Source organism: Chryseobacterium carnipullorum, from assembly GCF_900142785.1.
Lineage (GTDB): Bacteria > Bacteroidota > Bacteroidia > Flavobacteriales > Weeksellaceae > Chryseobacterium > Chryseobacterium carnipullorum.
This window is the reverse complement of the sequence record NZ_FRCD01000024.1, coordinates 1-57,671: the sequence shown is the minus strand read 5'-3', so window position 1 is coordinate 57,671 and position 57,671 is coordinate 1. Positions and strand designations below refer to the sequence as shown.

Genomic DNA, 57,671 nt, shown 5'->3' with positions numbered 1-57,671 from the left:
ACTCATGAAAGAATGAATACCGTTATCATAAAAAATAACTGGAAGAGGGAATCCGATGTGGTGACCATCTTTATCCACCATCAATGTAAAGTCATGAGCATCCAACAAGTGATGATCGATGAACTCTTTGTTTTCTTTACTTGTTTTGTCTTTTTCTGAAAGCTCTTGTGCAGGAGCTGTTCCAGCAGCAGCCTCACCGTGCTGTGCGGACACTAAGTTTAATACAAAAATACTGTAGAATAAAACTGCGAATTTCTTAAACATTGATAGGTTTTTTTCGTTGTGCAAAAATATAATTTTTTTTCTATTTTCAATAAATAATTTTACTGTTTTTTGTCATGATTAATCAGCTTAATCGCATAGTAGGTAAGCAGCGTCGTCAGGACGAAATAAGGGATAATAAAATGAAATTTATAGCCTGGAATGACTTCAAAGTTCAATTTTTTCCTGATTAAGTACATTAAACCAAATTTTAAAAGGATCAAACCGATCACAGAGAGTCCTAAAAATTCCGGCACTACTCTATTAATTAAAACAATCATTGTAATCATCAACATAAACATGACACTTAAAAAAAGATAAAATTTAACAATAATAATCTCATCTAAGTGAAAAACAAATTTCCACAGGGAAAAATGGATCAAAAATGTTAAAAAGAATAATACCGTGACCAGGATATTAGGATTTAATTTCATTATAAACTTATTTTCAACCTCTATAAATACCAAGGTTTATTTTAACTGATCGCAAAAATAGACTTTTTCTATCGTATTTTCATACGATTTGATTTTTATCATTTTTTCTATATATATAATATTACGTGTCAGAACACTTTAGATATGCTAAAAATTCCTTATTTTTGCAAACCTATAATTTACAATCAATATGTTTAATAGTTTACAGGATAAATTAGACAAGGCTTTACATAATATTTCCGGACGCGGAAAAATCACAGAGATCAACGTAGCGGAAACCGTAAAGGAGATCCGTAGAGCGTTGGTAGATGCCGACGTTAACTATAAAGTTGCAAAAGATCTTACCAAAAGAGTTCAGGATAAAGCTTTAGGGCAAAACGTTCTTACTTCCCTTACACCGGGACAGTTGATGACGAAAATCGTTCATGACGAATTAGTAGAACTCATGGGAGGTTCTCAGGAAGGAATTAATCTTTCAGGGAAACCGTCTGTGATCCTTATTGCGGGTCTGCAGGGTTCCGGTAAGACTACTTTTTCCGGAAAACTTGCTCATCATTTAAAAACAAAAAGAGCAAAAAAACCTTTATTGGTAGCCTGTGACGTTTACCGTCCCGCTGCGATCGACCAGCTTAAAGTATTAGGTGGCCAGATAGGCGTTCCGGTATTTACGGAAGACGGTTCTACCAATCCATCTACTATTGCTGAAAATGCCATCGCCTTTGCAAAGGCCAACGGTCACGATGTGGTCATCGTCGATACGGCAGGACGTCTTGCGATTGATGAACAGATGATGAACGAGATCAAATCTGTACATTACTTCATTAAACCTCAGGAAACATTATTCGTAGTAGATTCCATGACGGGTCAGGATGCTGTGAATACAGCTAAGGCATTCAACGATGCTTTGAATTTTGACGGTGTTGTTCTTACCAAATTGGACGGTGATACGAGAGGGGGTGCTGCTTTAACGATTCGTTCAGTAGTAGAAAAACCAATCAAATTCATCTCTACCGGTGAGAAAATGGAAGCTTTGGATGTTTTCTATCCGGAAAGGATGGCAGACAGAATTCTGGGAATGGGAGACGTTGTTTCCCTGGTAGAAAGAGCTCAGGAGCAGTTTGATGAAGAAGAAGCTAAAAAACTTCACAAAAAGATTGCTAAAAATGAGTTTGGTTTTGACGACTTCCTGAAGCAGATCAACCAGATCAAGAAGATGGGTAATATGAAAGACCTTATGGGCATGATCCCGGGAGTTGGAAAGGCCATCAAAGATGTTGAGATCAGCGATGATGCATTCAAGCACATTGAAGCAATCATCTACTCTATGACTCCGGATGAAAGAAGAAGACCTTCGATCATTAACAGCCAGAGAAAACAGAGAATTGCCAAAGGAGCAGGACGAAAGATTGAAGATGTCAATCAATTGATGAAGCAGTTTGACCAGATGGGTAAAATGATGAAGATGATGCAGGGACCTCAGGGAAAACAAATGATGCAAATGATGAGCAAAATGCCAAATATGCCGGGAATGGGCGGAATGATGGGCAAATAAAATCTCTTAAAGCAATAAGACATAAAAAAACTCTCAGAAATTCTGAGAGTTATTATTTTTTTATTTGAATTTGTATCCTAAACCGATCTGGAAGAAATTCATTCTTAACTTCTCGTCGTTGGATGGATTTTTAATCATATTGGTAAGTCCGAAACTGTAACGGGCATCTACAAATAATCCTTTGTATACATTATAGTCAGCTCCTAAAAACAGTCCAAATTCTGTAGACTTAAGATTGTCTTCAAAATTTTTCTCCAAAGCATTTTCACCTGCATTCAAGACCTGTTGGTCTGCTATTCCTCCTGATACATCTATATTCACTTTAGTACTTGTTCTGAAGCTTACAAAAGGGCCTGCATACAATCCTAATTCAGGAGTAGCATAATATCTTGCCGATACCGGAACTACGATTCTGTTAAAATTTAATTTTTCTGTAACCGTGATGCCCATTGTTGAGACTTCAACATTACCTCCTAAGTTGGCATACTGAACTTCTCCCTGCAAAGCAAATTTAGTCGTGAATTTATGCTCTACCAAAGCACCTACATAAAACCCTGATTTAGATTTCAAGCCTCCGTTGGCCCCTTCAAAAGCATCAAGATCTTCATTAGATTTTAAATTTGATAAGGCGTATCCTGCTTTTACTCCAAATTTTGTTTGTGCATTCATGCCTGCAAAAAATGCAAGAGCTGATGCTAATAAGATTTTTTTCATGATTATTATTAATATAAAATATTGTTTTTAAAGATAAAAAAAAGCCCCAAAATAAATCTTAGGGCTGTTAATTTTATAAATGTGTTTGTTAATTACTTAGCAAATACATATTTAACTCCAATTCCAACTGATGCTAAATCAAGACCGAAATTATAGTTATTTACGCTCTTAGCATCCTTGTATTTAAAGTTACTGTAACCGAATTCACCGATAGTAGCTTCAAGAGTCCAGTTTTTGTTTAAGAAATAATCTAAACCTGGCTTAACAGCAACTCCGAAAGAGTTGAATTTCTCTTTTGTTGTCACTGAAGTGTTGCTTGTAGATACTTCATTCTTATCATTTCCAAATTGCATTGGTACTGATAACTGACCGAAAATAAAGAATTTCTCTCCTAAAGTCCAGTACTTTCTTACGAAAGGCTCAACAACAACAGCAGATTTAGTGAATTTTGTGTCAACTAAGTCACCGTCTACTTTCTCAGTTGCAGAAGCATATCCTACTCCTACCCCAATAGCTACATTAGAAGCAACAAAGTATCCTACTGTAGGAACTAAAGTTAACTCGTTATTTGTTTTATTGTTATTGTTGTTTTCTGTTGAAGAAAAGTTTAAAGTTCCTGACACATAAGTTGTTCCTTTTGCAATCTGTGCATTAGATAAACCGAAAAGTGCAATTGCACCAGCTAATACTAATTTTTTCATTTTATAATAATTTTAATACTTTCTGAGGGCAAATTTACAGTGGGTCCCGCTAATATTAAAATTTGTTAACGTGATTAATATCATTGATGAATATTGGTGTTTTTCGACATTAAAACGTATTCATTAGAGGCTTTTGATTTTTTCACAATATTTAGAATAAAAAAATTACAATTTTACAACAGGAGTGAAATATACTTGATTTTTTAGATTTATCATTTTCTCACAAATTCCTTATTATTTTAAATTATTGTGAACGATATTATCTTAAAATGTTAACATTTAAGACATTAGTCTTAAAAATTAAACAATAGCTTGTATATCAGGAAGATTTCTCTCTTTACAATAAATATATCCTCTTATTCATTCATAATAGCTGGACATATCGAATATTCGTCAGGGCTTTTACAGAAAAAATCCAACCAGAAAGCCGGAATTGAATGTATTACTCCTGCTATTATCTTATTTAAGGAAGAAGTAGTACCCAATATTTACAGCAACGATGAAGTACCGATGTGTCATCCTGATTTAAAACCTTCCTGCGCGTGAGCTGCACTACTTAACAGCTCGAAAGCACCTATGGTAACAATAAAAAGCGGGACAAAATTTGTCCCGCTCTGTGTTTTTAAATCAGTTCTAAAGAATTAGTTTCCTCCGAATTTGAAACCTACACCCACTTGTAAAAAGCTGTTGGTTAGTTTTCCGTCTCCAGAATCTTTTGCCAAGTTAGATACTCCCATATTGTATCTTGCGTCAAAGAACAATCCGTTTTCCAATGCATATTCTGCACCAAGGAAAGGAGCGATATTTAAAGTATTGGTCTGATCTTTAATATCAACGTCATCTCCTATTGAAATATCAAGTCCCGGTAAACCAAGTCCTGCATTCACTTCATATTTCGTTTTTGCAGAAAGAATAAAGCCAAAACTTGCTCCCGCAGAAACTGATAAACCTTCAGTAATGAAATATTTAGCAGAAACCGGAACCATTAAAGTTCCAAACTTAATTTTTGATTTTGCTCCAACAAAAGCTTCTTCGGTACCCTCCGATGCTTCTATTTTACCTCCTAATGGAGAATACAAAACTTCTCCCTGAAGAGCAAATTTATCACTTAGTTTATGCTCTACTAAAGCACCTACATAGAAAGTGTGTGAAGGATCTGAATTTTCAGAATTTCCACCGTCCTTAAATTTTAAAGTTGAAAGAGAGTAACCAGCCTTAGCTCCGAATCTTGTTTCTTGAGCGCTTAAATTAACGCTAACCGCAGCTGCTGCTGCAATAAGTAAAAGTTTTTTCATGATTTTCTTTTAGTATTCGGATGCAAAACTAATGTTTTTTTTCAAAAACACCAAATAGTGTCTAACATTATCAAATTTCAATTTTGTTCAATAAAAATTCTTCAAAATTTTACTTTCTTTTAAACTTATAATCTACCCATCAGAAGGTCGCTGTTTTTTAAGTTCCACAACCTTCCGCATGTTTGTTTTTAGCCATATCTTATCATCCGAAAGTATAACGCACATGTACGAACCAACCCTTATTCAGATTATATTCCACTCCAAAGAACGGGTTGACAGAAAATGTTTTGATATCGGTTTTAAGATCTGTATTACCAATCAGTAAGTCCTGAAAAAGATAACCTCCAATAAAAAGTCCGTGATTTACATTGGATTCAAAATTAAGATTGGGATCATCAGCAAAGACTGTTTTCAAAGCTGTACGACTTAAAAAAAATTTCCTCAGGGCAATTTTTTGAGATTTTATTGGGTAGATCGATCTTAAACTGCAGAATTGTCATTCTGCAGTAGAGCTAATTCATTCAAAAATAATATCAGATCACAAAGACTTAATCTTTCAGTCTCTTATCCTCCTCGTTATAGGCTAGAATAATCTTTTTAACAACCGGATGTCTTACCACATCTTCTTCCGTAAGATAGACAAAACCAATTTCTTTAACATCTTTCAAGATCCTCATCGCCTCCTTCAGCCCTGATTGTTGCTTTGGAGGTAAATCGATCTGAGTAGGATCTCCGGTGATGATAAACTTGGCATTCATCCCCATTCTGGTCAGGAACATTTTCATTTGAGCATGAGTGGTATTCTGGGCTTCGTCAAGAATCACAAAAGCATCATCAAGAGTACGCCCTCTCATGAAAGCCAATGGTGCTACTTCAATCACTTTTTTCTCCATAAAACCTTCCAGTTTTTCGTGCGGAATCATATCTCTCAATGCATCATATAAAGGCTGTAAATAGGGATCAAGCTTTTCTTTCAGGTCTCCGGGAAGAAATCCCAGACTTTCCCCTGCCTCTACCGCCGGTCTTGTCAGAACGATTCTTTTGACTTCTTTATCTCTTAAAGCTCTTGCCGCCAATGCTACACTGGTATAGGTTTTACCTGTTCCTGCGGGGCCAATGGCAAACACCATATCTTTTTTCTCGGTTTCTTTTACCAGTTTTTTAAGATTCGTAGTTTTAGCTTTGATAATCTTTCCATTCACTCCTTTGACAATAATATCCTGGTCAAAAATCAGATGTTTTTCGTTCTCATCCTTGATATTCAGTACATTCTCTAAATCTTTCAGAGCAATAGAATTATTTTCAGAGATAAATTTTACAATGTCATCCAGTTTTAGTTTAAATATATCTAAAGCTTCCTGATTACCCATCGCGAAGATAAAATGATCTCTTCCTGTGATCTTAAGCGTAGGAAAGCTTGATTTTAATAAATTGAAATATTGATTATTAACGCCATAGAAGGTCTTTACATTGACATCTTCCAAATCATATGTTAATTCAAACATGCAGTATTTTATTTTTATTTAGATTTTAAAATTAAAGCTTTTTTTCAAATTTATGCCAATTCTTTTCTACAATCTTTACAACCTATAGTTGTTTATTCTTACTTGCAAAAACTGTAAACAATAATTTGTACATTTATTCTGTTATGTATCTATTCCATTTTAACAATTCATCAATATCATCAAAAACACAAATGAAAAAATTCCCTTTATGCAAAGCAACCCTCATAGGCGGCTTTTTATCTGCGATCGTTAAATTCGGATGGGAAGTGCCTTTTCCTCCCCGTACTCCGGAAAGAGATGCTACCAATCCTCCGCAAACTTTATTGGAACAGCTGGGAATGTCCAAAGATCTCTCCCATTACTCTTATCTGTACAATGAAAATGCCAGACCTATTTTTAGTTTTATCGTGCATTTTGGGTTCAGTTTTTTCTTTGCATGGCTCTATTACTGGCTCAGTGAGCGCTACAAAACAATAACTCTGGCGAACGGAGCATTGTACGGGGTAATCGTTTATGTACTTTTCCATGTGATTATTATGCCGCTTATCGGTACTATTCCTGCCCCGTGGAATCAGCCCTGGGAAGAACATATTTCTGAGCTGTTCGGGCATATTGTATGGGCATGGTCTATTGATATCATCAGAATCTATGTAAAAAACAATACATCTGTTGCGCTCTGATCTAATTTCCACAAAACTCATTCAAATAAAGCACATTAATTAAAACATAAGCATTATAAACCTCTGCCTTCCGGAAACCAATTCGGAAGCAGACGAGGATTTTATAAATTTTTTATGACCCTTAACCTCCCTATTTCCCTTTATTTTAAATAAATTTGCATTTCTATCATTCTACAAATTACAAATGTCGATTATTACCATTACTTCAGATTTCGGAAATTTAGACTACAGAGTTGCCGCTGTGAAAGGCAAAATTCTGTCGCTGAATCCTGAGGTAAATATCATTGATATTACCCACGATATTCAGGCTTTCAATCTTATACAAACCTCGTACATCGTACGAAACGCATATAAATATTTTCCTAAAGGCACCATTCATATCCTTTCTGTAGACAGTTTTTACCACAAATCAAGAAAAAACATATTGTATAAAGCAGATGGTTCTTATTTTCTGGCCGCAGATAACGGACTTTTAGGTCTTGTCTTTTTCGACATCAAACCTGAAGCAATCTACGAGATCACATTGAACAATCGCTTTGATGATATTGTGAACTTCACGTCTACGGACGTTTTTGTCCCTGCTGCCGTCCATTTGGCCAATGGTGGGCTTCCTGAAGTGATCGGGAGGAAAATAGATTCAGCTAAAGAGCTTTTATTTCCAAAACCTGTCTTCAATGAGTCTGAAAAGATGATCATTGGTGAAGTAACCTATATTGATAATTTCGGAAATATAATCTCGAATATCAGTAAAGACTTTTTTGAAAGCACCGGTAAAGGCAATGAAGGTTTTACCATAAAATTCAGGAATTTAACACTTTCAAGAGTCTTTTCAAGTCACACCGAAGTCGTTTCGGACTGGGAAAGGGAAACGGAATTCCACGGACAGTCAGCTGCGATCTTCAATGACAGCCAGCTTTTGGAGCTCACGATCTATAAAGGAAGTAAAAAAAACGGGGCCAAAAGCCTGTTTGGACTTAATGTAGGCGAGAATATTTATGTTGAATTCGTCTAAGATTATATATTTCATAAAAAAACCGATTTTTTTTATATATTTGTCAAAATCTAAAAATTAAAAATGGCAGAATACAAATTATTGCTTCCTTCCATGGGAGAAGGTGTTATGGAAGCGACAATTATCACTTGGTTATTCAATGAAGGTGATAATGTAAAAGAGGATGATTCCGTAGTTGAAATTGCAACAGATAAGGTAGATTCAGACGTTCCGACACCAGTTTCGGGGAAAATTGTAAAAATCCTTAAACAGAAGGACGAAGTTGCTAAAGTTGGTGAAGCCATTGCTATTTTAGAAATTGAAGGAGAAGGCGGAAATACAGCTTCAGAGGAGGTGACAACAGAAACTCCCGCAGCCGCTCCGGATACTGAAACCTTAAAAACAATTGAAGAGCCGTTGCAAACTGCTTCAGCTGTAGAATTCTCAGGAGACCTTTACCTTTCACCGCTTGTAAAATCAATAGCACAGCAGGAAAATATCTCAGAATCTGAGCTGAAGTCTATCAAAGGAAGTGGTTTAGAGGGTAGAATTACAAAAGAAGATATATTAGCCTACGTTTCCAACAGAGGAAGCCAGCCAGCTCAACAAGCTGTACCGGTACAAGAGGCAGCGCCTGCAGCGCCAAAAGCTCCGGTTTCGGCACCGGTATCTACTGTTTCTGTAGCAGCAGGTGATGAAATCATCCCGATGGACAGAATGAGAAAGATCATTGCTGAAAACATGGTAAAAGCAAAGCATATTGCTCCACACGTGACTTCTTTCATCGAAACAGACGTTACCAACGTTGTAAAATGGAGAAATAAGCATAAAGATATTTTCGAAAAACGTGAAGGTGAAAAACTAACTTTCATGCCGATTTTCGTGAAAGCGATCGTGAAAGCAATTCAGGATTTCCCAATGATCAATGTTTCTATCAGTGGCGACAACATCATTAAAAAGAAAAACATCAATATTGGTATGGCAACTGCTTTACCAGACGGAAACCTTATCGTTCCTGTCATTAAAAATGCGGATCAGTTATCCCTTTCAGGCTTGGCAAAAGCGATTAATGATTTAGCGTACAGAGCAAGAAATAAGAAATTAAGACCTGAAGATACTCAGGGAGCTACTTATACGATCTCTAACGTAGGAAGTTTCGGAAACCTTATGGGAACTCCGATTATTCCTCAGCCTCAGGTCGCTATTTTAGCGATCGGAGCTATCGTTAAAAAACCTGCAGTTCTTGAAACGAAAGACGGTGATGTAATTGCCATCCGCCAGCTGATGTTCATGTCTCACTCTTATGATCACAGAGTGGTAGACGGATCTCTAGGCGGAATGATGCTTAAACATGTTCACGATTATCTTCAGAACTGGGATCTGAATACGGAAATTTAATCTATGATGATTGATAAGTGATATCTTATCCAAAAGATATGTTGAACTTGTCAAAACATCTTACCATACAAAACCTCCGAAAAATTCGGAGGTTTTTTCTATTAAAAGATTATCTGTATTTTTAAGTCAATCCCTCTCTGAAAGTATAAATCATCCAATTGCCTAATTAAAAAAACAACTCTATTTTCAGCTATGAACCGATCTTTTTTAACAGGATTCGTTTTAATATAAATGCTTTAAACCTTATTAACACAACAGAGCCGATATTCTTTCCACTGGTCGTATATTGGGTATAGGAATTATCCTGAAATAATTTTATCTTTAAAAACGTACAAATTTGCATTCATGGAATTAGATTTCAGAAAATTACATCCTTCTAAACTATTTGACTTTTCTAAAAAAGAGGAAAGTTTAATTCTGGAAGTTTATGAAAAGTTATTTGAAAATTATGATCTTTCGGTGATAAGGATTGAACAGTCTCCTTATAATGAGTTCAAAACTGATGACGAAAATCCATTGATCGCTCCAAAAATAGTTTACTACATTACAGACAGGTACAAAAAGTTTTCTTTTTATCTGTTTATTGTCAATAAAAAAGGAACAACAGTAAAAGGAGCCCGTACAACCAGTGAATATGACAGTCTGCAAATCTGGGGACTCAAAAAATTAAATGATAATTTTGGGTTTATTACCATCAACAAAAAGAAACTCGCTGATAAGATAGCAGGAATTTTCAGCAGTTTTTCTATTAATTTCAATAAAGATTCGGACTTTAAAGATTTCTATGTTTTGGGAAGTGATCAGTATAAAACCATGTCATTTTTAACCCTTGACAGAAAAAAAACAATCAAAGCATTCCCTGATGACGAGTTTCAACTGACCATTAAAAACAACCTGTTAAGTTTTGGGTTACCTAAAGATCTTTCTGTAAACAACGCTTTAATGACAGCCAACTTTCTCAAAGAAATCTAATTTTACCTTTTTAACTTTGTGCCCTATAAAACAAACCAATGCTGAAAATTTTCTCCCTCCTGCGAAAAGGCCTTAAAAAGTCTTTTGACAACATCCGCAACGAACAGCTGAAGAATAACCTTCTTCAGGCGATTCCTTTCTGGATCGGATCTGTGATCACCGGTTTTTTTGCGGTGATGTATGCCAAGATATTTGCATGGGGAGAGCATCTGCTGAATTTCATGATGAACTGGCACGCCTGGACGATTTTCATTATTGCTCCCATCGGTTTTGTGCTTTCCTGGTGGCTGGTGAAAGAATTCGCACCTTATGCCAAAGGAAGCGGCATTCCACAGGTGATGGCAGCTGTGGAACTGGCCAACCCAAAGGAACACACCAAGATCAGGAGCCTTTTAAGCCTAAAAATCATTGTATTCAAAATCATTTCATCCGTCGTTCTGGTCATCGGAGGTGGCGCTGTGGGACGTGAAGGGCCAACCATCCAGATTGCCGGTTCCGTTTTCAGAAAAGTGAATGAATACCTTCCTCACTGGTGGCCGAAAATATCAAAGAAAAATATGATTATGACCGGGGCAGCAGCAGGACTTGCAGCGGCATTTAATACTCCTTTGGGCGGAATTGCATTTGCGGTGGAAGAATTGTCAAAAACACATATCAATTATTTTAAGACCGCTCTATTTACGGCGGTAATCATTGCAGGTTTAACCGCTCAGACGCTAGCCGGATCTTATCTGTATCTTGGATATCCGAAAACAAATGATGTTTCGTTAATGGTGATGTTTCCTATCATTCTTGTTGCCGGAACTTCAGGAATTCTGGCCAGCCAGCTATCTGTCCTGATGCTTAGAATGAGTGACTGGAAAAAAAGAAAGCTCAAAACTGATAAAGCCAATGTTATTTTTTTGGTGATCTGCGCACTGTTGATTGCTTCCATTGCCTATTTCATCAACAGGGAGATTCTCGGATCAGGAAAGGAAATCATGGAACGGGTCCTTTTTACAAAAGATAAGCACGAAGACTGGTATGTCCCGATTTTAAGAATGCTTGGTCCTGCCCTTTCTTTTACTTCCGGTGGCGCAGGCGGAATTTTCGCTCCCGCTCTGAGTGCCGGCGCCAGCATAGGATCTGTGATCTCCGGTGCCATTCACTTGACCCCCAACGAAACCAATGTGGTTATTCTGGCCGGAATGGTAGCTTTTCTTACAGGAATAACCAGAGCACCTTTTACATCGGCTATTATTGTGCTGGAAATGACGGACAGACATTCATTGATCTTTCATCTGATGCTGGCAGGAATGGTGTCTTCTCTTCTTTCTATTCTGGTGAGCAGGCATTCATTATATGATGTGATTAAGGTCAATTTTCTGGCTGAAATCAGAAGCAAGGAATAGTTTTGCAGTAAGGATCCCAGATTTCAGTCCCGGAGTAATAGATTGATCAGAGTTTATAGTATTCATCATCTATATTCAATATCTCTCATTCTTTGTTCCTTTCTTCTCACCATCCATCACCACTTTATATCTGCTCACAAATATTCACACAACTATTGTATATTACAAATATATTTTCTAATTTTGCACCTCGAAATAATTAACAAATTCATTTAACATTATGAACAATTACGAAACTGTTTTCATTTTAACTCCCGTTCTATCTGATGCTCAGGTAGAGGAAGCAGTGAAAAAATTTGAAGATCTTTTAAAAGAAAAGAACTGTGAAATCGTTGCCAAAGAAAGCTGGGGACTAAAAAAATTAGCGTATCCAATTCAATTGAAAAAGAATGGATTCTACACTTTAATCGAGTTTAAAGGTGAAGGTACTGTAGTTGCTGACCTAGAATTAGCATTCAAACGTGACGAGAGAGTAATTCGTTACCTTACTACAAAACTTGACAAGCACGCTGTTGAGTACGCTGTAACTAGAAGAACTAAAATCAAAGCGGCTAGAGCTTAATTATTAACCCTATTTTTTAAAAAAGACAAGACATGGCAATAGACGAAATGGCTAAACAAGCCTCTGCTGGAGGAGAATCAGAAGTAAAATTCCTTACTCCACTTGATATCAATACAAAATCTGAAAAGAAATATTGTAGATTCAAAAAATACGGAATTAAGCACGTTGATTACAAAGATGCTGATTTCTTATTACAGTTTGTAAACGAGCAAGGTAAGATCTTACCAAGAAGATACACTGGAACTTCTTTAAAATACCAAAGAAAAGTTTCTGCTGCAATCAAAAGAGCAAGACACCTTTCTTTACTACCTTACGTAGCTGACTTATTGAAATAAGACAAAAAAATAAATAAAGGAAGAGGGCAACCTCTTCTTTTGTTGCTGAATAAATAATTTTAATTCTAACGATTTTTAGAGAAAAGACAGAAGATAAAAAGATAAAAGATGTAATGTCTTGGTTCTTGCCTCTTTAGTCTTGGTTCTAAAACTAAAAACGGACAACAACAATGGATATCATCCTAAAAAAAGACGTAGAAAACTTAGGACTTGAGTTTGATACAGTAAGCGTAAAGCCTGGTTATGCAAGAAACTTCTTACTTCCTCAGGGAATTGCACTTTTAGCTACTCCTAAAAACAAAGCAGCTCTTGAAGCTACTTTAGAAGCTAGAAAAGAAGAAGAAGCTAAACTAATCGCTACCGCTAACGGTGTAGTAGATCAGTTAAAGAAAACTTCTATCACGATTCCTGCAAAAGTAGGTTCTGGTGACAAGTTATTCGGATCTATCAACAATTCTGACCTATCTGCTGCTCTTGCTAAAGCTGGAGTTTCTGTAGAGAAGAAATACATCAAAATCCCAGGGAACACTATTAAGAGAACTGGTAAAGTAACTGCAAACATCAGACTACACAGAAATGTTGAGTACAACTTCGAATTTGACGTTGTATCTGACGCTCCGGTAGAAGCTCCTAAACCAGCTGCTCCTAAAGCTAAAGTAGTAGAAGAAACTCCTTCTGAAGAAGCTTAATATCTACAGAGATTTTCTCAAATATATAAACCACTTCGCTTGAAGTGGTTTTTTGCTTTTAATCCTATTTTGAAGCTTCATCCCGCTATCCACTCATACTCCTCACGCCAACACACTCCAGCTTCCAGTTGCGGGGTAACCGTTCCTATCGGGGCTAGAACATTCGTCGCCATCATTACTTTTTGTTATTGCGAGGAGTGTAGCGACGAAGCAATCTCAAAACAAACTTCACACTGCAACTTCTTCACCATTTAATTTGTCATTCCATAGGAATCTAGTCTCCTTTTGTAGAGACTGAGCTATAAAATTATTATTGAGATTGTTTCAGAATAACAAACTTAGTGGAACACCCAATCATTAAGCTAAATTTTCTTGCACTAAGAAATTGCTTCGTCAATGACCCTAAAATACAGTAAAACATCGCACCTCTCTCACTCACCGATTCCCTTTCAGCTTCTGCTGATATTCCGTTGGCGGAACTCCTATTACTTTTTTGAAAATATTACTAAAGGAAGATAAACTGTTATACCCTACCATCATCGCAATCTCATACATATTGTACTTTCCTTCCAGCATGAGCTCCAAAGAACGGGTGATCCTCAACGCCCGCAGAAAACGGACGTAATTCATACCTAAAATCTCTTTAAATTTCCGGGAAAGGGTTCTTGTACTCATTCCAAATTCTTTTGCCGTAGATTCTATGGTAAGAGGCTTTTCAAGGTTGGCATGAATGTACTTGGCAATCTTTAGCAGCGTTTCATCTTTGGGAAACGGATGCTGAACCGGAAAAGCCAGCTTTTTATCTCTTTTTTCAGGAAGAATTCCTTTCAAAGCTTTGAGGAAATAATATTTTGGAAGATCATTTTTTGTGATTTTCCCATCCCAATCTTTTGTATATAAAATCATTTCTCTCAGGAGATGACTCACTGAATAGATGTTAATTTCATCAAAAAAGCCATTTTCATTTTCTTCTTTTTTAAAGTAAAAATTATAAAGATCTACTTTAGGACTGGTTGAAAAAATATAATGAGGGATTCCTGCAGGGATCCACATAAAACATCTTGCCGGAAGATACCAGTGCTTCAAATCGGTAAAAACATGTACTATTCCACCCTCTGCATACACCAGCTGGGCAGAACTGTGATGATGAATCTCTGTGGTCACGTTTCCAGCGAGCACATTATAGACATAAAATTCGGCATCATCTTCCTCTACTGCTTTAAAATGGCTGTCATTCATTAATTAAAGGTAAGAAGAAAATTTCACATTGGCGTAAATGAGCAAATCTTTTTCTGTTTTCACAAATCAGGTCCGATGCTCTCCACCGTAACTTTGCAGCATCAAAATCACTTTAGCAAAAATCCTTTAAATAAATTATGAATATGATATTTAACGCATGCCGATATCAGTGCATGTCGTTGTGCTTACTGCTGACAGGCAGTTTTTTACACTCACAGATGATCGATTACCAGCGTCTCAGTCTTCAACAGGCGATAGAGACTGGTTTAAAAAACAACAAAAACATTCAGATAAGCCATTTAAAACAGCAAATGTCTGTCACCAGGGAAAAAGACCTTGCAATGGAAAAGTTACCTGATATTGAGTTCCATACGAGTTACAATCAGGTCACGAACCTTTTCCAGCATCAAAACGGTTTTTTCAATACGGCCACCAAGTATGACATCATCAACGGAATGTATGATTTTACCCTCTCTGCGTCTATTCCGGTATACATGGGTGGAAAAATTAAAAATACAGAGAAAAAAGCAGCCATTGATACTGAAATTTCGGCATTGAAAACCCATCGCGATGAAAGGCAGCTTAAAATGGAGATCATTACAGCCTTTCTTCAGATCCATCATCTCAAAGAACAACAGAATCTTATTCATGATAAAATGAAGGAAGATTCGATCAATATCAAGCAGGTCAAATCTCTAAAAGCTAATGGAGTGGTCACAATCAATGAAGTATTGAGAACCTCTTTACAGCTATCAAATCATACCATGAGCTGGACAGAACTGGACAATGATATCCAGATTGCGGAACATAAGCTTAAAACCATCCTTTCGCTTCCGGAAAGCCAGGAAATGCATGTGAATACCGAAGATCTCATCTCCGACAGAGCAGAAATTCCTTACATCAGTGAACTGACCGAAACGGCCTTAAATAAGAACGAATCGGTAGAAATGACCCATAAAAACCTATCATTAAAGGTGCTGGACCAGAAGATCATTAAAGCAAATTATTTGCCTAAAATCACAGCAGGTGGAGAATATTTTATAAAATACCCGAATATGATGTTTTTTCCTCCTGAACCTTATGCCTACCGTTTGGGAATGCTGGGGGTGAATCTAACCTATCCTATCGAAAATCTGTATAAAAATAAGTACAAAATGCAGGAAGCCAGAGAAAATATTGATCTGGCAAAACTTCAGATTGAGGAGAACGATGAGAAGGTAAGACATAATGTTTATGAAGCGTACAAAAAGTTTGAAGAAACCGATCAGAAAGTAAAAATCGCAGAAGAAGCTATTGGCCAGGCTAAAGAAAACTATCGTATTGTAAAGACAAAATATGCTAATAAGCTAAGTCTGATCACCGAACTCATCGATGCAGACAATGCTTATCTGGAGGCTGAATCCAATCTTATCTCCGTAAAAATTAACCGACAATTAAAATATTACCAACTCCAGTACACCATTGGCAACTTATAAAAACTATGGCAAAGAAACAACTGACACAAAAAGAAAAAAGAATTAATAAAACGATCACGCTTCTTGCCTGGATCCTCATTATCAGTGGAATTACAGGAATGGTAAGTTTTTATCTTTTTTCAAGAAAAAATGTTACCACCAATGATGCTCAGATCGAACAATATATCACTCCCGTTTCCAGTAAGGTTTCAGGCTTTATTAAAACCATACAGTTTGATGAAAATCAGTTTGTCCACAAAGGAGATACGCTTATTATCATAGACAATCGGGAATTCGTTAATCAGGTTAAAATGGCCGAAGCAGGGCTTCATGCCAATGCTGAAAATATCACCACCATAGAAAGTGGAGTCAACACCAAAGAAAGTGATTCCAAAATTATTGATGCCAAGATTGCTTCAGCGAAAATCGATATATGGAGAACGGAACAGGATTTTAAGAGGTACAAAAACTTGGTTTCTGAAGATGCAGCAACTGAACAGCAGTTTGAAAATGTAAAAGCATCCTATGAGCAGGCAAAAGCTAATCTTTTAGCTTTAGAACAACAGAAAAATGCTGTAAAGGCAGGTGCCAGCGAGCAGCAGACTAAAGTAGCCCCGGTGAAAAGCCAGATCCAGCAAAGCTCTGCAAGCCTGAACAATGCTAAACTTTTCCTTTCCTATACTGTGATCACGGCTCCTTATGACGGCTGGGTAGGTAAGAAAACCATTCAGGAAGGGCAGCTGATCAAGGAAGGTCAGGCTCTTGTACAAATGGTAAGCAAAGAAAAATGGATTATTGCCAACTATAAGGAAACACAACTTGGACAGATTGATCCGAAACAGGAAGTAACCATCACCGCAGACGCTTATCCTGACATTGAATTTAAAGGAAAGGTGGTTTCCGTATCGCCTGCATCAGGTTCACAGTTTTCACTGGTAAAACCCGACAATGCTACAGGAAATTTTGTTAAGATTGAGCAGAGATTTCCGGTAAAAATTATCCTTGATAACAATCAAAATAACGAAAAGCTTCTTTCCGGAATGAATGTTCTGGTAAGTGCGAAAAAAATATAGTGATTTTGTGTGAGTGTTAGAGAATGTGAGGGTGTGTGAATTATTAAAACAGTTGAGTAGGAATGCAGAAGAATACTTTAATAATGATCACACCAGCACATTTTTAAAAGAATACATGATCATAGTCAGTACATAGTCAGATTAGATTTTTTTTAGCGGAAAGGCAGAACTGCAGTGACAGGCTACTGATGATTCATTAGCATTTGTCATTTACCTTTTACTTTTTTTACAACCTGCTCTTTTGTCTTTCCGTTTTTTTTCATTATAAAAGATCTTCAGGCCTATCAATACATCTGTACATTACTTAATCCCAATTAATTATACCAATACATCCTCATGCAACATAATACCGTGTATCATCAATGGGTTCCCCAATGGCTGAAACTGCCACTCCTGGTACTCGCCTTATTTCCCCATCTGATGCTGTTATCTATTTTACATTCCAACAGTGCTTTTACGTCTTCTTTTATGGATGTAGACTCAGATGACATTCAGTATTTAATGATTTTGATGTACGGAACATTTGTAGTCACCCTTTTGGTTTTGCAGCGGTTTATGGCTTATTTCAGTGTGAAATATTATATCCTTCTCATGTCTTCGATTTCGGTCATTATTCTTTATGTATTATCTGTCACCAATAATTATCAGGTCATTCTGGTGATAAGGTTTCTGGAAGGAATCTTCGGATTGATGGAAGGCGCCATCTTTCTTCCGCTTATCATTGCTGAATTAAAAACGAAACACGCCAAGGTTATCGCCTATCTATTTATGTATACTATTATGCTTACGGGAGGAACGGTGACAACTTCTTTACTGAAATCAAGCATTGAGAATTATAATTTTCAGCATATGATCCTGATGATGGTTTATTTTCACATTTTTGTCCTGATTATTGGCATCGCTCTTTTCAATACCAACAGATTTTTCCCTAAAATGCCTCTTTATCAGCTCGATATTACCAGTTGGTTTCTGTTGTGGGCATGTCTGCAGTCCGGAGGATATGCAATTATTTACGGTAAAAGACTGATGTGGTTTGAGTCTGATACGATTACCCTGTGTATTTTTATATTTCTGCTTTCAGGAGGATTATTTATGCTCAAACAAAGGAATTCCAAAAGACCGATCTTTCATTTTGAAGTTTTCAGTTCAAAGAATGTTATTGCAGGAATGATTCTTTTTTTCATTTTTTACCTGATCCGTTCCGGGCTGAATAATGTGTACAGCATTATGGCTACGGTCTGGAAATGGCCATGGGATTATATTGTTAATATTCAATACTGGAATGTAGCAGGAACTTTATTGGGGGTAATTTTATCAGGAATATGCCTGATGCGGGGAATTTCTTCAAGAATTGTTTTCTTTACCGGATTTCTGCTTCTGGCCGTGGATTGCGCATGGTTTACCTATACTTTTTATCCTGACACTACCCTTTCAACGATCTGTCCGCCTCTATTCCTGCAGGGAATTGCCCAGGGATTACTGTTCACCCCGTTGGTTTTCTTCCTGATTTCTGGAATGCCGGAGCAATATGTAGCTAATGCAACCGCTTTAGGAACAACAACCCGTTTCTGGACCACCGCCATTGGGTATGCTCTGATGCAGAATCTGATGCTCTTTTTAACGTTAAAACATTCTGATACTTTAAGTTTCAATTTAACCGATACGAATCCTGTCTTCTACAGCAAGTGGAGCCAGCTGTTTGGCGCCAATCTGTCTAAACTTCCTGTTAATGAGTCTTTATCTATGACTGCCGGAACATTTAAAGCCAAAATAACAGCGCAATCCATCCTTCTTTCCAATATGGAAATTTTTACCGGACTTTTCTGGCTGGCTTTGGTTACTGCATTCGCTTTATTGCTTTATCATCCTGTAAAAATTGCGGTGAGAAATATTATGTGATTTTTAGGCCGAAAATTTGCTATAATTAAGGAAATTTGATTTTATGGAAATTCAGGAAATCGTATCGAATCAGAAAGCCTTTTTCAAAACCCAGCAAACGAAGAACATCAAGTTCAGAAAAATGTATCTTGAAAAACTTCGGGATATCGTTATCAAAAATGAAGACCTTTTGTATGAGGCCATCCATAAGGATTTCGGAAAGTCAAGGTTTGACACTTTTACCACGGAACTGTCCTTTGTTCTGAATGATATTGATTATTATCTGAAGAATGTAAGTTCGTTTTCAAAACCTAAAAGAGTGACAACCAATCTGTCTAACCAGATCGGGAAAAGCAGTATTCATCCTGAACCTTTAGGCTGTGTTCTGGTTATCGGTGCCTGGAATTACCCCTATCAATTATCGCTCTCTCCTATGATTGCTGCCTTAGCTGCGGGAAACTGCTGTATTTTAAAGCCGAGTGAAATAGCCGAAAATACAATGAAAGTGATGGCTCAACTCATCAATGAAAACTTTCCTCCTGAATATCTGTATGTTTATGAGGGCGGAATTGATGAAACCACCGCACTTTTACAACTGAAATTTGATAAAATATTCTTTACAGGAAGCACAAAAGTAGGAAAGATTGTATATAAGGCTGCCGCAGAGCATTTAACGCCCGTTGTCCTTGAATTGGGCGGAAAATCGCCTGCCATCGTCACCAAAGATGCCGATCTTGAAGTCGCAGCCAAAAGAATTGTATGGGGTAAATTTCTCAATGCCGGACAAACCTGTGTAGCTCCCGATTATCTGCTTGTAGAAGAATCTATCCATGAACAGTTTCTGGAAATGCTCAGAAAACAGATCACAGAATTTCAATACGGGCCGGATGCTGAGCAGTATACAAGAATTATCAACAGGAGAAATTTTGATCGTTTGGTGAAGCTTATCGATAAAGACCAACTCTATTTTGGAGGAAATTCAGATGAAAGAAAATTATATATAGAACCGACCCTTTTAAATAACGTCAACTGGGAAGATGAAGTGATGCAGGAAGAGATTTTTGGTCCTTTACTTCCTGTTATAAGTTTTAATAGTTTCAACCTTGTTCTCAACACGATTCTGGATCTTGAAAAACCACTCGCAGCCTATCTCTTTACTCAAAATTCTGAGGAAAAAGATGCCTTTACCGCTAAGCTTTCTTTTGGTGGAGGCTGTATCAATGATGTGATCATGCATTTAGGCAATGACAGACTGCCTTTTGGAGGCGTTGGGAACTCAGGAATCGGAAATTACCATGGAAAATTTGGTTTCGAAGCTTTTTCTCATCAGAAATCTGTTCTTGAAAAGGCAACCTGGGGCGAACCTAGCATTAAGTATCCTCCCTACTCTGACAAGAAATTAAACTGGATCAGAAAATTATTATAAAAAAACCGGGAAAATTTCCCGGTTATATTTTATGATTTAGGTGCCCATTGAGTAAAGAATTCCTGTACTTTTTCTTTACTGTACCCTTTTCCTTCTTCAAGCACTGAACTGTCCTTTAGGACATGAACCACTTTGCCGTTTTTATCTAAAACAATGAAAAACGGATAACCCAGCTTTTCTTTGATATCAACATATTGGCTAAAAACCTTTTCATTTTTATTTTCAGGTGAATAATTCAGGTGATAATATAAATAATTCTTGTCCGCTGTTTCTTTTAATTCTGGAGTATTCTGCACAAATTTATTAAAACGGAGACACCAGATACACCAGTTTCCACCAGCCTGGATTATAATATTTTTACCTTCTTTTTTAGCTTTAGCCACTAATTTTTTGATATCAGCCTCTGCATTTGCTTTCGGGTCGTAAGGCTTGGGAAGTTTTGCCTTTTCTTCACCTGCTTTCTTCTTCGCATCCAGTTCTGCATGATCCGCTTTCACCAGAAGCGCATGATCCTGCTTTCTTTCTGGCGGCTGATTTTTGGTATCCTGTGAAAAAGCAATGACACTTAATCCCAGAAAGGCTATGATCGACAATTTTTTCATAACATAAAAATAAAAAAAATATTACTTATTACAAGCAAAAATAGAACCATAATTTTATTATCACTAAATTTGCATGTTTTATGAATTTCTTAATCAAAATATTATATTTAATTTCTAAACTTCCGCTTAAAGTATTGTATATTTTTTCGGACGTTATGTTCTTTCTAAATTATTATTTGGTAGGATACAGAAAAAAAGTGATCACTCAAAATTTACGAAAATCTTTTCCTGACAAGTCAGAAGAAGAAATTGCCGTGATAAGAAAGAAGTTTTATGAAAATTTCTCAGATTATCTGGTAGAAACCATCAAATCTTTCAGTATTTCCGAAACGGAGTCCAGAGTAAGAATGCAACACATCAACCAGGAAGTGTTTCATGAAGCCAAAGCCGAGGGCAAAAATATCATCATGCTTGCCGGACACGTCTTTAACTGGGAATGGATCAATGCCCTGGCGAGAATCATTCCGCAAAAACACTGCCATCCGGTCTACAGAAAGGTAAACAGCGATTTCTGGGAAAACCAGATGAAGAAAGTCAGAAACAAATTTGGAAACGAAGCGCTGGAGGCTAATGAAGTGATCATGAATATCTTCAGATCTAAAAATGATGGTGAATCGGCGTATATGTTTGTGGCCGATCAAACGCCGCATGTTGCCCATGTCAACTACGGATTAGAATTTTTGCATCAGAAAACCCCAGCTTTTATCGGCTATGATAAACTGGCCACCAGAATGGACCTTGCCTTTATTTATTGCGAAATGAAAAAGGTAAAACGAGGCTATTATCAGGTCAATTATCACAGAATCTATCCTGACGGTGAAAAGTTTACAGAGCATGAAGTGGTAAGAAAATTCCATAAACTTCTTGAAAATACACTGCACAAGCATCCTGACAACTATTTATGGTCACACAGAAAATGGAAATACCAGGACTCGATTAAAACGTTTGATTCCGAAAAAATATAATTCTGATGCCTACCAATTTAGCAGTTGCCATTTTAAACTGGAACGGTAAGAACTGGCTTGAAAAATTTCTTCCAGATGTTGTCCGTTTTTCTCAGAATGCTGACATTTATGTCATTGATAATCTTTCAACTGATGATTCTATAGATTTTATAGAGCGTCAGTTTCCTACTGTAAAAATCATCAGAAACGATAAAAACTATGGTTTTGCAGGAGGATACAATGAGGGTTTAAAAGAAATAAAGAATGAATATTACTGTCTCCTCAATTCTGATGTAGAAGTCACGGAAAACTGGATCAATCCCGTTATGGATCTTTTTGAAAAAGACGCCTCCATAGCCGCTGTTCAGCCTAAAATCTTATCGTTTAATAATAAGAATTATTTTGAATTTGCTGGTGCTGCCGGTGGTCTGATAGACAATCTGGGCTACCCGTACTGCCGCGGACGTATTTTTGACAGTCTTGAGGAAGATAAAGGACAGTATGATGACGAAAAAGAAATTTTCTGGGCTTCGGGCTGTTGCTTTTTTATCCGTTCCAAGGATTTCTGGGCACAAAAGGGTTTCGATGAGAGATTTTTTGCCCATCAGGAAGAGATTGATCTTTGCTGGAGACTGATTAACTCGGGAAAGAAAATCTTCTACACCGGAAAGTCCAAAGTCTATCATGTAGGTGGAGGAACGTTGAACAAGCAGAGCGCTCAGAAGACTTATCTCAATATGCGAAACAATCTTTCTATGATGGTGAAAAATCTTCCTTTTCCCCAACTGATCGGCATCATCTCTTTAAGGCTTGTTTTAGATGGATTTGCGGGAGTTTATTTCGGGCTGAAAAATGGTTTTGCCCATTTCTGGGCTGTTTTAAGAGCGCATTTTGGATTTTACGGACAGCTTCCGGGAACTTGGAAACTTCGTCAGAAAAATCAGAAAGATGATTTCTATCAATCGAAGTGGCTTATTTTTAAACATTTTTTAGGAGGAAAATAAAAGTTAAGCCTATAAGGGATTCTGTTTTTATTGAGAATCAAAATTTTAATTTCATGAAGACTTTTTCTAGCGCTGTTTTTTTAAATATCCCATATTTTAGCTTAGTAAAGAGTCGGATTGTTTAGCATTTCAAAATCATTTGATTTCAGAAAAAATTTATATCTTACACGTTAATAATTTTTAGCACCAGCCGACCTATTAAACGTCAAATCATCGATTCCAGTTTATTATAAAGCAGTATCAGCTACTTATCATTCATAATTTTAAACCCATCACTCATTAAAATGGATTTTTGCGCAATAGATTTTGAAACAGCCACTCACGAAAAAAATTCGGCGTGCGAAATGGGCATTTGTGTTGTTCAGGATTCCAAAATCGTTGAAACCAGAACCTGGCTTATCAAACCTCCGAGCTTTCCTTATTTCAGCAGATTCAATATTGATGTTCATGGGATAAAACCTGAAGATGTAAAAGATGCGCCTACCTTTGATGAGATCTGGTATGAAGCTGAAAAAATGATGTACGGATCGCTAATGATTGCCCATAATGCAAGTTTTGACGCAGGTGTTTTAAGGGGCTGCTTCGATCATTATGGAATGTTCACCCCAAAACTGAATTACCTATGCAGTATTCAGCTGGCCAAAAAATCATGGAACTATCTTCCTAAATACGGTTTGAAACATCTGGCAGAACATCATCAGATCAGTCTGAATCATCACCGTGCAGGCGATGACGCTGAAGCTTGTGCAAAAATAGCCCTGTTGGCTTTTGAAAAGCTAATCATCACTCAAAATGAAGAAATACATGGCTCTTTTCTAAATAAATACGTAAAAAAACTATAACTAAAAACTTAAAAAACTTTTACTTCCGGCTGCTTTTATAGTCGGCAATCTAATCTTTGCAAAAAAGCTCAGAACTTACTTATGAAAGTGTTTTTTAGGAACAAAAGAATTAGTATCAGGAAATCATTCAGCCATAAAAGTGTATCCTAATCCGGTTAAGGAAGGTTTTATTGAGATTAAAGGTCTTGATGATATACAATGGACTAATATTTACAGTTCTGAAGGAAGACTCCTCCAGTACAATTCTTCTGATTTAAAATAGATGTTTCCTGTCTTTCAAAAGGAGCCTATTTTCTGGAAGTCAAATCTTCGAAGGGCATAAGCGGACACCGATTTATCAGGGAATAATCCATACAAATTTGTGGAAAGGCAAATCTGCTTTTAAAAAGTAAAAGCATGATGCTGGAAAAAGGGAGCTCATGAGATGAGAAAAGACAATCTAAATTAAGTTTTCTTTTTTATGCATAAAACTGTCAGATATTAAATAGTAAAGGACAGCTTCCTTCTTCTAACATCATTAAATCCTATTTTTCCACTTCTGATTCAGGCTAATTGCTTAAAACTTCAGACAACAGATTAAACTTCGGGATTTCTATCTCAAAAGTTTCCTGAGTATCCATGTTTTTAACAAGGTATTTGCCGCTCATATTTCCTACGCCGGACCGAAGCATAACATTGGAGAAATAAGCGAAATTTTCGCTTACCGGAATCTCCGGTGTCAATCCTATCACTCCATCGCCTATAATCTCAGTATATCCAAAGCCTACGTCGAAGATCAGCCATTTTCTTTTAATTACTTTAATCGGAAAACTACCGTCGTTTTCTATCGTAATATTATACTTGAAGACGTAACGGTTTTCAGATGGATAACTGTTTTTACTATCATATTCAGGTATTACTGAAACTTTGATATTGGAAGTCATTTTTGAGAACATCATCTTAGTATTTTCTTAACAAATACAAAAATCTCGCCTTTTTTAAGGCGAGATCGTAAGTTATATTATAATTTTATTAAAATCTATAATCCAAGGCCTTTTCTTTCGTCACCTCCCATTAATATTTCAACAGGATTGTCGATACCTTCTTTTACCGCTACAAGGAATCCTACAGACTCTTTTCCGTCGATAATTCTGTGGTCATAAGACATTGCTACATACATCATTGGTCTGATTACAACTTGTCCGTCAACAGCTACCGGTCTCTGGATGATATTGTGCATTCCAAGGATAGCAGATTGTGGCGGGTTGATGATAGGGGTAGATAACATCGATCCAAAAGTACCACCGTTTGTAATCGTAAATGTGCCTCCGGTCATTTCATCAACTGTAATTTTACCGTCTCTTACTTTGGTAGCAAGATCTTTGATGTTAGCTTCTACTCCGCTGAAAGACATGTTTTCTGCATTTCTCAATACAGGAACCATTAATCCTTTAGGACCTGAAACCGCAATTGAAATATCGCAGAAATCATAATTGATTTTAAAATCTCCGTCGATGGATGCATTCACATCAGGATACATTTGTAATGCTCTAGTAACCGCTTTTGTAAAGAAAGACATAAATCCTAGTCCTACTCCATGTTTCTGAGCAAATTCTTCTTTATATAATTTTCTTAATCTGAAGATTTCAGACATATCCACTTCGTTGAAAGTGGTCAGCATCGCTGTTTCGTTCTTTACAGAAACCAATCTTGAAGCGATTTTTCTTCTTAGAACTGAAAGTTTAGTCGTCGTCGTTGTACGAGCACCCGTTGCAGTAGAAGGAGTTCCTCCTAAAGCAGGAACTGCAGCCAATTCTGCATCTGTTTTAGTGATTCTTCCGTCTCTTCCGCTTCCTGAAACCTGTCCTGACTGAATTCCTTTCTCGTCAAGGATTTTTTTAGCTGCAGGAGATGGAGCTCCCGTTGCATAAGTTTGTGGAGCAGATACCGGAGCCGCTGGTTTTGGCGCTTCCTGTTTAGCAGGTTCAGCAGCTTTCGGAGCTTCTTCCTGTTTTGGAGCTTCAGCAGCAGGAGCACTTCCGCCTGCAGGTTTAGCAGCATCCACATCAATTAAACAAACTACCTGACCAACCTGTACTACATCACCCTCTTCTGCTTTTAATGTAATGACACCGCTTTGTTCCGCTGGCAATTCAAGAGTTGCTTTATCTGAGTCTACTTCTGCGATGGGCTGATCTTTTTCTACGTAATCACCATCTTTCACAAGCCAAGTTGCAATTTCAACTTCTGTAATGGATTCTCCCGGTGAAGGAACTTTCATTTCTAAAACTGACATATTGAGTATTTTTTATTTTTTAATTGGGTATTATTCTTAATTACGCTGTCACGGGTCTTTTTGCAGGAGCATCATCTCTGTCGAAAACTCTGTTGATCACTGCATTTTGGTTTTTCTCAAACATTTTGTGGCTTCCCGGAGCCGGAGCACCGCTTGGTACCGGAGCTACAACCTGGATTCCTGTATCTCTGAAATTTCTCAGGATATAAGACCATGCCCCCATGTTTTCAGGTTCTTCCTGAGCCCAAACCAATTGTGTTCTGTTGTCATATTTGCTGAAGATCGCATCTATTGCATCTGCCTGAAGCGGGTACAACTGCTCTAATCTTACCAATGCAATATTTTCACAATTCAGTTCTTCTTTCTTCGCTAATAATTCGAAGTATAGTTTCCCTGAACACAACACTAATTTTTCAACTTTTTTAGGATCTGCAGTAGGATCGTCCAATATTGGCTGGAATGAACCGTTTGCAAAATCTTCCAGTGGAGAAACCACTTTAGGATGTCTCAATAAAGATTTAGGACTCATTACGACCAACGGCTTTCTGAATGACCATTTAAGCTGTCTTCTTAATAAGTGGAAATAATTGGCAGGTGAAGTGATATTGGCTACCACCATATTTTCGTTCGCACAAAGCGTTAAGAATCTTTCTAATCTTGCAGAAGAGTGTTCTGCTCCCTGACCTTCTGAACCGTGAGGCAACAGCATCACCAATCCGTCCTGGATCTTCCATTTCTCTTCAGCTGCCGCCAGATACTGGTCAACGATGATCTGAGCACCGTTTACAAAGTCTCCGAACTGAGCTTCCCAGATGGTCAATGTATTAGGAGAAACCATGGCATATCCATAGTCAAAACCTAAAACTCCATATTCTGAAAGGTGAGAGTTGAATACATCAAATCTGCTTTCTGACACGTGTCTCAAAGGAATATACTCTTCTTCTGTATCTTCAGTTTTTACCACCGCATGTCTGTGAGAGAATGTTCCTCTTTCCACATCTTCTCCGGAAATTCTTACATTGTGGCCTTCCACAAGAAGGGTAGCATACGCCAACCACTCGCCAAGAGCCCAGTCTAATGAATTTCCTTCGATCGCCTTAACACGGTTATCAAACAGTCTTGTAATTTTATTGATGAACTTTTTATCAGCAGGAAGAGATGACATTTTAATGGCCAGTTCTTTAAGCTTCTCTAAGTCAAATTTTGTATCTACAGGAATCTGAACAGCACCTCTTTTTCCGATAGGATAATTGATCCAGTCATCTGCCATGAACAGGTCCATTGCATTTTTCTCAATCTCCTTGGAAGCATCAAAATCTTTATCTAAAAGTGCTTTGAAATCTGATTCCATTTTGGCAATCACATCGTTGGACGTGATGCTGTCCTTAAGCAATTTATCTTTATAAATTTCTCTTGGATTCGGGTGTTTTGAAATTAATTTATACAGATTAGGCTGCGTGAATCTAGGCTCATCTCCTTCGTTGTGCCCATATTTTCTGTATCCTAATAAATCGATATAAACATCTTTCCCAAACTTCGCTCTGAAATCTGCTGCAAAATGCATTGCATGAACTACCGCTTCAGCATCGTCAGCATTAACGTGCATCACCGGCGATTCTGTTACTTTTGCAATATCTGTACAGTAGGTTGAAGATCTTGCATCTGCATAGTTAGTCGTAAATGAAACCTGATTGTTCACAACGATATGAACAGTTCCTCCTGTTTTATATCCTTCCAGCGTCATCATCTGAGCTACTTCGTAAGCAATTCCCTGACCGGCAATAGCACCGTCACCATGGATTACGATTGGAAGAATCTTGGAACCGTCTCCTTTGTATTTGTCATCTATCTTCGCGCGGCAGATCCCTTCTACAAGAGCTGCTACGGTTTCAAGGTGAGATGGATTCGGGGTAAGGTTGATGGCTACTTCTTCTCCTGAAGCAGTTTTCACTTTTTTAGATGATCCCAGGTGATATTTAACGTCACCGGAGAATACATCCTCTTCGAATTCTTTTCCTTCAAATTCCGAGAAGATTTGCTTGTAAGATTTTCCGAAAATGTTTGACAACACGTTCAGTCTTCCTCTGTGAGCCATTCCCAGAACTACTTCGTCTACTCCTAATTGAGAAGATCTAGAGATCAACTGATCCAATGCAGGGATTAAAGTTTCACCACCTTCCAGCGAGAATCTCTTTTGTCCTACAAATTTGGTATGAAGATAGTTTTCAAAAGCTACTGCCTGATTTAATTTTAATAAAATCTCAGTTTTTTCATTTGCAGAAAGACTTGGGTGGTTTTCGTTCACCTGAAGCCATTTCTTGATGAAGTCTTTTTCTTCAACGTTGTTGATATACGTGTATTCTACTCCGATAGAATCGCAGTAGATACTTTCCAAATGCTTGATCAGGTCCTGTAGTGTTGCAGGTTCTTTCATTCCTGTTTCAACAGCACAGTTGAATTTCGTATTTAAATCCTCCTTGCTAAGACCGAAGTTCTCGATGTCTAAAGTAGGCGTATAGTGTCTTCTTTCTCTAACTGGGTTGGTCTTTGTGAACAAGTGCCCTCTCGTTCTGTAAGCCTCAATAAGGTTTACTACCTTGAACTCTTTTTTGATGTGCTCAGGAACTTCTCCGCTGGATACTGCCTGAGAGATTTGCTGTACTGCCGGAGCAGCGTTGGCCGGGGCCTGAATGTATTGAACGTTATCATCATCTCCATAGTTCTCCAAAGCAAAATCGAAACCTTGAAAAAAGGCTTTCCATGATGGCTCCAAAGAATCCGGGAATTTTAAGTACTGTTGGTATAAATCCTCAATTAACTGAGAATGAGCTGCGTTTAGGAATGAAAATCTGTCCATTATTACAGTTTATCTATTATTAAAATTTATTTGTAGAATTAATCTTCAAATTTAATAAAAAAAACCGAGTTAAGACAGCCTGAGACCGTTAAAAAAAATTAAGAAAAAAATAATTAAAAAAAAATCACTTAAACACTGATAATGAGAGCTTCATGTTGACCTCCTGCCCTTCGATCGGACGTTCAATAAAGGTCTGACGGATATCTCCGAAGCGCATCTCGTCTTTTTTGGCCTTCTGAATCAGCTGCTGAACTGCCCTTATTCTGCCTTCATAATTTCCTTTGTAGTACATCACGTAATTTTGAGAAGCATTCACCGTACGGAAATTGAAGTTATTATCCGTTACTCCAATCTTTTTGGAAAGTGGAATTCCCATGAAGTAAGAAACCTCTTTGTCTTTATAATTATCCGCATCGGTAATAAGTACAGGAAAGCCGAATTCATCGTCTTTTTTGCCCAGATCCATTGTTACATAATTATAAATCTTACTGTAATTCATCACAATATTTTTATAAAGGGATTCTTTTTTGTTGGACGCACTTACATTGATTCCCAAAAGCACCTTACTTTCTTCATTTTCCACCATCAGACTGTCATATTTGATGGAAGCCATCTGGTTATCTTTTTCCACTTTATTACCCAAAACATTTTTGAGGTTAACCATACTTTTGTCAATATTTTCAGCAAACCGGTCTTCTGTCCAGAAATTCTCTACTCTCCTCAACACGGAAAGTTTTGGGGTGTGGACAAGCCATGTAATCTTTGTTTTTCCAGCAGAAATGGCTTTAAATTTAACATCAACTACCGTAGGATTTTCGTTTCTGTCCTCGAAAAGCTGATAACGCAGACTTTTTTCAGGGTTTTCGTAGCGGATGAACATTTCTCCGTCTGTATCATTTTTTGGATCGACATAACTGATTGCCCCTCCCTGGCCTTCATAAGGCGTATAATAATCTATATCAATAGACGGTGAACTCGTAAAAAAGTTATTCCAGCGGGTAAAGTGCTGAAGATTATTAAACTGGGGAAAGACTTTATCGATAGGATAATCGATCTCTTTTTCTATCTTAAAATCCTTGTTTTCATCTACAAAATAGTACATGGAAGCAGCATAAGCTCCTACCACTAAAACAAGAATTACGGCTATAATTTTAAAAAAACGCATCGCACAAAAGTAATACAAATAAAAAAAGTGACCAATATCATGATCACTCTAGTTTTTAGGTTTAACACTTATTAACCTCATGAAGGTTAAAGTCAGAAAAAATGGATAATGGAAGATGGAATACTATTTGGGAATTTAATTATTCAAATTCCTTCGTGATTCTTTTGGCAGGAAAATTTCACCCATCAATCTTCCATCTCCCTTTCTATTCAGCCTATATGAGTTCCGGAAGGAAGAACAGCTCCTTTTTTCACCACAACAATTCCATCCTGAACGGAATGGGTTCCGTAGTCGCCGTCCGGAAGATGTTTCCCTCCAATAATCTTCACATTGTCTCCGATGTAGCAGTTTTTATCAAGGATCGCCTTCTCAATGTAGCAGTATTTTCCGATTCCCATATTGGGACGCCCGCTTCTGTCGTTGATAACAATTTCTGTCGTATTCTGGTAAAAATCGGCCCCCATTACATAGGAATTGACGATGGTACTCCCTTTGTCTATCCTGGTTCTGTTTCCGATCACAGAATTTTCGATCTTATCAGCCATAATGATACATCCGTCTCCGAAAACAGCTTTACTCACATAAGAACCGTTGATCTTTGATGGCGGAAGCATCCTTGCTCTGGTATAAATGGGTGAAGAAGAAAACAGGTTAAACTGCGGAAGATCCTGACAAAGATCCAGATTCGCTTCATAAAATGATTCTATCGTTCCAATGTCTGTCCAGTAGCCTTCGTACTGATAACTCAAGGTTTTATACTTTCCGATGGAGTTTGGAATGATATCTTTTCCGAAATCATCACCAGCCCCGTCTTCAAACATTTTTTTCAAAATCGTTCTGGTGAAAATATAAATTCCCATCGATGCCAGATATTCTTTCCCTTTATGCTTGTTTTCCTCTGAAACTTCAGATTTCAGGCCATCCAGGATATCATATTCCGGCTTTTCATAGAAAGAGGTAATGTTGCCGTCATCATCAGATTTTAAAATTCCGAATCCAGTAGCATCTTTCGCCACTACGGGAATGGTAGCAATGGTGACGTCGCCTCCGTTTTCAATGTGAAAATCCAGCATTTCCCTGAAATCCATCTGATAGAGCTGGTCACCGGAAAGGATGAGAATATAGTCATAATCATACTTTTCCAGGTGCTTCATCGACTGGCGTACTGCATCTGCCGTTCCCTGATACCAGCTTTCATTTTCTACATTCTGCTCAGCAGCAAGAATATCTACGAATCCTTTGCTGAAAATGTCAAAGTGATAAGAATTCTTGATATGTGAATTTAAGGAAGCTGAATTAAACTGCGTTAAAACCAGGATTTTATTCAGTCCTGAATTCAGACAGTTAGAAATAGGGATATCTACCAGCCTGTATTTTCCTGCAATAGGAACTGCCGGTTTAGATCTTGAATATGTTAACGGGAATAATCTTGTCCCTCTGCCGCCTCCCAAAACAATGGAGATTACATTTCGTTTCATAGGTATCTTGCGTTTTGTTGAATTAAATTTACTGTTCTATTCTTAGTGTTAATTGCTATTTTAAAGCACTCTTTATTCTTGTATACGAATGCATTGACATCCCCAATGACCCGAAATTTATTCTTATTATTCAGTTCCATCATTTTGATTATCCTTTTCTAAATGGAAAGAATGGTGATTATGAGGAAAAATAATTTGGTAGTTTTACTCTCATCAGTTATTGTATAAAGCTATATATTTTTCTGCAGATTTCTCCCATGCAAAATCAAAATTCATGTTGGCATGAATAAGTTCTTTCATGACGCCTTTCTGATTATAAACCCCTAATGCCCTGTTCATTGCATGAACGATATCGTCTACTCCCGGATAGGTAAAGTTAAGTCCTGCTCCTCCTGTTGAAATATCTTCTACGGTATCCCTGAGTCCTCCGGTGTATCTTACAACAGGTACCGTGCCATATCTCATAGAATACATTTGGTTCAGTCCGCAGGGTTCCACTCTTGAAGGCATCAGCAGAAAGTCTGCCGAAGCATAGATCTTATGGGAAAGATGTTCTTTGTACCCGAGATCTAATGCAAAATTGGTATAGGTATATTCATACTCTTTCAGCTTGTTTTCAATATAACTATTTCCGGAACCCAGAATCATAATATTCAAGGCGCCATAGCTTTGTTTGATGCTCTTCCAGACAACATCAGGCAGAAAATCTGCTCCTTTTTCCGTAGCAAATCTTCCAATAAAGGCAAACAATGGAAGATCGGGCTTTAAACCATATTCCTTACAGAGCTTTTCTTTATTCTTCTTTTTTTGGGCCACTGCATTTTTTATATTGAAATTAAAATCCAGCATCGGGTCGGTCTCAGGATCCCAAACTTCCGTATCAATTCCGTTGATAATACCGTATGCTTTCCCAAACTCTTCACGCACCAAGCTCTCCAGTCCCCGGAAGCTGATAAAAAGTTCTTCCAGATAACCCTCTGAAACGGTTGTAAAAGCGTGAGAACATTTGATCATACTTGCCAGTGGATTGATAAAACCGTTCCAGTCCATTAAACCCCATTTGTAGGCATCAAAAGACGGCAGATAATTCGCCATATTCCAGCTCATCATTCCCTGATACTCTCCGTTGTGGATAGTTCCTATTGTTTTTACTCCTTTTAAAAATTCAAATTCAGGACAATGCTGGGTCATAAAAGGCACCAACCCTGTATGGTAATCGTGACAGTGCAATACATCGGGACGAATCTTCATAGCACTCAGCCAATGCAATACACCATGCTGAAAAGCGATAAACTGAAAACTTTCGTCCTGATAACCGTAAGGGTTTTCTCTGTCTAAAAGCCCTGGTATTTTTACCATATAAAGCTCAAATCCCAAAACATCTGATTTCTCCTTCATAACCTGAACCTGAAGCATGTCTGGGCCCTGATGAATAAAGCCATCAAAAACTATGTCAAACTCATGATGATGAACAAAAGATTTATTGTACCAGGGCATAACTACCTTAGCGTCTATCCCTTTTATTTTATTCTGATATTTTGGCAGCGCGCCCACAACATCAGCCAGACCGCCCACTTTGGCAATCGGGTAACATTCTGTACTTAGGTGATATATTATCATAGTCTTTTCCTTACTCATTCTTAAATATCATTTATTTTTTATTCTAAACCATCTCTATTCCGTTTTCCATTCCTATTTTTACTAATCCTAAAAATAGGAATCAAATGGCCGTCTTCCAGCCTTTCCTGTTGAATCACAATACTGATCTCTTGTGATGTGAATGTCAGGATTCCATAGTTTTGTAATCTTTCTATATCAAATGGTTCCGATCTCTCATTTTCGGAATGCATTCTTTTCAGCTGTACCTTACCATGATCTGATGCTTCAATATCTTTCAATTCTGCATGATCAATGGATTCTGCAGAAAAGTAACTGAACATAAAGTCAGTTTGACCGATCAGGTATTGTATTATCAAAACTGCTTCGTCATCATGGGTCGTAAAAATGACTTCCGATACCCTATTGTCTGAAAATTCTACTTTATGTTTTTCTATTTTAAAATGAAAAAAGTAAAGTTCTTTATTCAATCTCCCTTCTAAAACAGGTGGATCAAATCCTGCTTCATCAAATTCTTTCAGTGTTTCTTCATCGAAATCCAATCGTACAGTGTATTCTTTTATTTCCCTGTACTCTTTTCCTAAAATATCTAAAACCTGAATCATTTCTTATGCTGTTTTATCCTGTGAATCTTATACTTTTTATCTTTTTTCTGTCTTAAAACAATACCCGCCAGCGGAGGCAGCTTTATCGTAATGGATTTTGGATGCCGCATCCATTCTTCAGATTTTTCATTCAAAATATCCGCATCTGCACCACTTCCATTGTATTTCTGATCGTCGGAATTAAGAATGACTTCCCAATGCGTTCCTGCATTGACTCCGATTTTATATTCTAAAACATTTGGGGTAAGGTTCAGAATCACCATCAAAACATCCTCTCTCTTTTTACCTTTCCTCAGATACACATAGACAGAATTCTCAAGATCATCAGCTTCTACCCATTCAAAACCGTTTTTATTAAACTGATTTTCATAGAAGGCAGATTCATCACGATAAAGATGATTCAGATCCTTTACGAGAGTCTGCATTCCTTTATGAACAGGATACTCCAGCAAATGCCAGTCCAGACTGCGGGTAAAATTCCATTCGCCTGTTTGTGCAAATTCGTCTCCCATAAAAAGAAGCTTTGCTCCCGGATGGGTATACATATAAACATACAATGCACGGAGATTGGCAAATTTCTGCCATTCGTCTCCCGGCATTTTATAGATCAGACTTGCTTTTCCGTGGACCACTTCATCATGGGACAGCGGCATCATATAATTTTCATTATACATATATACGGAGGCAAAGGTGATTTTATGGTGGTGGTATTTCCTGTTTTCAGGAGCTTCTTTAAAATAATCCAGCGTATCATGCATCCACCCCATCATCCATTTCATTCCGAAACCTACTCCACCGTCATGAACGGGTTTTGTAAGCAAAGGAAAATCTGAGCTTTCTTCGGCTATCGTAATAATACTGTCACCAAATTCTTTATAAACCGCGGTGTTGAACTCCTGGAGAAAAGCTTTAGCTTCAAGGTTTACATTTCCGCCTTCAATATTGGGTTCCCACTCGCCTTCATTTCTGGAATAGTCCAGATGAAGCATCGATGTGACTGCGTCTACCCGAAGTCCGTCAGCGTGATATCGGTCTAACCAGAACATGGCATTGGAAATGAGAAAGGATTTAACTTCATTTCTGCCATAATTAAAAATATAGGACTTCCAGTCGGGATGAAAACCTTTTCTCGGATCTTCATGTTCATACAGATAAGAACCGTCGAAACGGTGAAGTCCGTTGGCATCACCCGGAAAATGAGAAGGGACCCAATCTAAAATTACTCCAATATCATTTTTATGAAGTTCATCGATCAGAAACATCAGATCCTGAGGAGAACCAAACCTTGATGTCGCCGCATAAAACCCTGTAATCTGGTATCCCCAGCTCGGATCATAAGGATATTCCATAACAGGCATCAATTCAACATGGGTAAAGCCCATTTCTTTTGCGTAAGGAACCAATTTTTCAGAGATGTCACGGTAATTCAAATACTTTTCCGGAGCGTTGCCTGGCCTTATCCAGGAACCTAAATGAAGTTCATATACCGATATCGGTGCGTCCAGACTGTTGATTTCCCGGCGCTTTTCCATCCATTCTTTATCGGTCCACTCATACCAGGTCGTAGAAACCAATGAGGCAGCCTGCAGATTTTGCTCCCAGCTCAAAGCATAAGGATCACTTTTTTCGAGAATTTCTCCTCTGGCTGTTTCTACCGCATATTTATATAAAGTTCCCCAGGTAAGTCCGGTTATAAAACCTTCCCAGATCCCGGATCCATCCCATCGCGGGAACAGAATATGATCTTCATGATTCCAGTTATTGAAATTTCCTATCACGGAAACTTTTTTTGCATTGGGAGCCCAGACCGAAAAATAGACGCCTTTTACACCGTCTTTTTCAACAGAATGTGCACCAAATTTCCCATACAGCTTGTAGTGTCTTCCTTCTTTAAAAAGGTAGACATCATGGTCAGTAAACAGTGTATAGGTTTTAACAGAATTCATCAAGATATTATTATACTTTATTTTTCTTTGAAACTACGAAAATTCCCTGCAATAATGGTTAAAAATTAATCAAATAATTATTATGTTAATTACTCTCATTTCGGCACATTGATCAAATATATTATTTTTTACATTCATTTTTTTATGATTTTAAAACAATCTTTTTTATAAATTTAGCTGCCAATTTATATTAAACACATAAGATGAGGTTTGAACTTTATACAGAAGAAAGCGACGACAGAACGGTATACATCACCGGAAATTTCAACAACTGGAACCCCAGAGATTCCAATTATCAGCTTAAACAGCTGGATTCACACCATTATTTCATTGAGATCAATAGCGAAATCCTTGCCGATATTGTGGAATACAAATTCACGAAAGGAGGTTGGGAAAATGTAGAGCTCGACAAATATGGAAATATCACCCCCAACCGTAAGGCTGAAAAGTCCGTGGGAAAGGCATCAGATATCATAGAAAAATGGAGGCTCAACTGGGGACCTTTCAAAAAAGAATTCTTCCCGATTGCAGAAGTGATTTCTGACGAATTTTATATTCCACAACTTGAACGGTACCGGAAAGTATGGGCTGTTCTCCCCTATGATTACTATGTTGCAGACAAAAGTTATCCTGTCCTTTATCTTCAGGATGCTCAAAATCTTTTCAACGAAGGAAGCGGGTACGGAAACTGGGAAATTGATAAGAAACTGTCTATCCTTGCGGAATACAGCCGTGGCGATGTCATTATTATAGCTATAGAACACGGCAGTGAAGAGCGTATCAAGGAATATATTTTTGATAATGATCATGTAGCCAATGGCTCTGAGGGTAAAAAATACATCCGCTTCATCACAGACACTTTAAAACCTTTTGTGGATGACCACTACCGCACCAAAAAGGATCGTGACAATACAGGAATCGGAGGCAGCTCTTTAGGTGCACTGATCAGCATTTACAGTGGTTTTCTTTATCCGGAGGTTTATTCTAAACTGCTGATTTTCTCTCCGTCACTGTGGGTAGAGCCGAATAATAATTTCCCGATGATGAACTTCAGAGTTCCGTTTAAAACAAAGATCTATCTCTACGGAGGAGGTCAGGAAGGCTCTAAGATGGTCAAAAGAATCCATGTTTTTGAAGAATATTTAAAACGCTGGGAGAAGAAAAATCTTTTTGATTTTGAGTTTAAAACCAGCATCAATCCGGAAGGAACCCACAGTGAATTTTACTGGTCTCAGGAATTCCCAAGAGCTATTGAATGGCTTTTCTACGACAACACAGAAAATCCCGTAGAAGTACAACCACAACAACAAAGTATTAAAAATTAAGTTTATGAAACTAATCAATAAAAAAAATAAAAACTACACCCAGATTTTTCAACTTTTCACAGAAGAAGAATGGAAAAAATCGGGTAAAAAATACAATAAAAATATAGCCCCCTTTTTCAGCGGAAAGAAACATGAGGTATTTATTCATACTGATTCAGAAAGTATCACTTATCTGATCGGCTTGGGAAAATCTACCCTGCAGAACTTCGAAGTCCAGCAGGTGGCGGTAAAATTTACTCAAACCCAGAACGAAAAAATCCAGGCTGTGCCTACTTTGGTTTTAGCAGATTTTCTGAACGAAAAACAGTTCTCAGAATTCGTAAAAGGCTTATTGTTGGGAACTTACCATTATCCTTTTGACAAAAAGCATGCGTTCTGGAACTCCAGATTTGAGATTCACTTTGAAAATTTAAGCCAGAAAAAATTAGATGGTATCAGTGAAAAAGCCGAAGCACTGGCTAACGGGCAGACGGCCTGTCAGGAATGGCTGAACAAACCGGCCAATCTTAAGAAACCAGACATTTTAAGTCTTTACCTTAAAAATTTAGCAAAGAAATACGATTTAAAGTACACGGTATTTAACAGGAAGAAATGCGAGGAATTAGGTCTTGGCGCTTATCTTTCAGTCAATCAGGGAAGCGCTTATGATGCTGCCTTTACGATCATAGAATATAAAACCCAAGTAAAAAATGCCAAAACATTTGGTCTGGTGGGAAAATGCGTTCTTTTTGATACCGGTGGAATCTCTCTGAAGAATCCGGACAATATGCACTATATGAAGTCTGATATGGGGGGTGCAACAGCTGTTATCGGAACATTAATTTACGCAGCAGAGATGAAACTTCCGGTGAATATTGTGGCGGTACTTCCTATCACAGACAATGCAATCTCTGAAAATGCTTTCCTTCCAAGTGATGTCATCACTGCCTACAACGGAAAAACCATTGAAGTACTGAATACAGATGCAGAAGGCAGAATGATTCTTGCAGATGGTCTTTCTTATCTGTCAAAAAACTATAAAACAGATTTCCTTATCGATCTTGCGACGCTGACGGGAAGTTCTGTCAGAATGTTCGGTGATACTTGTGGAGCGATGTTTTCCAACAATGATGAATTGAAAAATATTTTGATAAAAACCGGAGATACCACCAATCAAAGAGTATGGAATCTTCCTTTGTGGGAGGTATGGAAAGATGATATTCAATCTGATGTGGCAGACCTTAAAAATATCTCAATGAAACCTATCGGAGATTGTATCGTAGCCGCTAAATTTTTGGAGCAGTTTATTGAAAACCATCCTCGATGGGCCCATCTGGACATCGCAGGTGTTGCCTTCGGAAGTACGGGATACGCAAAGGAGAAGGCAGCAACCGGTTTTGGAGTACAATTGCTGGCCGATTTAATGGAAAATTATCACTAAAAATTAGTTTTTTTCAAAAATTCTCTGTATACTTGATTATAGATTCTCAAAAACGCAGTTTATTTCTATTTTTACCATTGATTAATCAATAGAAATACGCTTTTATCTTTGATAATTTACTAAAAATTAAAAAACATTATATGGAGGAGAAAATTATAGTATGTATTTCGTGCTATTACAAGGGCTATGACTTCATGGATGAAATGAAGAAGCTCGGTAATAAAATCATCTTAGTAACATCAGAGAGTCTTAAAGAGAAAAACTGGCCATGGCATGCTATTGACGAGGTCTTTTATATGTCTGAACTGAAGCCATCTGTGTGGAATCTGGAACATCTCGTTCAGGGATTTTCACATTTGATGAAAACCAGAAAAATAGATGCTGTGGTCGCACTTGATGATTATGATGTAGAAAAAGCAGCACTGATCAGAGAAACATTCCGCATTCCCGGAATGGGACAGACTACTCACAGGTATTTCAGAGATAAACTGGCAATGCGTCAGAAGGCAAAAGATTCGGGAATTAATGTTCCCGAGTTCACGGCAGTATTTAATAATGATGAGGTCAACAATTTTACAGAAAAAGTTCCGGGTCCGTGGGTATTAAAACCCCGTTCGGAAGCATCTGCATCGGGCATTAAAAAGTTTTCTTCCAAAGATGACCTCTGGGCTGAACTGGAATCACTCGGGGAAGAGCGACACCTGTTTCTGCTTGAAAGCTTTAAACCAGGAGATGTTTATCACGTAGACAGCCTGACCTTTAACAAAGAAATTGTCTTTACCGCGGCTTCCAAATATCTGGCTCCGCCTATGCAGGTTTCTCATGAAGGAGGGGTATTCCGATCCAAAACTCTGGGAAGATATTCTGAGGAATTTAAAGCTCTTGACGAAGTGAATGCAAAGGTTCTTTCCAGTTTCGGACTTCTCAACGGGGCTACACACACTGAATTTATCCGTGGAAAAGCTGACGGGAAATGGTATTTCCTTGAAACCTCTTCCAGGGTTGGTGGTGCCCATATTCCGGATCTTGTTGAAGCCTCCAGCAATATTAATATCTGGCGCGAATGGGCCAAAATTGAAGATGCCCTGCTGCGTGGAAAAAGCTATAAGGCTTCAAAACCTACCGGTTACTATTCCGGACTCATCGTAGCCCTGATCAAAGACAAACATCCTGATTACACTGCTTTTGAAAGTGAAGAAGCGGTCAGTTTCCTTCCGATTGATTACCATGTGGGAATTGTTTATAAATCTACAGACCCGGATATTATACAGGAAAGATTAGACAGCGCTGCAGAAAAAATTCAGGCTGAAATGCTGAATATTTTACCTCCCAAAAGCAAATTGACCAGCTAAAACACCGTATAACAAAAGAAAATTTATAATGCCGCATATAGAACATACAGATTATTATTCAAATATATTGGGAACCCGTCTTAAGGTAGAAGTTACCGGACATTATGGTCATCCGATCATCATGTTTCCCACTTCTCAGGGACAGTATACCCAAAATAACGATTTCCATCTTAATGGAAGTATCAACTGGTTTGTAGAACAAGGGAAAGTAAAACTTTATAATATTCAGACTATTGATGCATGGAGTTTTTATGACGAAAAGATTTCGCCTCAGCAAAGGATAAAGAATTATGAGCTGTATATGCAGTTTCTTATTCAGGAATTCATTCCCTATATCCAGAAGATGCACAAAACCCACCGTGTTGCAGTGGCCGGAGCAAGTTTCGGAGGTTATCATGCTGCCAATTTTGCGTTCAGATTTCCGGATGTAGTTTCGCATTTATTCTGCCTTTCGGGAGCATTCAGCATCAGGAATTTTATGGATGGATATTCTGATGAACTGGTCTATTTTAATTGCCCGAAAGAATTTGTGAAGAATGATGAAGCCTGGAAATACAAGCATATGCACATTGTCCTGAGTACTTCTGACCAGGATATCTGCAGGGATAAAAACATTGAAATGGCTGAGATTTTACGCTCAAAAGGGATTGATTTCTGGTATGATGAAAGAAAATGGATCAATCACGACTGGACCTTGTGGAGAATGGTATTTCCCACATTTATAGGTGCCTTTTTTTCCTGAAAAGCAGTACATTTAAGAAGATAAAATAATAATACATACATCAATTAAAAAACAGAAATTATGGCAAAAAAAGTGGGAATTCTATTCGGTATGGAAGATACATTTCCTTGGGCGTTTATCGACAAAGTGAATGAGCTGGGTGGCGGAGAAATCATTGCTGAACCGGTAAATATCGACAAACTAGAACAAGGCGCTGATTACGGCTATGCAGTCATTATCGACAGAATTTCGCAGGATGTTCCTTTTTACAGAGCGTATTTGAAAAATGCAGCACTCAACGGAACTTATGTTATCAATAATCCTTTCTGGTGGAGTGCGGATGAAAAATTTTTCAATAATGCACTGATGTCAAAACTGGGAATTCCGCTTCCTAAAACGGTATTGCTTCCTTCGCACGAAAGACCAACTGATACCTCCGAAACCTCATTCAGGAACCTTAAGTTTCCTCACGACTGGGAATATATTTTCGATTATGTAGGTTTTCCTGCTTATATGAAACCTCATGACGGTGGCGGCTGGAAAAGCGTTTACAGAGTTGAAAATCCGGATGATCTCTGGAATAAATTAAGCGAAACAGAACAACTGGTCATGATGGTTCAGGAAGAAATTGTTTTCGATGATTACTACAGGGTTTATTGTCTGGGTAAAAAATATGTTCATATTATGCCTTATGAACCCCGTAATGCCCATCATTTGAGATATGCCACAACACATCAGACTCAGGGGGCAGAGCTGGAAAAACTATTAAAAACGATTCATGATTACACGATCACTATGAATGAAGCCCTCGGCTATGATTTCAATACAGTAGAATTTGCAATCAGAGACGGAATTCCCTATGCTATCGATTTCTGCAATCCGGCTCCTGATGCAGACCGAAATTCTGTAGGCGAGGAAAACTTTGCATGGATCGTTGAACATTCGGCTAAACTGGCTATTGAAAAAGCTAAAGAATATGTTCCTGGAAAACCTAATATTTCGTGGGGCACCTTCGTAAAAGATTCAGTAAAATAAATATTTAAATAAAAAACACGAAAAGAAATGCATCAATTTACCATAGGAATCGAAGAAGAATATCAGATTATTGATGTTGAGAGCAGAGACTTAATATCTCATGTTTCGAAAATTATTGAAGGCGGAAAGGCGGTTTTAAGTGAAAATTTAAAACACGAAATGCACGAATCCATGATTGAAATGGAAACGGGCATCTGCCAGAACATTCAGGAAGCAAGAGCTGAACTTACGAATTTAAGAAGACATTTGATTAATACCGCCCATGAACAAGGCCTTCGTGTTTCCGGAGGCGGAACGCATCCTTTTTCCAACTGGGAACACAATACCATCACCAATGGTGAACGTTACAACAAGATTGTAGATGATATGGGAGATGTTGCCCGCGGAAATCTTATTTTCGGGCTGCATGTACATATCGGAATTCCCAACCGTGAAGAAGGGGTCAGAATTCAGAATGTAATGCGCTATTTCCTTCCTCACGTGTACGCACTTTCCACCAATTCACCTTTTTGGATCGGAAGAAATACGGGTTTTAAATCATACAGACAGGAGATCTTCGTCAAGTTTCCAAGAACAGGGATTCCGAGCTATTTCAATTCATTAGCGGAGTTTGACAGCTATGTAGATCTTTTGGTAAAAACGGGAACCATAGATAATGCCAAGAAAATCTGGTGGGATCTCCGGGTACATCCATTCTACCCTACTATAGAGTTCAGAATTTGCGACATGCCATTGAGAATAGAAGAAACGGTATGTATGGCTGCTATTATGCAGTGCCTGGTTGCAAAAATTTATAAACTTCACCAGCAGAATCTGAGCTTCAGAAGTTACAGAAGACTGCTGTTAAACGAGAATAAATGGCGGGCTTCAAAAAGCGGAATCGAGGCCCATCTTATTGATTTCGGAAAAGAAGAATCTGTTCCCTATCCACATCTGCTGAAGGAACTTCTGGAATTCATCGACGATGTTGTAGATGAGCTGGACTGCAGAAAAGAAGTGGAATATGCCTGGACCATTTTAGAAAACGGAACGGGTGCAGATCGTCAGCTTCAGGTATATAAAGAAACCGGAGATCTTACCAAAGTAGTAGATTATATGATCTCTGAAACGGAGTATGGTATCACCCACGGAGAAATGGCTTCATAATATTTTTGGTAACTTTACAAAAAATATGAAGTAGTTATGAAAGATATTCGAATCGCTCTGCTGGATATGAACAACAATCATGTCAATCAAGGCTTTAGAAATATTAAAGAGATTTCCGAGGCATTCCAGCAAAGCTCTGAAGAAAATGTGATCATCCAAACATTTGAGGTAAGGTTCAAGAATGAAATGCCGAACATTGACGATTTTGACATTTTTATTTCTTCGGGCGGACCGGGAAATCCACACAGAGAAGGTCTGGAGTGGGAGGACAGATATGCAGGTTTTCTTAATGCTGTTTTAAAGCACAACCAATATAATGAGGATAAAAAATATCTGTTCCTGATCTGCCACTCATTCCAGTTGGCAAGTATTCACTGGAAGCTTGGTAATATCTGTAAAAGAAGATCTTATTCTTTTGGTGTAATGCCCGTTCATAAAACAGAAGAAGGAGAGCAGGAATTTTTATTCAAAAATCTTCAGGATCCTTTTTATGCCGTAGATTCAAGAGCTTATCAGTTTATTGAACCGGATATGGACCGTTTTGATGAGTTGGGGATGAAAATCATGGCCATTGAGAAATCCAGACCGCATATCAATCTGGAAAGAGCGGTAATGGCTGTTCGTTTCTCGGATGAAATCTTCGGGACCCAGTTCCATCCGGAAGCTGATCCGCAAGGCATGATCGAAAATCTGAAAGACGAGAAGAACAAAACGGCAATGATCGAGAATTTCGGAATGGAGAAATATCTTGAAACGGTAGACAGAATAGACGATGAAAACAAGATCATTCTTACGAGAGCCCAGATTCTGCCAAGGTTTCTTCAGTCAGCAAAAAAAAACATTTTGAAAGGAAGTGAAGCTTTAGCGTAAACTTTTTATACAATCAATAAGATATTGTATTAACCATAATAAAACTAAAATCGGGCAATCACTGCTCGATTTTTTAAAATCAAACCACAAAGAAAAAAATATGATCCCAAAATACAGAAAGCAATTTAACCAGGAGTTTTCGCAGGAGAAATACGAAAAACTTAAAGATCGTCTCGCTCAGAAAGGAGGTATTGAGCCGGCATTCCGAATTTCAGAAAGTCCGCTTTTTCTTACCCATGAATTTAAGAACAAACTCCTTGACGCCAGCAACAGTATTATTGACCAAATCAAAGAACTTCCTACTGAAACTCTTTATAAAGCAGTTCCTGAAAACTGCAGGGTTCCCAACGACACGCTTCAACCTCACTTTTTCACAATAGATTTTGGGATCTGCAGAAGCGAAAACGGAGCCATAGAACCGCAACTGATCGAGCTGCAGGCCTTCCCTTCATTATATGCTTTTCAAAAGACTTTTGAAGAAACTTTTTGTGAGGTCTATCCCTTTCTCTCGGAAATCAGAAATAAAATGCCTGATGATGAGTTTAAAAATCATTTGAAAAAACTGATCGTAGGCGACGAAAATCCTGAAAATGTTATTCTGCTTGAAATATTTCCGGAAAAACAGAAAACAGCCATAGATTTTGCATTAACAGAAAAATTACTCGGTATAAAAACAGTCTGTCTGACGAAAGTAAAAAAAGAGGGCCGGAAATTATTCTATGAAAATGATGGACAACTCTTTGAAATCAAAAGAATTTACAACCGTGTTATCTTTGATGAACTGGACCGGATTCCCGATGTAAAAGCCGGATTTGATTTCCGTGAAGATATTGACGTAAAATGGATCACTCATCCCAACTGGTTCTTTAAAATCTCGAAGTTTCTTCTTCCGATGCTGAAACATGATTTTGTTCCGAAAAGCTATTTCCTGAACGAATTTCCTGAACATGAAAACCTGGAAAACTTTGTATTAAAACCTTTGTTTTCATTTGCGGGCAGCGGGGTGAATTTAAATCCTACAAAAGAAATCACAGAAACTATCATCGATAAGGAAAATTATATTTTGCAGAGAAAAGTAACTTATGAACCTATTTTTGAAGATATTAACGGTGAGTTTTCAAAAGCAGAGATCCGTCTGTTGTATGTATGGCATGAAGACCAGGAACGCCCTATTCTGCTGGAAAATCTTGGAAGAATGACAAAAGCAGCGATGGTCAACGTAGATTTTAATAAAAAGGATGCGATTTGGATCGGAAGCTCCAATGCATTTTTTGGAGAGGAATAGTCTTTAGAATAAACCATCATGAAATCATTTTTAATCCCTAATTTTTAATAATTACAGAAAGACAATAATGACTCTTCAAAATGTTGATGAAACCATTTTTCAGCCGCTTGGCCTGAAACTTTTAGATGCAGAGGAAGATCTTGAATGCAGAGAATATTCTGGTTGTAGCTTTACCCTGAATGGTCTGAACATTAAATTCCGTACAGCAAAAATAACGCCTGCAAAAACAGGTCAGTTCGTTACGATATGGAAACGGAATGACCAAGGAGAAACAGCTCCGTTTGATTCGGATGATCCTTATAATTTCTATCTGATCTCAGCCTCAAAAGATAATGAGAAAGGTATTTTTATTTTCCCGAAAGAAATACTTGTAAAAAAAGGAATCTTGTCTCATGAAAACAAAATGGGAAAAAGAGGAATCAGGGTCTATCCTGGTTGGGATCATACAGAAAGCAAACAGGCAAAAGCTACTCAAGTATGGCAGATGGACTACTTTATTGATCTTTCTGATCGATCAGAATTATATCTTCAAAAAGTTAAACTCTTGTTTGATTTTAAATTAAAACAGTCTGTATCTTCATTCAAAGCTACATAAGCAATGTGTATTTTAATGGTTTAAATGAACTTTTCTAAAACTTCACATTTAAACCAAAACCTATAAACCAAAACAGCGGCTGAAAATTCAGCCGCTGTTTTTATAATTATTGATCTTCCTATGAATTTTTATCTTCTTCCTGAATCTCTCTTGCCTGATACTCCTGAACAAGGTCAATAGCATTCGAAATAACGTCACTTAAGGCAGTGATAAAAGTCCCGTCCTCAGCCATTCCCATGGCATGCTTAAGGGCTTCTATTTCTTTAGGAATGATCTCATAGCTTACATCTCTTCCTGCTTCATTGATCCCGTCAATGATCAGTCCGTTGATCTCTTCTTCCGTTCTCCCTCTCAGGTGCTTTTCATTTCTGATGATGATATAATCAAACATTCTACCCGCAATTTTCCCGCACTCGCGGATATCACTGTCACGTCTGTCACCCACTCCGGAAATAATACCAATTTTCTTTGTAGATTCTACATTTTTAAGATAATCTTCGATGGCCTCGTACCCTGAAGGATTATGTGCAAAATCAATCAGTACCTTAAAACTTTTGAATTTAAAAATATTCAGCCTTCCGGGCGTAAGCTGCGCACTTGGAATAAAAGTTCTCAGAGAATTAGAAATATCTTCAATGCCAAAACCATAGAGATAACTTGCTAAACTGGCTGCCAAAACATTTTCGATCATAAATCTCGCCTTGCCTTCCATTGTAATCGGGAAGTCTTTGGCTTTTCCTATTCTGATCTTCCAGTCTCCTTTTTTGATGGTTACAAAACCTTCTTCATAAATGCAGGTAATTCTTCCTTCTTTGGCAAACTTTACAATATGAGGATTGTTTTCATCCATGCTGAAGATCGCGATATTGCTGTCAATATCATTCATGATCTTCATAGAATATTCATTATCAGCATTCAGTACGCTCCAACCACCTTTCTTCACACTATCCAGAACAACTCTTTTTACCTTGGTAAGGTCTTTCAGATTATGAATGTCGTTCATTCCCAAATGATCTTCCTCAATATTGGTCAAAACTCCTATATCACACTGTGAAAAGCCTAAGCCTGAACGCAGGATACCTCCTCTGGCTGTTTCCAAAACAGCAAACTCTACCGTAGGATCTTTTAAAACAAATTCAGCAGAAAGTGGTCCTGTGGTGTCTCCTTTTGTTAACATGGTATTTTGGATATAAATACCGTCGGAAGTTGTAAAACCTACTCTGTACCCGTTGCTTTTTACAATATGGGAAATCAGTCTTGTTGTTGTTGTTTTGCCATTCGTTCCTGTTACTGCAATAATAGGAATCGTATAAGGCTTTCCGGGAGGATAGAGCATATCCACAACCGGAGCAGCTACATTTCTTGGAAGACCTTCACTTGGTGCAAGGTGCATTCTGAATCCCGGTGCCGCATTCACTTCTATAATGGCAGCTCCGCTCTCTTTTAAAGGCTGTGTAAGGTTTTCAGCCATAATATCAATACCGCAGACATCCAGACCTATAATTTTAGATACTCTTTCAGCCATCGTTATATTTTCAGGATGTACCATATCTGTAACGTCTATGGATGTTCCTCCCGTAGAAAGATTAGCCGTTGATTTTAAATAAACAACTTCTCCTTTTTGAGGAACTGTTTCAAGGGTATAATGGAGCTTTTCAAGAAGTTCCATGGTGTCCTTATCCACTTCTATTTCAGTAAGGACATTTTCGTGACCATATCCTCTTCTCGGATCGCTATTTTCTTTATCTATCAGCTGCTGAATGGTCATTTCACCATCGCCTACTACATGAGCAGGAACTCTTCTTGCGGCAGCCACCATTTTATTATTAATGACTAAAACCCTGAAATCATATCCGGTAATGTATTTTTCTACAATGACTTTTCGTGAATATTTCTGGGCATGCTCCAATCCTATTTTTGCAGCTTCCCAATCGTTGACGTTAATGGAAGAGCCTTTTCCATGATTTCCGTCCAGCGGTTTCAGAACGATAGGATAGCCAATTTTACTGATCACCTCATTCAACCCTTCTTCGTCTACAATCAGATCCCCAATAGGAACCGGAATAGCAGCATCATGAAGCATTTTCTTTGTTAATTCTTTATTGCATGCAATATCTACTGCAATGGAGCTTGTTTTTCCTGTAATGGTAGCCTGAAAACGCTGCTGATTTACCCCATAACCAAGCTGTACCAAAGAATTTGTTCCTAATCTGATCCATGGAATTTTTCTGGAAACAGCTTCTTCCACAATACTACCTGTAGAGGGTCCCAGACGGACCCGTTCTCTGATCTCCTTTAATTTGTGAATACAGGCCTGAATATCGTATTCTTTATCTTCAATAAGAGCTTCAGCGATTTTTACCGCTTCTTCACCAGCATAGATCCCCGCATTCTCTTCAATATAATTAAAGACCACATTATATATTCCCGGTGATTTTGTTTCCCTGGTCCTTCCGAAACCTACATCCATCCCTGCCAGCGTCTGTATTTCCAGCGCTATGTGCTCGATGACATGTCCCATCCAGGTACCTGTTTCTATCCTGTGAAAAAATCCGCCTTCTACTCCTTCTGAGCATCTGTGGGTAATCAGAGATGGAATAAGTTTTTGGATTCTTTCTCTGAAACCGTCGATCTTATTCGTAGGATAATTTTCCATTTCTTCCAGGTCCAATCTCATCTGTATCAGCTTCTTTCTTCTGATACTCCAGATATTTGGGCCGCGTAGTGCCTGTATCTTCTCAATTTTCATAATCTATTTGCATTTTTATCAGTTAACAATAACTCCTTCAAAAATCAAAGATAATGTAAAACCCTAAACGAAACTATACCACATTTAAACATTTCTCAAAAAAGAATTAAAATAAATTAACAATCCTAAAACATTAAAAACCATTTAAATGTGGTATGAATTTCGCCAAATGTCAAATATTTTTTAAATTTGCACACTATGATGAGACCCGTTGGAAAATTAATTATTATCGGAGGCGCTGTAAACAAAGGAAGTTTTGCAGAAACCGATTTCGATCAGAGCATTGAAAAAAACCTTAATTTCTTTGAAAGAGGAATCTTGAGAAAGATTATCAATGAATCAAAACACAAGGAAAATTCTGTCATCGAAATTGTGACGACAGCGTCCCAAATCCCTCAGATTGTAGGTACCGAATACAAAAAAGCTTTTGAATTTCTGGGTGCCAAAAATGTAAACATCCTAGACATCCACAACCGTGAAGAGGCCAATTCTGATGCTATGGCAGCAAGAGCCAATGCTGCAGATGTGGTGATGTTCACAGGAGGAGATCAGCTTAGACTGACTTCTATTCTGGGGGGAACAAGATTTCACGATACTATTTTACTGAAATATCAGGAACAGGATTTTATCTATTCCGGAACTTCTGCTGGCGCTGCCGCAGCTTCTGAAAACATGATTTATCAGGGAAGCAGCTCAGAATCTCTTTTAAAGGGAGAGATCAAAACAACTCAGGGACTTGGTCTGATCGATAATGTCATCATCGATACCCATTTTGTACAGCGAGGCAGAATCGGGCGTCTGTTCCAGGCAGTGGTTAATAATCCGAGAACCTTAGGAATTGGTTTGGGTGAAGATACCGGACTTTTTATCCATGATGATGTCATGACTGCTGTAGGTTCCGGGCTTGTGATTCTGGTAGACGGAAGATTTATTAAAGACACCAACCTAACGAATATCAATCTTGGAGAACCGATTTCAATTGATAATCTTACCGTACATGTCATGTCTATGAATGACCACTACGATCTTACAACGAAGAAACTCACAATCGAAAACTCACAGTTTAATCCGATACCTCAGGATAAATAGAATATCTCTGTTTTCAGGTACAAATTTAATAATATACACCCTTCTTTTGAAGGGTTTTTTTGTAGAAATCAGGGTCGCTAAAATAAGTGATAAGAAGAAAGTAATTCACAGCGAATAATAAGATACCGATATCGGGAAAATTCTTATCTTGTCTCTTTATTTTGAAAATACACGAGTATGCTAAATGTAATGAATTTAACTCTTAAATTTAAAACGCAACCCGAAACCCATAAATTCCTATGAAAATCATCATCCACGGCGGTTTTTTCTCTGAAAGCGACCAAAGCCATGAAGTAAAGACCGCAAAACAAAATTCTTTAAAACATATAACAGAAAAAGCCTTTGAATATCTTCGGACGCATTCTGCTTTTGACACGGCAGCTTATGCAGTTTCTCTATTAGAAGACGATCCGTTGTACAATGCAGGTATTGGTTCACAGATCCAGAGCGATGGGGTAATCCGCATGAGTTCGGCTATTATGGATGGTACAACACAAAAGTTAAGCGGGGTGATCAACCTTCAGGATGTGAAGAATCCTGTTTTTGTAGCGAAGCAACTGATCAAAGAAGATGACAGGGTCCTCGGCGGAAACGGGGCCAAAATTTATGCATCTGAGCATGGATTTGAAAATTTCTCAACTGAAATTCCACAGAGAAGAAGTGAATACGAAGCCAAACTTAAGACCGGAGGAAAAGGAACTGTAGGCTGTGTAGCGCTTGACAAGGATGGAAAACTGGCGGTAGCAACCTCTACAGGCGGAAAAGGTTTTGAGATTCCGGGAAGAATTTCAGATTCAGCAACTGTGGCCGGAAATTACGCCAATTCTATTTGTGCGGTGAGCTGTACCGGTGTAGGAGAAGATATTGTAAGCAACGCCACTGCTGCAAAGATCGTCACCAGAACCACCGATGGAATGAGCCTGAAAGAGGCCTTTAGTAAAACCTTTGAGGAACTTAAAACGATTGATGGCTTTGCAGGAGCGATCGCCATTGATAAAGATGGAAATATTTACCATCAGGATTCTTACCCTACGATGGTCTTCGCAAGTTTCGACGGAGAAAATTTTGATATCTTTCAATAATTTTAACATTTATTTATCATATGATTGAATTTTTTGGCACGTATTTTACATATTGATTAGTAACAAATTTTAATACAACATTTTAAAAAATAGAAATCATGGGAAATAAGACAAAAGGAATACTAGCTTTATTAGGTATTGGTGCTTTAGCATATTGGAAATACAAAAATTCTTCAGAGGAAGAAAAGCAGGCAGTAAAAGATAAAATTAATACTGCAAAGGACAATCTAAACAAATGGGGAAATGATGTAAAAAGCAAAGCGAATGATGTTGCTTCCCAGGTTCAGAACAAGGTAGATGAAGCTAAAACAAAAGCTGAAGACGCTTTGAGCTAAAAGCAAATTAGTTTTTTTAACATTCATATATAGAAAGTCATCATAGTCTTAGGGTTATGATGACTTTTTTTATACTCAATGTTATGATGCCAATGAAGAAAATAAGTTTCGACTCTCCTTTACACCAAAGATTTTTTTGCTTAAAATTCTTGTCTTTTCTTCAGGGATAAATTCAAATTCTATTTTTTTTGTCCTTTCAGACTATACACTAATGGCATTTTATTGCCAAACTGTGAAATTCTCCATTTACCCTTTTCAAATTCTTCAACATGGTTGAAGCATGGGTATGGAGACCAGTCAAATTCCTGAAAAGTGTCAATTCCTATTTTATGTTTGATCAAATTCTGCAAAACTTCTCCCAAAGAATGATTCCACATAACATATTCCTGAACAATATCGGCTGATTTATCCGCATAGGTTCCTTCATAAGTTTCTAAGATAGGTTTTTCATTAAAATAGCTGTAGGTAACCTTTGTAAAATCGTCATCGAACATCCAGACTGCCGGATGAAACTCTGCCATCACAAATTTCCCGCCCGGTTTTAGAAAGTGGCTGATCACTGCTGCCCATTGATCAAGATCAGGAAGCCAGCCGATTACTCCATAGCTTGTATAGACGATATCAAATTTTTCATCCAGAATATCTGGCAAAGTATAGACGTCCGAACAGATAAATTTGGTATCAGTTCCACATTTTTTTGCAAGATCTTGTGCTGCTTCAATGGCTTTATCAGACAAATCCACACCAGTGACTTCGGCTCCTATTCTGGAAAGGGAAATAGAATCCTGCCCAAAGTGACATTGCAGATGCAGAATACTTTTGCCACTGACCTCTCCTAAAAGCTCAAGTTCTATAGAGTTGAGTGAACTTCTCCCCTGTAAAAATTCATCCACAAAATAAAAATCCGACTTCAAATGTGGATCTACCTTGGCGTTCCAGGATTTTTTATTGATTTCTAAGTAATTTTCCATGGTTTTATAGTTTAGGCTAATATAGCCAATCTTTTTAAATCTTCTTATAGGGTTATAGGGATTTACAGAAGTTATTTTGGCGCCCGGTAATGCTCTCATCAGCTTTTCAATTTCCACTTCTGAAATTTTATTTCCCCAAAAGTATAAATGCTTCTGGTTTTTAAGATTTTCAATCCCGGGCGGCAAGATTTCCAGATCACAGTATGAAAGATCTATAACCTCAAGATTGGAAGCATTGTATAATTCATAGAGAGGAATGCTGTCTGAAAAATCAAATACCAGGAATAACGATTGAAGTGTAGTTACTGTAAAGTTTCCATCTCATCGATTGGTAGAGCATTTTCCCCTGCTCTGTTGCTACCAGAAAATTCTTGGAAATACCTTTAGATAAAGCGATCTTTTCAAGTTCCTGCATCAGGAAACTGGCGAGACCTTTTTTCCTGTGATTCTCTTCTGTTAGAATTCTGTCATATACTGCGAGATCGTCTATAAGCACAATACGACCTATAGAAGCCTGTTCCCCGCTTTTTGTAGTAATCTTGACTACTGTTGTGGAATTATATTCTTCGGATTCAATCCGGTATCCCTGACAAATATTTGTTACAGCATTCTTCATCGGTCCGAAACAGAACATCATATATCCGGGAGGCTGCAAGATCCATTTTTCTGAAACCACTTTTGTGACCTCATCCGGAGAAGCGCAGACTTTGAGATAAATCCATGGCTCATCAATCTGGTTGGAGAGTTCAATAAAATCATTATTAATCTCAGAAAAGACATATCGTATTTTTTGTTTTTCCTCTCCTACTTCTACTTTAAAACCCGAATAATGTATGATGGAAAGTGGTAGTTTTCTTGATAACGACCAAGCTTTCAGCCATTGCTCAACGATATCATGAGATCCTTTAGGTTCCATGCTTTTGCCGCTTTTTATTTATGAAAGCTGCTCCAGCAGTTTCTTTTTCTGCTCTGTAAATTCTTCTTCGGTCAAAATTCCGTTTTCTCTTAATTTACCTAGTTTTTCAAGCTGTTCAAAAATAAGAGCCGATGCTGCTTCTTTTGTGGGAGCTATTTGCTTCTCCACTTTAACCTGATTATAAATTTTGCTGATAAACCCGTAGAATCTTTCCGCATCCAGCCTGTCACAGAAACATTCAAATTCTACGACTCTGTCTTCTGTGTGAATTTTTATCACCGGAGATATAGGATTGCTTACAAAACTTACTTCGGTGATGTTTTCGTTGGAATATGCATTTACCTTTACCGGGGCAAACATAGCCTTTGAGACCGAAACCATTCTTTTTGGTGTGACCAGTAAGATTCCGGCATCTACTGTTTTTAAGAACTGGGCATCTGTAGCTGCAATAATTACTTCATCCACAGCAAGTATACGCGGTAATTCTTTGATTTCCCCTTTTGTAAACATCGACAGATTGGCCCCCACCTGCTCCAGCTGATATTTTATTTCCTTCAGTCTTCTCTTATAAATATCATTCGGCATATCACCGGATTCATTAAATTGAACCAGACTTTCTATCTGAATTTCTTCTGTCTTTTCCCTGGGATTTTCATTTTCCTGTTCCATTTTTCCTGTTTGAACAAGGTTTTTAATATCATTGATACTGAACGCGTTGAGGTTATATAAAAGTTCCTGATGGGTACTGCTTACTTTATCCAGGCATTTATTACACAGATTTCCTCCGTCTGAAAGTTTATTTTCGCCTAAAAGGGTGTCTATCGACGTCAGTTCAGCGTGGCATAATGCACAGGTATTGCTCATTTTTTTGGTATTTTTAAAGTTTAGCCAGCAGCTTTTTCTTTTGTTCGGCAAATTCTTCTTCTGTAAGAACCCCTATTTCCCGAAGTTTCCCCAATTTTTCAAGCTGATCAAAAATAACTGCGGGAGCTTCTTTGTGTTCAGAATTCGATTGTGCAGGATGAGGTTGCTGTACTATTGGCTGTTGTTGTATCTTGGCTTGCATCTGCTGAAGTCTGATCTGATCCTCAGAACGTCCTATATAATCCTTTACAGCATCATAGAAGTTTTTGGCAGCACTCTTTATATAAAGTTTAAATTCAGCAGTAAAACCGGGGGTATAAACTTTCAGGGTTGAAGACATCAGGCTGGTATCATGTTGTACCGAACTAACTTTGTGCAGCGGAAACTCGTTTTCAAACACACCGCCAAAAAACTTTTTATCAATGAAAATGATTCTTTTCTCTGTAGAAACTACGATTCCTTCCAGATTATTATAAAGATATTTCCCTTCTGCAATCGCGATAAGTTTTTCATTTTCATCAAGAACATTGACCAGTTCCTCCACTTCACTGTTTACAAAAAGGCTGAGTTTGGCACCCGTTGCTACGATTTGATCTTTGATTTCGTCAAGTCTTGAAGGTGCGTCTGGCGTATAGGTAAACTGAATACTTTGGGATGGGGTTTCTACAATCCTGGGTTGCGCGATTTGTATGGTTTGAAATTCTTCAGTTTCAATGGCCATCTCCTGTTCCGCAACTCCGTTCAATACCATATTTCTTATCTGGACAATATTATAATTTGCAAGGTCGGATACAAGATCTTTATTGATATTCGTGGCTTTATTCAGGCACTTATTGCAGAGAATCCCTCCGTCCGAAAGTTTGTTTTCGCCTAAAAGCGTATCCATCGATGTAAGCGGAGATCCGCATAAAGAACATTCAGTGTTCATCTGGTTTTATGTTTAATAGTTTACTTGATTAATGCTAAACTGTATTTGCATTAATCCAAATTACAAATTTGTGTTGATAATGAAAGATAATATTACAATCTTTCCAGTAATTTTTTCTTTTGTAATGAAAATTCTTCCTCTGTTAATATTCCCCCTTCTCTCAACTTCCCCAGCTGTTCCAGTAAAACGAAAACAGATTCTTGATGATCATCCTCTCCTTTTGTGGCATCCTGATTATGGCCAAATATAAAGGTATTCACTCTTTTATTAAATTCTGAAGCCATCATTTCACCAACTTTTCCAATGCCGAAAACTTTATCTTCTGTATAAACAGAAATCATCTCCTGAGGTTTCAGATAATTGATTAAGGTAATTTTTTCATGAGGAATTACTTCCATAAAATCTGCTGCGATTCCTTTTAAAATCACCCGTCGATTGGTAGATAGAAGAAAAACGGCATTACCGTCATAAATTCCGTCGATAATATGAATCATATTTTCACTTTCCATCAGAAAATCAGAAAAGTCACTCATTTCTGATTGTGCCCATGAAAAAAGATCGGGATTTATTTTTCTGATCTGATATTCAATATTTTCCATGATTCTTTTTTAGAGCTTCTCCATGAGTTTTTTCTTCTGCGCAAAGAATTCTTCTTCCGTTAAAATTCCACTGTCCTTCAATCTTCCCAGCTGTTCCAATTGATCTAATACGGTAGATTCTGATTTACTTTTAAAGTATTCTCTGGGACGGGCCATAAAATCTCTTACTTTTTCACAAAATAATTCTGCATAATATTTCCCAACGTTATCGATCTCCAGAATATTCTCAGAGATATGAATATCTATTGAGGCCAGCATCAAAGACTTTTCATATTGTATGGAGCTTACTTTATCATAAGAAAAATCTTCTACTTTCAGTCCGTACATGAACTCTTTGTCTACAAAAATCAATCTCCTTTCTGTGGCAACTAAGATAATATGGTGATTGGTCAGTTTATTTCTTCCCTCGATCAGATACACAATTTTCTCATTCTCTGAAAGTATATCCGGCAAGGCGTGAATTTCTTTTCTGGCAAAAATAGTGGGATTGATGTCTAATATTTCCAGCTCATCTTTTATTTCGTCTAATCTTGATTTTTCACTCATTATTTGTTTTTATAAATGGTAGATATTACAAATTTAATTTTTTTCTAAAATACGGAAAGGCCTAAACAAGTATTTTAAATCAAATTATTTCGTGTGCCGATATCTTCTTCAATAGTAAACAATGCTTCGGAGTCAATAAAATAAAAAAGCATTACCGAATAGATAATGCTTTTTATTTATATTTTTTCAGATATTATCCTAAAAATTCTTCCAGGGAAAGTGTTTTCTGCTCTCCGGCAGCAAGATCTTTAAAGGTAACCGTTCCGTTTTTAATTTCTTCTTCTCCTAAGAAAACAAGGTTTTTAATTCCTTTCTTTTCCGCGTAGGTAAATTGTTTATTCAGTTTTGTATTTTCAGGATAAAGCTCAGCAGAGATTCCTTTTTCTCTAAGTTGCATAATCAGTTTTAAGGCTTCTACCGTTCCTTCTCCTCCAAAATTAGCAAACAAATATTCTACTTGCGTTGAAGCTTCTTCAGGGAAAAGATTAAGCTCTTCCATCACCAGGTAAACCCTGTCCAAACCAAATGACACCCCAATTCCTGGAATATTTTTAACTCCGAAAACTTCTGTAAGGTTATCATATCTTCCTCCACCGCCAATAGATCCCATGGCCACCTCATCTGCTTTTACTTCGAAAATAGCTCCGGTGTAATAATCGAGACCTCTCGCCAGTGTAATATTGAAGACAAGATTTTGCATGTCTACCCCAAGATTCAGAGATTGTGTCAGAACAAACTCCAGCTCTTCTACTCCTTTCAGCCCGATTTCACTGTCTGCAAACTTCTCTTTTAGCTGCAGAAGGTTTTCCAGCGCATCATCTGACTGATTAAATAAAAATTCTAATTTATCAATAGATTTCTGAGAAATTTCTCTTTCCAGTAACTCTTTTACCACGCCTTCTTTCCCGATCTTATCGAGTTTGTCCAAAGCCACGGTAAATTCGATCAGTTTATCTGTAATCCCAGCATATTCTGCCAAACCGGAAAGGATCTTTCTGTTGTTCATGTGAATGGTAACAGGAATTTTAAGATCTGAGAACGATTTCAGGTACAGCTGAACCAAATCCACTTCCTGTAACAGGCTTTCGCTTCCTACCACATCCGCATCACACTGGTAAAATTCTCTGAATCTTCCTTTCTGAGGTCGGTCTGCTCTCCATACCGGCTGAATCTGATAACGCTTATATGGAAAGGTAAGCTTTCCATGATTCATCGCCACGAATCTTGCAAAAGGAACGGTAAGGTCGTAACGAAGTGCTTTATCAGAAATTTGCGAAATCAGTTTCTGATGGTTTTTATTGTCCCAGTCTTCCTGATTCACTTTTGAAGCATATTCTCCTGAATTTAAAATTTTAAAAATAAGTCGGTCTCCTTCTTCTCCGTACTTTCCTGTCAAGGTCGAAAGATTTTCAAAGCTCGGTGTCTCCAAAGGCTGAAATCCGAATAATTCGAAATTCTTCTGTAAAATATTAATGATATATTTTCTTCTGGAAACCTCCTGTGCTGTAAAATCTCTGGTTCCTTTTGCTAAACTTGGCTTCATTTTTATAATTGATAAATGATATTAATAATTAAACCTACTTAAACTAATCCGAAAGTTTAAACCACAAAAGAGACAAAAGCAAAGCACTTAAGTTTCATTGAAGTTGATCATAAAAATGATTTATAAGAACACTTAAGTTTTGAAAATCTTTTATTTTCTCCCTGACATCATTTTATATAAGTCAAGAATCAAACTTTAATATACGTTCTCTAAAGTCTTTTTCTAAAATAACTTTTACAGATTGAATAGATAAGCAGTGCAAAAATAAGGAATTGAAAGGACTTTTCCGAAACATAAAAAAACAGGGGAAGAAATCTTCCGACACTATCCCACAAAGTGTGTAAGTTAAAAAGTTAGGCTTGGATTTTATAATCTGAGCCTTTTTTCAAAAATAAGGATAAATTGGTTGAGAACA

Annotated in this window: 53 protein-coding genes (1 of these 53 running past the window's edge); 28 read left to right on the top strand and 25 right to left on the bottom strand. The window is 37.6% G+C overall.

Annotated elements, in window-relative coordinates; translation table 11 throughout:
* On the bottom strand, positions 1-264 hold the 5' end (the start) of the coding sequence (gene atpB, locus BUC06_RS21305; protein ID WP_073336324.1) for a F0F1 ATP synthase subunit A. It extends 834 nt beyond the left edge of the window; 264 of the gene's 1,098 nt are visible here — the first part of the coding sequence; it begins with the start codon at positions 262-264; the stop codon falls past the left edge of the window.
* Positions 265-323: 59 nt separating this feature from the next.
* The gene (locus BUC06_RS21300; protein WP_034725372.1) at positions 324-695 is read right to left on the bottom strand and encodes a hypothetical protein; all 372 of its coding nucleotides are present in this window, start codon (positions 693-695) and stop codon (positions 324-326) included.
* A gap of 190 nt (positions 696-885) precedes the next feature.
* On the opposite strand from BUC06_RS21300, the gene ffh reads away from it, so the two are divergent.
* Positions 886-2,247: a signal recognition particle protein gene (gene ffh, locus BUC06_RS21295; protein ID WP_073336322.1), complete on the top strand. Its 1,362-nt coding sequence runs from the start codon at positions 886-888 to the stop codon at positions 2,245-2,247.
* 60 nt (positions 2,248-2,307) lie between these two features.
* On the opposite strand, the gene BUC06_RS21290 is transcribed toward ffh, so the two are convergent.
* The 5 genes from BUC06_RS21290 to BUC06_RS21270 form a co-directional block, all read right to left on the bottom strand.
* Positions 2,308-2,961: a porin family protein gene (locus BUC06_RS21290; protein ID WP_073336320.1), complete on the bottom strand. Its 654-nt coding sequence runs from the start codon at positions 2,959-2,961 to the stop codon at positions 2,308-2,310.
* Positions 2,962-3,053: 92 nt separating this feature from the next.
* Complete coding sequence (locus BUC06_RS21285; RefSeq protein ID WP_073336318.1) at positions 3,054-3,662, bottom strand: outer membrane protein; 609 nt, start codon at positions 3,660-3,662, stop codon at positions 3,054-3,056.
* 641 nt (positions 3,663-4,303) lie between these two features.
* A complete protein-coding gene (locus BUC06_RS21280; protein ID WP_073336316.1) occupies positions 4,304-4,957 on the bottom strand; it encodes a porin family protein in 654 nt (217 codons plus the stop codon).
* Positions 4,958-5,159: 202 nt separating this feature from the next.
* Positions 5,160-5,372, bottom strand: coding sequence for a hypothetical protein (locus BUC06_RS21275; RefSeq protein WP_073336315.1), 213 nt, complete (start codon positions 5,370-5,372; stop codon positions 5,160-5,162).
* 133 nt (positions 5,373-5,505) lie between these two features.
* Positions 5,506-6,462 (bottom strand): PhoH family protein, encoded by a 957-nt coding sequence (locus BUC06_RS21270; protein WP_073336313.1) that lies wholly within the window; start codon positions 6,460-6,462, stop codon positions 5,506-5,508.
* A 191-nt stretch (positions 6,463-6,653) separates the two neighbouring features.
* Between BUC06_RS21270 and BUC06_RS21265 the strand changes: the two genes are divergently transcribed.
* From BUC06_RS21265 to rplI, 8 genes are all read left to right on the top strand, one after another.
* On the top strand, positions 6,654-7,142 hold the full coding sequence (locus BUC06_RS21265) for a YagU family protein (protein WP_083564154.1): 489 nt from the start codon (positions 6,654-6,656) through the stop codon (positions 7,140-7,142).
* A gap of 184 nt (positions 7,143-7,326) precedes the next feature.
* Positions 7,327-8,154, top strand: a complete 828-nt coding sequence (locus BUC06_RS21260; RefSeq protein ID WP_073336310.1) for an SAM hydrolase/SAM-dependent halogenase family protein — start codon at positions 7,327-7,329, stop codon at positions 8,152-8,154.
* A 63-nt stretch (positions 8,155-8,217) separates the two neighbouring features.
* A complete protein-coding gene (locus BUC06_RS21255; RefSeq protein WP_073336308.1) occupies positions 8,218-9,531 on the top strand; it encodes a dihydrolipoamide acetyltransferase family protein in 1,314 nt (437 codons plus the stop codon).
* A 345-nt stretch (positions 9,532-9,876) separates the two neighbouring features.
* Positions 9,877-10,503: a hypothetical protein gene (locus BUC06_RS21250; RefSeq protein WP_073336307.1), complete on the top strand. Its 627-nt coding sequence runs from the start codon at positions 9,877-9,879 to the stop codon at positions 10,501-10,503.
* A gap of 38 nt (positions 10,504-10,541) precedes the next feature.
* On the top strand, positions 10,542-11,894 hold the full coding sequence (locus tag BUC06_RS21245) for a chloride channel protein (protein ID WP_073336305.1): 1,353 nt from the start codon (positions 10,542-10,544) through the stop codon (positions 11,892-11,894).
* Positions 11,895-12,114: 220 nt separating this feature from the next.
* Complete coding sequence (gene rpsF / locus BUC06_RS21240; protein ID WP_073336304.1) at positions 12,115-12,456, top strand: 30S ribosomal protein S6; 342 nt, start codon at positions 12,115-12,117, stop codon at positions 12,454-12,456.
* Between the two features lie 32 nt (positions 12,457-12,488).
* A complete protein-coding gene (gene rpsR, locus BUC06_RS21235) occupies positions 12,489-12,791 on the top strand; it encodes a 30S ribosomal protein S18 (protein ID WP_034706728.1) in 303 nt (100 codons plus the stop codon).
* 170 nt (positions 12,792-12,961) lie between these two features.
* Entirely contained in the window at positions 12,962-13,480 is a 519-nt protein-coding gene (gene rplI / locus BUC06_RS21230) for a 50S ribosomal protein L9 (RefSeq protein WP_073336303.1), read from the top strand.
* 435 nt (positions 13,481-13,915) lie between these two features.
* Here rplI and BUC06_RS21225 read toward each other — a convergent pair whose 3' ends face one another.
* Positions 13,916-14,719 (bottom strand): helix-turn-helix domain-containing protein, encoded by an 804-nt coding sequence (locus tag BUC06_RS21225; RefSeq protein ID WP_073336302.1) that lies wholly within the window; start codon positions 14,717-14,719, stop codon positions 13,916-13,918.
* Positions 14,720-14,856: 137 nt separating this feature from the next.
* Here BUC06_RS21225 and BUC06_RS21220 point away from each other — a divergent pair, with 137 nt between their 5' ends.
* The 4 genes from BUC06_RS21220 to BUC06_RS21205 all read left to right on the top strand — a co-directional run bounded on the left by BUC06_RS21220 (position 14,857) and on the right by BUC06_RS21205 (position 20,550).
* A complete protein-coding gene (locus BUC06_RS21220; RefSeq protein ID WP_394363688.1) occupies positions 14,857-16,194 on the top strand; it encodes a TolC family protein in 1,338 nt (445 codons plus the stop codon).
* Positions 16,195-16,199: 5 nt separating this feature from the next.
* On the top strand, positions 16,200-17,246 hold the full coding sequence (locus BUC06_RS21215; protein ID WP_073336300.1) for an HlyD family secretion protein: 1,047 nt from the start codon (positions 16,200-16,202) through the stop codon (positions 17,244-17,246).
* A 336-nt stretch (positions 17,247-17,582) separates the two neighbouring features.
* Positions 17,583-19,145, top strand: coding sequence for an MFS transporter (locus tag BUC06_RS21210; protein ID WP_139263418.1), 1,563 nt, complete (start codon positions 17,583-17,585; stop codon positions 19,143-19,145).
* A gap of 43 nt (positions 19,146-19,188) precedes the next feature.
* Entirely contained in the window at positions 19,189-20,550 is a 1,362-nt protein-coding gene (locus BUC06_RS21205; protein WP_073336297.1) for an aldehyde dehydrogenase, read from the top strand.
* A 29-nt stretch (positions 20,551-20,579) separates the two neighbouring features.
* On the opposite strand, the gene BUC06_RS21200 is transcribed toward BUC06_RS21205, so the two are convergent.
* The gene (locus BUC06_RS21200) at positions 20,580-21,152 is read right to left on the bottom strand and encodes a thioredoxin family protein (protein ID WP_073336295.1); all 573 of its coding nucleotides are present in this window, start codon (positions 21,150-21,152) and stop codon (positions 20,580-20,582) included.
* An 80-nt stretch (positions 21,153-21,232) separates the two neighbouring features.
* Between BUC06_RS21200 and BUC06_RS21195 the strand changes: the two genes are divergently transcribed.
* The 3 genes from BUC06_RS21195 to BUC06_RS21185 all read left to right on the top strand — a co-directional run bounded on the left by BUC06_RS21195 (position 21,233) and on the right by BUC06_RS21185 (position 23,942).
* Entirely contained in the window at positions 21,233-22,117 is an 885-nt protein-coding gene (locus BUC06_RS21195; RefSeq protein WP_073336293.1) for a lysophospholipid acyltransferase family protein, read from the top strand.
* Positions 22,118-22,122: 5 nt separating this feature from the next.
* A complete protein-coding gene (locus BUC06_RS21190; protein ID WP_073336291.1) occupies positions 22,123-23,100 on the top strand; it encodes a glycosyltransferase family 2 protein in 978 nt (325 codons plus the stop codon).
* A gap of 284 nt (positions 23,101-23,384) precedes the next feature.
* A complete protein-coding gene (locus tag BUC06_RS21185) occupies positions 23,385-23,942 on the top strand; it encodes a 3'-5' exonuclease (protein ID WP_073336289.1) in 558 nt (185 codons plus the stop codon).
* 548 nt (positions 23,943-24,490) lie between these two features.
* On the opposite strand, the gene apaG is transcribed toward BUC06_RS21185, so the two are convergent.
* From apaG to glgB, 8 genes are all read right to left on the bottom strand, one after another.
* Entirely contained in the window at positions 24,491-24,880 is a 390-nt protein-coding gene (apaG, locus tag BUC06_RS21180) for a Co2+/Mg2+ efflux protein ApaG (protein ID WP_073336287.1), read from the bottom strand.
* A gap of 80 nt (positions 24,881-24,960) precedes the next feature.
* A complete protein-coding gene (gene odhB / locus BUC06_RS21175) occupies positions 24,961-26,217 on the bottom strand; it encodes a 2-oxoglutarate dehydrogenase complex dihydrolipoyllysine-residue succinyltransferase (protein ID WP_073336286.1) in 1,257 nt (418 codons plus the stop codon).
* A 40-nt stretch (positions 26,218-26,257) separates the two neighbouring features.
* Positions 26,258-29,074: a 2-oxoglutarate dehydrogenase E1 component gene (locus BUC06_RS21170; protein WP_073336284.1), complete on the bottom strand. Its 2,817-nt coding sequence runs from the start codon at positions 29,072-29,074 to the stop codon at positions 26,258-26,260.
* Between the two features lie 124 nt (positions 29,075-29,198).
* Complete coding sequence (locus BUC06_RS21165) at positions 29,199-30,239, bottom strand: SRPBCC domain-containing protein (protein ID WP_073336282.1); 1,041 nt, start codon at positions 30,237-30,239, stop codon at positions 29,199-29,201.
* A gap of 209 nt (positions 30,240-30,448) precedes the next feature.
* Complete coding sequence (locus BUC06_RS21160) at positions 30,449-31,717, bottom strand: glucose-1-phosphate adenylyltransferase (protein WP_073336280.1); 1,269 nt, start codon at positions 31,715-31,717, stop codon at positions 30,449-30,451.
* A 213-nt stretch (positions 31,718-31,930) separates the two neighbouring features.
* Positions 31,931-33,337 carry a glycogen synthase gene (locus BUC06_RS21155; RefSeq protein WP_073336337.1) on the bottom strand — a complete coding sequence of 469 codons (1,407 nt, stop codon included), beginning with the start codon at positions 33,335-33,337 and terminating at the stop codon, positions 31,931-31,933.
* 38 nt (positions 33,338-33,375) lie between these two features.
* Positions 33,376-33,939 carry a hypothetical protein gene (locus tag BUC06_RS21150; RefSeq protein ID WP_073336278.1) on the bottom strand — a complete coding sequence of 188 codons (564 nt, stop codon included), beginning with the start codon at positions 33,937-33,939 and terminating at the stop codon, positions 33,376-33,378.
* On the bottom strand, positions 33,936-35,885 hold the full coding sequence (glgB, locus tag BUC06_RS21145) for a 1,4-alpha-glucan branching protein GlgB (protein ID WP_073336276.1): 1,950 nt from the start codon (positions 35,883-35,885) through the stop codon (positions 33,936-33,938). Before glgB ends, BUC06_RS21150 begins: the two co-directional genes overlap by 4 nt.
* 203 nt (positions 35,886-36,088) lie before the next feature.
* Between glgB and BUC06_RS21140 the strand changes: the two genes are divergently transcribed.
* The 9 genes from BUC06_RS21140 to BUC06_RS21100 all read left to right on the top strand — a co-directional run bounded on the left by BUC06_RS21140 (position 36,089) and on the right by BUC06_RS21100 (position 45,634).
* On the top strand, positions 36,089-37,210 hold the full coding sequence (locus tag BUC06_RS21140) for an alpha/beta hydrolase-fold protein (RefSeq protein WP_073336274.1): 1,122 nt from the start codon (positions 36,089-36,091) through the stop codon (positions 37,208-37,210).
* Positions 37,211-37,214: 4 nt separating this feature from the next.
* Positions 37,215-38,630 carry a leucyl aminopeptidase family protein gene (locus BUC06_RS21135; RefSeq protein ID WP_073336272.1) on the top strand — a complete coding sequence of 472 codons (1,416 nt, stop codon included), beginning with the start codon at positions 37,215-37,217 and terminating at the stop codon, positions 38,628-38,630.
* A gap of 140 nt (positions 38,631-38,770) precedes the next feature.
* The gene (locus BUC06_RS21130) at positions 38,771-39,982 is read left to right on the top strand and encodes an ATP-grasp domain-containing protein (protein ID WP_073336270.1); all 1,212 of its coding nucleotides are present in this window, start codon (positions 38,771-38,773) and stop codon (positions 39,980-39,982) included.
* Between the two features lie 28 nt (positions 39,983-40,010).
* Positions 40,011-40,724, top strand: a complete 714-nt coding sequence (locus tag BUC06_RS21125; protein ID WP_073336269.1) for an alpha/beta hydrolase-fold protein — start codon at positions 40,011-40,013, stop codon at positions 40,722-40,724.
* A 60-nt stretch (positions 40,725-40,784) separates the two neighbouring features.
* Positions 40,785-41,738 (top strand): ATP-grasp domain-containing protein, encoded by a 954-nt coding sequence (locus BUC06_RS21120; protein WP_073336267.1) that lies wholly within the window; start codon positions 40,785-40,787, stop codon positions 41,736-41,738.
* Positions 41,739-41,765: 27 nt separating this feature from the next.
* Positions 41,766-42,884, top strand: coding sequence for a carboxylate-amine ligase (locus tag BUC06_RS21115; protein ID WP_073336265.1), 1,119 nt, complete (start codon positions 41,766-41,768; stop codon positions 42,882-42,884).
* A gap of 36 nt (positions 42,885-42,920) precedes the next feature.
* Positions 42,921-43,754 carry a type 1 glutamine amidotransferase gene (locus BUC06_RS21110; protein WP_073336263.1) on the top strand — a complete coding sequence of 278 codons (834 nt, stop codon included), beginning with the start codon at positions 42,921-42,923 and terminating at the stop codon, positions 43,752-43,754.
* A gap of 100 nt (positions 43,755-43,854) precedes the next feature.
* Positions 43,855-45,039, top strand: coding sequence for a hypothetical protein (locus BUC06_RS21105; protein WP_073336261.1), 1,185 nt, complete (start codon positions 43,855-43,857; stop codon positions 45,037-45,039).
* Positions 45,040-45,106: 67 nt separating this feature from the next.
* The gene (locus BUC06_RS21100; RefSeq protein WP_073336259.1) at positions 45,107-45,634 is read left to right on the top strand and encodes a MepB family protein; all 528 of its coding nucleotides are present in this window, start codon (positions 45,107-45,109) and stop codon (positions 45,632-45,634) included.
* A 118-nt stretch (positions 45,635-45,752) separates the two neighbouring features.
* On the opposite strand, the gene cphA is transcribed toward BUC06_RS21100, so the two are convergent.
* The gene (gene cphA / locus BUC06_RS21095; protein WP_073336257.1) at positions 45,753-48,383 is read right to left on the bottom strand and encodes a cyanophycin synthetase; all 2,631 of its coding nucleotides are present in this window, start codon (positions 48,381-48,383) and stop codon (positions 45,753-45,755) included.
* 198 nt (positions 48,384-48,581) lie between these two features.
* Here cphA and BUC06_RS21090 point away from each other — a divergent pair, with 198 nt between their 5' ends.
* From BUC06_RS21090 to BUC06_RS21080, 3 genes are all read left to right on the top strand, one after another.
* Positions 48,582-49,472 carry a cyanophycinase gene (locus BUC06_RS21090; protein ID WP_394343267.1) on the top strand — a complete coding sequence of 297 codons (891 nt, stop codon included), beginning with the start codon at positions 48,582-48,584 and terminating at the stop codon, positions 49,470-49,472.
* A 239-nt stretch (positions 49,473-49,711) separates the two neighbouring features.
* Entirely contained in the window at positions 49,712-50,554 is an 843-nt protein-coding gene (locus BUC06_RS21085) for an isoaspartyl peptidase/L-asparaginase (protein WP_073336255.1), read from the top strand.
* Positions 50,555-50,652: 98 nt separating this feature from the next.
* Positions 50,653-50,889, top strand: coding sequence for a YtxH domain-containing protein (locus BUC06_RS21080; protein ID WP_073336253.1), 237 nt, complete (start codon positions 50,653-50,655; stop codon positions 50,887-50,889).
* 179 nt (positions 50,890-51,068) lie between these two features.
* Here BUC06_RS21080 and BUC06_RS21075 read toward each other — a convergent pair whose 3' ends face one another.
* The 7 genes from BUC06_RS21075 to hisS form a co-directional block, all read right to left on the bottom strand.
* Positions 51,069-51,860 (bottom strand): class I SAM-dependent methyltransferase, encoded by a 792-nt coding sequence (locus BUC06_RS21075; protein WP_073336333.1) that lies wholly within the window; start codon positions 51,858-51,860, stop codon positions 51,069-51,071.
* 271 nt (positions 51,861-52,131) lie between these two features.
* Positions 52,132-52,776: a GNAT family N-acetyltransferase gene (locus BUC06_RS21070; RefSeq protein ID WP_073336251.1), complete on the bottom strand. Its 645-nt coding sequence runs from the start codon at positions 52,774-52,776 to the stop codon at positions 52,132-52,134.
* Positions 52,777-52,794: 18 nt separating this feature from the next.
* Positions 52,795-53,640: a PH domain-containing protein gene (locus tag BUC06_RS21065; protein ID WP_073336249.1), complete on the bottom strand. Its 846-nt coding sequence runs from the start codon at positions 53,638-53,640 to the stop codon at positions 52,795-52,797.
* 13 nt (positions 53,641-53,653) lie between these two features.
* A complete protein-coding gene (locus BUC06_RS21060) occupies positions 53,654-54,568 on the bottom strand; it encodes a PH domain-containing protein (protein ID WP_073336247.1) in 915 nt (304 codons plus the stop codon).
* A 92-nt stretch (positions 54,569-54,660) separates the two neighbouring features.
* A complete protein-coding gene (locus BUC06_RS21055; RefSeq protein WP_073336245.1) occupies positions 54,661-55,167 on the bottom strand; it encodes an SHOCT domain-containing protein in 507 nt (168 codons plus the stop codon).
* 9 nt (positions 55,168-55,176) lie between these two features.
* Positions 55,177-55,713, bottom strand: a complete 537-nt coding sequence (locus tag BUC06_RS21050) for a PH domain-containing protein (protein ID WP_073336243.1) — start codon at positions 55,711-55,713, stop codon at positions 55,177-55,179.
* Positions 55,714-55,906: 193 nt separating this feature from the next.
* On the bottom strand, positions 55,907-57,256 hold the full coding sequence (hisS, locus tag BUC06_RS21045) for a histidine--tRNA ligase (RefSeq protein WP_073336241.1): 1,350 nt from the start codon (positions 57,254-57,256) through the stop codon (positions 55,907-55,909).
* Positions 57,257-57,671: the final 415 nt, after the last annotated feature.

Bases quoted from the DNA above. Each gene is read 5' to 3' on its own strand.
- BUC06_RS21300 (WP_034725372.1), bottom strand. From the start codon at position 695: ATGAAATTAAATCCTAATATCCTGGTCACGGTATTATTCTTTTTAACA.
- ffh (WP_073336322.1), top strand. From the start codon at position 886: ATGTTTAATAGTTTACAGGATAAATTAGACAAGGCTTTACATAATATT.
- BUC06_RS21290 (WP_073336320.1), bottom strand. From the start codon at position 2,961: ATGAAAAAAATCTTATTAGCATCAGCTCTTGCATTTTTTGCAGGCATG.
- BUC06_RS21285 (WP_073336318.1), bottom strand. From the start codon at position 3,662: ATGAAAAAATTAGTATTAGCTGGTGCAATTGCACTTTTCGGTTTATCT.
- BUC06_RS21280 (WP_073336316.1), bottom strand. From the start codon at position 4,957: ATGAAAAAACTTTTACTTATTGCAGCAGCAGCTGCGGTTAGCGTTAAT.
- BUC06_RS21270 (WP_073336313.1), bottom strand. From the start codon at position 6,462: ATGTTTGAATTAACATATGATTTGGAAGATGTCAATGTAAAGACCTTC.
- BUC06_RS21265 (WP_083564154.1), top strand. From the start codon at position 6,654: ATGAAAAAATTCCCTTTATGCAAAGCAACCCTCATAGGCGGCTTTTTA.
- BUC06_RS21260 (WP_073336310.1), top strand. From the start codon at position 7,327: ATGTCGATTATTACCATTACTTCAGATTTCGGAAATTTAGACTACAGA.
- BUC06_RS21255 (WP_073336308.1), top strand. From the start codon at position 8,218: ATGGCAGAATACAAATTATTGCTTCCTTCCATGGGAGAAGGTGTTATG.
- BUC06_RS21250 (WP_073336307.1), top strand. From the start codon at position 9,877: ATGGAATTAGATTTCAGAAAATTACATCCTTCTAAACTATTTGACTTT.
- BUC06_RS21245 (WP_073336305.1), top strand. From the start codon at position 10,542: ATGCTGAAAATTTTCTCCCTCCTGCGAAAAGGCCTTAAAAAGTCTTTT.
- rpsF (WP_073336304.1), top strand. From the start codon at position 12,115: ATGAACAATTACGAAACTGTTTTCATTTTAACTCCCGTTCTATCTGAT.
- rpsR (WP_034706728.1), top strand. From the start codon at position 12,489: ATGGCAATAGACGAAATGGCTAAACAAGCCTCTGCTGGAGGAGAATCA.
- rplI (WP_073336303.1), top strand. From the start codon at position 12,962: ATGGATATCATCCTAAAAAAAGACGTAGAAAACTTAGGACTTGAGTTT.
- BUC06_RS21225 (WP_073336302.1), bottom strand. From the start codon at position 14,719: ATGAATGACAGCCATTTTAAAGCAGTAGAGGAAGATGATGCCGAATTT.
- BUC06_RS21220 (WP_394363688.1), top strand. From the start codon at position 14,857: ATGAATATGATATTTAACGCATGCCGATATCAGTGCATGTCGTTGTGC.
- BUC06_RS21215 (WP_073336300.1), top strand. From the start codon at position 16,200: ATGGCAAAGAAACAACTGACACAAAAAGAAAAAAGAATTAATAAAACG.
- BUC06_RS21210 (WP_139263418.1), top strand. From the start codon at position 17,583: ATGCAACATAATACCGTGTATCATCAATGGGTTCCCCAATGGCTGAAA.
- BUC06_RS21205 (WP_073336297.1), top strand. From the start codon at position 19,189: ATGGAAATTCAGGAAATCGTATCGAATCAGAAAGCCTTTTTCAAAACC.
- BUC06_RS21200 (WP_073336295.1), bottom strand. From the start codon at position 21,152: ATGAAAAAATTGTCGATCATAGCCTTTCTGGGATTAAGTGTCATTGCT.
- BUC06_RS21195 (WP_073336293.1), top strand. From the start codon at position 21,233: ATGAATTTCTTAATCAAAATATTATATTTAATTTCTAAACTTCCGCTT.
- BUC06_RS21190 (WP_073336291.1), top strand. From the start codon at position 22,123: ATGCCTACCAATTTAGCAGTTGCCATTTTAAACTGGAACGGTAAGAAC.
- BUC06_RS21185 (WP_073336289.1), top strand. From the start codon at position 23,385: ATGGATTTTTGCGCAATAGATTTTGAAACAGCCACTCACGAAAAAAAT.
- apaG (WP_073336287.1), bottom strand. From the start codon at position 24,880: ATGATGTTCTCAAAAATGACTTCCAATATCAAAGTTTCAGTAATACCT.
- odhB (WP_073336286.1), bottom strand. From the start codon at position 26,217: ATGTCAGTTTTAGAAATGAAAGTTCCTTCACCGGGAGAATCCATTACA.
- BUC06_RS21170 (WP_073336284.1), bottom strand. From the start codon at position 29,074: ATGGACAGATTTTCATTCCTAAACGCAGCTCATTCTCAGTTAATTGAG.
- BUC06_RS21165 (WP_073336282.1), bottom strand. From the start codon at position 30,239: ATGCGTTTTTTTAAAATTATAGCCGTAATTCTTGTTTTAGTGGTAGGA.
- BUC06_RS21160 (WP_073336280.1), bottom strand. From the start codon at position 31,717: ATGAAACGAAATGTAATCTCCATTGTTTTGGGAGGCGGCAGAGGGACA.
- BUC06_RS21155 (WP_073336337.1), bottom strand. From the start codon at position 33,337: ATGATAATATATCACCTAAGTACAGAATGTTACCCGATTGCCAAAGTG.
- BUC06_RS21150 (WP_073336278.1), bottom strand. From the start codon at position 33,939: ATGATTCAGGTTTTAGATATTTTAGGAAAAGAGTACAGGGAAATAAAA.
- glgB (WP_073336276.1), bottom strand. From the start codon at position 35,885: ATGAATTCTGTTAAAACCTATACACTGTTTACTGACCATGATGTCTAC.
- BUC06_RS21140 (WP_073336274.1), top strand. From the start codon at position 36,089: ATGAGGTTTGAACTTTATACAGAAGAAAGCGACGACAGAACGGTATAC.
- BUC06_RS21135 (WP_073336272.1), top strand. From the start codon at position 37,215: ATGAAACTAATCAATAAAAAAAATAAAAACTACACCCAGATTTTTCAA.
- BUC06_RS21130 (WP_073336270.1), top strand. From the start codon at position 38,771: ATGGAGGAGAAAATTATAGTATGTATTTCGTGCTATTACAAGGGCTAT.
- BUC06_RS21125 (WP_073336269.1), top strand. From the start codon at position 40,011: ATGCCGCATATAGAACATACAGATTATTATTCAAATATATTGGGAACC.
- BUC06_RS21120 (WP_073336267.1), top strand. From the start codon at position 40,785: ATGGCAAAAAAAGTGGGAATTCTATTCGGTATGGAAGATACATTTCCT.
- BUC06_RS21115 (WP_073336265.1), top strand. From the start codon at position 41,766: ATGCATCAATTTACCATAGGAATCGAAGAAGAATATCAGATTATTGAT.
- BUC06_RS21110 (WP_073336263.1), top strand. From the start codon at position 42,921: ATGAAAGATATTCGAATCGCTCTGCTGGATATGAACAACAATCATGTC.
- BUC06_RS21105 (WP_073336261.1), top strand. From the start codon at position 43,855: ATGATCCCAAAATACAGAAAGCAATTTAACCAGGAGTTTTCGCAGGAG.
- BUC06_RS21100 (WP_073336259.1), top strand. From the start codon at position 45,107: ATGACTCTTCAAAATGTTGATGAAACCATTTTTCAGCCGCTTGGCCTG.
- cphA (WP_073336257.1), bottom strand. From the start codon at position 48,383: ATGAAAATTGAGAAGATACAGGCACTACGCGGCCCAAATATCTGGAGT.
- BUC06_RS21090 (WP_394343267.1), top strand. From the start codon at position 48,582: ATGATGAGACCCGTTGGAAAATTAATTATTATCGGAGGCGCTGTAAAC.
- BUC06_RS21085 (WP_073336255.1), top strand. From the start codon at position 49,712: ATGAAAATCATCATCCACGGCGGTTTTTTCTCTGAAAGCGACCAAAGC.
- BUC06_RS21080 (WP_073336253.1), top strand. From the start codon at position 50,653: ATGGGAAATAAGACAAAAGGAATACTAGCTTTATTAGGTATTGGTGCT.
- BUC06_RS21075 (WP_073336333.1), bottom strand. From the start codon at position 51,860: ATGGAAAATTACTTAGAAATCAATAAAAAATCCTGGAACGCCAAGGTA.
- BUC06_RS21070 (WP_073336251.1), bottom strand. From the start codon at position 52,776: ATGGAACCTAAAGGATCTCATGATATCGTTGAGCAATGGCTGAAAGCT.
- BUC06_RS21065 (WP_073336249.1), bottom strand. From the start codon at position 53,640: ATGAGCAATACCTGTGCATTATGCCACGCTGAACTGACGTCGATAGAC.
- BUC06_RS21060 (WP_073336247.1), bottom strand. From the start codon at position 54,568: ATGAACACTGAATGTTCTTTATGCGGATCTCCGCTTACATCGATGGAT.
- BUC06_RS21055 (WP_073336245.1), bottom strand. From the start codon at position 55,167: ATGGAAAATATTGAATATCAGATCAGAAAAATAAATCCCGATCTTTTT.
- BUC06_RS21050 (WP_073336243.1), bottom strand. From the start codon at position 55,713: ATGAGTGAAAAATCAAGATTAGACGAAATAAAAGATGAGCTGGAAATA.
- hisS (WP_073336241.1), bottom strand. From the start codon at position 57,256: ATGAAGCCAAGTTTAGCAAAAGGAACCAGAGATTTTACAGCACAGGAG.